Source organism: Streptomyces sp. NPDC051913, from assembly GCF_044593635.1.
Classification (GTDB): Bacteria; Actinomycetota; Actinomycetes; order Streptomycetales; family Streptomycetaceae; genus Streptomyces.
This window is the reverse complement of sequence record NZ_JBIUCI010000008.1, coordinates 282,804-339,809: the sequence shown is the minus strand read 5'-3', so window position 1 is coordinate 339,809 and position 57,006 is coordinate 282,804. Positions and strand designations below refer to the sequence as shown.

Genomic DNA, 57,006 nt, shown 5'->3' with positions numbered 1-57,006 from the left:
CATCGATGTACAGCCGGAATCCGTTGTCGCCGATGGCGTAGAAGGTGTAGTCGCCGGTCGAGGGTGCCGTTATCTGTCCCGTCCACCGAGCGGTGGTGTGCTCGGTCCGGCCGGTCAACTCCTGGAAGGTGCTGGTCAGTCCGGAGAAGTTGATCTGTGGGTCGAGAAGGGTGCCGCCGAGCTTGGCGAAGTCGCGGGCTCCGGGCGCCGACATGCTGAAGTACTCGCCCTTGAGCCCGTGCGTCTGGACGGCGGCCTCGGCGACCGTGGACGTCGACGTCACGTTCGGCTGCTCCGCGGCGGTGGCGACGGGCAGCAGCCCCAGGGAGGGCAGCGCCAGGGCGGCCGCGACGAGCAGGGCCCACAAGCCCGGTCTTGGGTGGGTGCGGTGTTGTGTCATCGAACCTTTCCTCGCGCAAGAGGCCATGCCGCGGCGGGAGGGGGAGTCCGCACCGGCATAAGCCTTTTCAACGTTGGAAATCCTGTGACAGCGGTATGACAGCACGGCCTCCTGAGGCTGTCCAGACCTCACGCAGCACTTGGTTGACCGACCGTCACGGAACGACCGGGTGGGTGGCCCGGCCCGGTGCCGGACGGCGGCCGGAGGGTTGCCGGCCGCCGTCAGGCCAGGTCAGTCGGTGTACACCTCGGCCCGGTCCACACTCACGAAGGAGCCCGTGGACTGGGTGCTGTGCTCGCCGGTCACGCGGACACGCAGGGAGTGGCGACCGGGGGCCAGTTTCGGACTGACGTAGTGGACGGTCTCACCGGTGCGGATCGCGCCGTACAAGTCGACCCGGGTCTCCGTCCCGCCGTCGACGCTGATCGCGGCGATGCCGTTGCCGGTGTCGCGTACCGACAGCAGCGCGATCCTGGTGCCCGTGAAGGTGAAGGTCGCGGTGTTTCCGGCCTTGTCGCTCCAGTGGTCGTCGCCCCAGAAGCACTGCGCCGCACATCCGGTGCCGGAGTTCCACGACCCGGAGTAGGCGAGGGTGCCGTCGCCGCTGGAGCGGCCGTCGTCGTTGATCCAGTGGTTGCCCGAACCGGGGTCGCCGGAGGGCAGGTTCTGGGTGGCGCCCATCGCGAGCGGCGTCCCGAGGTTCGGGCTGCCGTCGGCGTTCCAACTGATCCTCTGGGCGCGGCTGGTGCGGTCGGTGTACGTGTACTGGGAGGTCGTCTTGGCGTGGTAGACCATCCAGTCCTGGGTGCCGTCAGGGGACTTGAAGAAGGCGTGGTGGCCGGGGCCGTACACGCCGACCGCGTCGTTGCGCGCGAACACCGCGCCGCTGCGCTGCCGCCAGTTGGCGGGCACCAGCGGATCGGCGCCGTCGGCGAGGGACAGCATCCACAGCTGGTAGTCGGGCTTGCCGGTGTCGCACGCCGAATAGGTCATCCAGGTACGGCCGTTGCGGTGGAGGAACTCCGGCCCCTCGCGCACCTCCGCGCAGCCGCCCGCCGCGTCGATCGCGACCGCGTTGCCAGAGACGGTGTACGGGTTCGACAGGGGCGCGATGTTGAGCCCGTTGTGCTGGTAGGCGTTGATGCCGCTGTAGCCGAGGTACAGCTTGCCGTTGTGGGTGAAGACGCTGGGGTCGATCGCGAAGTCATCGGTGTGGTTGGGCGGGATCAGCGCCGACTTGAAGTGGTAGGGGCCGGTGGGGGAGTCGGCGTCGGACTCCAGGACGTGGACGCGGTGGTGGTCGTCCACGCCGTCGTCGGCCGTGTAGTAGAGGTACCAGCGGTTGTCGAAGCGGTAGAACTCCGCGGCCCAGATGTTCTTGTTGCGGGAGTTGTCGGTGTCGGTCCAGACGGTCACGGGGTCGGAGGCGAGCAGGGTGGCCAGGGACGGCGAGCGCCACATGCGGATGCTGCCGCCCTGCGTGGTGGTCATGTAGTAGGAGCCGTTGAAGTACGTCAAATACGGGTCCGGCCCGGTGTTGAGCGGATTGCGGAAGGTGGTGCTGGTGGCGGCCGCGGCCTGGGGCGCCGCGGTCGACGTGGGCGTGGAGACGAGGGAGAACATCACGGCGAGCAGCAGGGCGAGCAGTGCCGTGGTGCGGGCCGTGCGGGGGGATGTGCTCATGGGCGACTCCATGGGATGAGTGGTGCCTGAGTGTGAGGTGCCTTTCAGCCGGTGGACGGGTTCACTGACCGCCGAGTCCCGTCGTGGCGACGGACTTGACGATGTGCCGCTGGAAGAACAGGAAGACGACCACCAGCGGCAGCGCGGCCAGCACGGCCGAGGCCATCGACTGTGCGTACTGGACGCCGTAGGCGTCCTTCACCGACGTGATGCCGACGGGCAGGGTCATCAGGTCGGGGTCCGAGGTGGAGACGAAGGGCCACAGGAAGTTGTTCCAGGCCCCGATGAACACGAAGATCGCGACGGCCGACAGCATCGGGCGGGACAGCGGCAGCAGCACGGACCAGAAGATGCGGATGTGTCCGGCGCCGTCGATGCGGGCGGCCTCCTCCAACTCCGTTGGCAGGGAGTCGAAGTGCCGCTTCAGGATGAACACCATCACCGGCGCGACGGTCTGCGGCAGGATCACGGCCGCGTAGGTGTCGACCAGGTTCAGCGTCAGCATCTGCTGGAACCAGGGCACGATCAGCATCTGCGGTGGTACCAGGACGGCCGCCACGGTGAGGGTGAACAGGGCTTTGCGGCCCGCGAACCGGGTGCGGGAGAAGGCGTATCCGGCCATCGCGGACACGGCCACGGTGATCACGGTGACGACGGCCGCGATCAGGAAGCTGTTGAACATCCACAGCGGAAGGTCGCCGCGCTCCCACACACTGCGGAACCCGTCGAGGGTGAAGCCGTGCTGCGGCCAAAGCCAGTGGACGGGATCGCTGGCGTCCTGCTCCGACTTGAACGCGGTCAGCAGTCCCCAGCCGGCCGGCAGCAGCCACAGCAGGGCCAGCAGGGTCAGTACCGCGAAGGTGAGGGTGCGGGCGGTGCGGCCATCGCCCAGGGAGAGGTGGGTGCGGCGGGCCCCGGCACGGTGTCTGCGGGCCGCGACTTCCCGGATGACCGGTGAGCGGGGTGCGGTCTTCGGGCTGCGGGCGGGCAGCTCGGTGGTGGAGGACATGGTCACTTCTCCCGGCGGCGGAGGGCGGCGTACTGGGCCGCGGAGGCGAGGATGACGAGGGCGAAGAAGACGTAGCTGATCGCCGAGGCGTAGCCGAGCCGGTAGCCGGTGAAGCCGACGTCGTACATGTACTCGATGACCGGGCGGGTTGAGTTGTCAGGACCGCCCTTGGTGAGCAGGTAGATCTGGTCGAAGACCTTCAGCGAGGCGAGGACCTGGAGCACGGTCACGACGACGGTGATCCGGCTGAGCTGGGGCAGCGTGATGGAGAACAGGCGTCGCCAGGCGCCGGCGCCGTCGAGTGCCGCCGCCTCGTAGAGGTGGTCGGGCACGGACTGAAGGGCGGCGAGGTAGAGAAGGAAGTTGAAGCCGACGGTCCACCACAGGGTGGTGAGCACGATCGCCCACATCGCGACCGACCTGTCGCTCAGCCAGGCCACGGAGTCGAGACCGGCGGCGTCGAGGAGCTGGTTGTACAGGCCGAGGTCGCCCTGGAAGAGCCAGGCCCAGATCAGAGTGACCACGCCGACGGGCAGCAGGTAGGGCGCGAAGAACGCCAGCCGCCACACCCACTGGCCGGGCAGTCCGGTGTGGACCAGCAGCGCCATGCCGAGGGCGATGACGACGAGCGGGACGGTCGACAGGACGGTGAACCACACGGTGTGGCCGAGGGCGCGCCACATCTCGGCGTCCCGGAGGGCCTCGGAGAAGTTGTCGAGGCCGATGAAGCTGGGCGTGTGGGCCGACAGCGAGGTGTCGGTGAAGCTCATCCACAGTCCCTGGACCAGGGGCCAGACCATGAAGAGGGCGAACAGGACGAGGAAGGGCAGGGCGAACAGCGGGCCGGGGGAGAGGATCCGGCGCGCCGGGGTTGTCCCGGTGCGGGACGGGGCGAGGGGAGAGGACATCGTTGTGCCTCCTGCGCGGGTGGTTCGCGGCCGGATCAGGCCGGGCTGGGCTTGGAGAGGAAGGTGTTGAGGCGCCGTACCATCGCGCGGGCCGCGCGGTCCGGGTCGATGTCGCCCAGGAGCGCCTGCTGGAGGACCTGGGACATCGCGTTCTGGAAGTCCGAGCCGGCTCCGGCGAACCACGCCGCCGGATCGAGGACGACGTGGTCCGCGGCCTGCGCGTAGTGGGACTGCGGGGTGAGCGCGGCGTAGGCGGTGGTCTCGGTGACCGGGGTGTAGGCGGGGATGTGGCCGGCGGTGGCCCAGATCTGCCCGGCCTTGAGCAGCGCGGCCACCGTGCGGTGCGTACGGTGCCGGTGCTCGTCGTCGGGATGGTCGCGACGGGGCAGGACGAAGGAGTGCGAGTCGGCGTAGACGGCCGGGGTGCCGAACACGGTGGGGAAGGGTGCCGCGCCGACGTTCTTGTCGGTCGACCGGAAGGTGCCCAGTTCCCATTCGCCGGACAGGATCATCGCCGTCTGGTTGTTGACGAAGGAGGCGATGGCGGAGGCGTAGTCGAGGCTGCGGGGGTTGACGGTGCCGTCGACGATCCTGGTCATGAAGGAGATGACCTCGGCCATGCGGTCCACGTCCACCTCGGCGGGGCCGCCCTCGGGCAGGTCGAACCGGCCGCCGGTCTGGTGGTAGAGGCCGTAGAAGAGCCGCCAGCACTGGGCGGTGTCGGTGACGTAGCCGAACGCGATGCCCTGCTTCCCGGACGCCTTGGCGAGTTCCCTGCCCGCGGCCAGGAACTGGTCGGGGGAGGAGAAGGCGTCGGTGTCGAGGGTGCCGTCGGCGGTGAGCAGGCCCGCCTTCTTCGCCGGTTCTGGGTGGTAGAAGACGATGAAGGGGTGGGTGTCCAGGGGGATGGCGTAGGTCTTGCCGTCGAACTGGGTGCGCGACCACACGGCGTCGGCGAAGTCGTCGGGGGCGATGCCGTACTCCGCCAGCACGTTCAGGTCCCAGGGGTCGAGCAGTCCGGTGGGCGCGTATCCGGCGAGACGGGACATGTGTGAGACGGCGACGTCGGGTCCCCGGCCGCCTGCGGAGGCCATGGCGAGCTTGGTGTAGTAGGGCGTGCCCCACTCCAGGACGGTGCGTTCGACATGGGTGCCGGGCATGTCGGGCCGGGCCTTGGCCACCATGTCGTTGAGCAGGCCGCCGTCGGCTCCGCTGAACAGGTCCCACAGCCGTACGGTGGTGCCGTCGTCGGCGGCGAGGGCCGATCCGCAGCCGGTGAGCGCTCCGGCGCCGAGGGCGGCCGCGCCGGCGGCGAGTGCTGTCGTCAGGACGCGGCGTCTGGTCGGTCCGTGGCGACCGACCTGGGCGGGTGTGCCGGTCATGGAAGTCCTTTCCGGGGGGTGGCGGCGCGGGTGGGGAGTCCGCGCGCCGCCACCCCCACACATTCGTACTTACATCGATGTAAATTTTGGGTGGAAGGCGGTCTGTCCGCTCACGAGGAGCGGTGCTCCGGGGTTACGGCGTCTTCTCGTAAGCCGCGCCGCGCCGCTGGGCCTCGCGCAGAGCCGCCGTGTCGGCCTTCTCGGAGCGGTCGAAACGGTAGACGCCGTTGCGCTCCTGGAAGACGTCGGTGAGCTGGGTGTAGCAGTAACCGAACATGCCGGGGTCGTCGAGCAGCACACCGGTCAGGCCGCGGAACCGCTCCACGAACCCCGCCTCGGTGCGCGGCCGTTCGCCGTACCCCCAGGAGCTCGCCGCGTCGTCACCGGCCGCGGCGGCTGCCTCCGGGTCCCACCAGATCCCGCCGAACTCGCTGCAGAAGTAGGGCTGTCCGCGGTAGGGCACCGACCAGATGCGGCCCTCGGGGCCGGTGTTCACGTACGGCCGGTCCTCGGCGAGACCGGCCATGGTCTTGGCGAACGCCGCCGGGTCCTGCTCGTAGCAGTGCGAGTCGTAGACGTCCGTCTCCGGCACCCGGTGCGCGTAACCGGAGGCGTCGATGACCGGCCGGGTCGGGTCGGCCTGCTTGGTGGCGAGGAACATGCCGCGGGTGACGTCGTCCAGCACGGTGATGCGGTCGTGCAGGTTCTGGTACGTCTCGTTCAGCGGGCACCAGCCGACAATGGAGGGGTGGGAGTGGTCCCGCTCCAGGGCCTCCAGCCACTGCGTGACGAACGACGCGTCGGGCCGCTGGTTGTCGTCGCGGGCGCCGGTCTCGCAGCCCCAGTCCCCGAACTCGCCCCACACCAGGTAGCCGAGCCGGTCGGCGTGGTAGAGGAAGCGCTCCTCGAAGACCTTCTGGTGCAGCCGGGCCCCGTTGAACCCGGCCGCGATCCCCAGCTCGATGTCCCGCACCAGCGCGGCGTCGCTGGGCGCGGTCATCAGCCCGTCGGGGTAGTAGCCCTGGTCCAGCACCAGCCGCTGGAACACCCGTCGGCCATTGAGGAGCAGTTCCTTGCCGCGGACCGACACCGAGCGCAGGCCCGCGTAGGACCGCACGGCGTCGACGACCGCCCCGTCCGGGCCGAGGACTTCCAGGGCGAGGTCGTACAGGTGCGGGTCGTCCGGCGACCAGGTGCGCTGCCGCTCCTCGGGTACGGCGAGGGTGAGCCGCGGGCACAGATCGAGATCGGCGCGCCCCTCGGCGGTGACGACGACGCCGTCGGCATCGGTGAGGGTGGCACGTACCCGGTGTCCGGCGACGTTCGCGGACAGCGGCAGCTCCACCAGGAAGGAACCGGTGGCCAGTTCGGGGGTGATGCGGGGGCGGCGCAGGGCGACGGTGCGGGGGACCGGTTCGAGCCACACCGTCTGCCAGATGCCGGTGGTGCGGGTGTAGTGGCAGTGGGAGTTTGCGTACCAGGTGGCCTGCTTTCCACGGGCCTGCACGGTGTGGCGGCTGTCCCGGGCGCGGACGACGACAGTGAGCTCCTCGCCGGCCGCGACCACATCGCCGAGATCGGCGGTGAAGGAGGTGAAGCCCCCGCGATGGCGGGCGACTTCCTGACCATTGGCCCACACGGTGGTGTCGTGGTCGACGGCCCCGAAGTGCAGCAGGACGCGGGCCTCGGTCCACTCGGCGGGCACGGTCACGGTGCGCCGGTACCAGACCGCCTCCAGGAAGTCCGTCTCGCCGACGCCGGACAGCTCCGACTCCGGGCAGAACGGGACGAGGATGCGGTCGGCCAGGTCGCGGTCGGTGAGGCCGCGTTCCAGACCGGTGTCGGACCGGTCGATCTCGAACTGCCACTCGCCGTTGAGATTCAGCCAGGCGTCCCGGGTGAACTGGGGCCTGGGGTACTCGGGGCGGGGTGGCTCGTCCGGGAGGTACGGGTCGGGCATGGTGCTCCTCGAGGCGAGAGTGCAGGTCGGTGCGTGATGCGGGTGGTGCGGGCACATGGCACCATGCCGATTACATCGATGTAAATAGCGCGGTGCAGATTCCGTGGGATCCGGTGACCGAAAGCGCTCTCTTCCATCGGTATGATCACCGGAGTTCGGAAGGAAGGGCAGCGTGGCGGCCAGACCGAGGATCAAGGACGTGGCGGAGTACGCCGGCGTCTCACCCAAGACCGTCTCCAACGTGATCAACAACTTCGAACACGTCTCGGAACGGACCCGCACCGCCGTCCAGGAGGCGATCGACGCCCTGGGCTACCGCGTGAACATCGCCGGCCGCCAACTGCGCCAGGGCCGCACCGGCATGATCACGCTCGCCGTGCCCGAACTCGACGTCGCGTACTTCTCCGAACTGGCCCGTCATGTCATGGAGGCGGCCGGACGCCACGGCCGCACCGTACTGATCGACCACACCGGCGGAGACCGCGAGCGCGAACTGGCCGCACTCCACGGCTTCGACACCCAGTTCTGCGACGGAGTGATCCTCAGCCCCCTGTCGCTGCTGCCCCACGACCTCGCCACCCGCGACCGCCGACTGCCCCTGGTACTGCTCGGCGAACGCGCCGCCGAAGGGCACACCGACCACGTCGGCATCGACAACGTGCGCGCCGCGCGTGAGGCCACCGAACACCTGCTGGCCCGGGGGCGACGCCGCATCGCGGTGATCGGCGGCACCTTGCGCGGCAGACAGGGCACCGACCGACTGCGCACCGACGGCTACCGCGCGGCCCTGGCCGCGGCGGGCCAACCCTTCGACGCCGGCCTGGTGGTGCCGGTGGAGGCCTACCACTGGCGGGACGGCGCCGAGGCGGCCGCCCGTCTGGCCCGGGACGCGTCCCCACCGGACGCCCTGCTGTGCCTGAACGACAACCTGGCGCTCGGCGCCCTGCGTGCCCTGCACGAGGTCGGCGTGCGGGTGCCTGCCGACATCGACGTGATCGGTTTCGACGACATCCAGGCCTCGCGGTTCAGCGTGCCCAGTCTGAGCACCGTCGCCCCCGACAAACAGGAGATCGCCCGTCTGGCGGTCACCCTGCTTCTGGACCGCGTGGACACCCCGGACTCCGCGGCCCCGTACCGGGACGAGGTCGTCGGCCATCGGATCGTCGTGCGGGAGAGCAGCGGGGGCTGAGGGCGGCACCCGCGACGCCGATGTCTTTCACCGACCAAGCGACGGGCGACTGCGGAACCTGCCAACTGCCTTGCCCTGCCGGCGTCCGGCTGCCGCGTCGGTCGGCCACTGGCCGGTCATGTCCCGACGCCGTGGGCGAGGAGGCTCTCGGCGGTCTCCGCGATGGTGTCCTCGATGGGACGGGCCCGCCAGCCGAGAAGGCGCTCCGCCTTGGCGCTCGTGGCGTCGAGATCACGGCCGAGCTGGTGTCTGAGCAGCCGCAGTTCCGGGTTCACGGTCCCCAGCGCTCGCGCGAGCCACACGGGCAGTTCACGGTCAGGGGCCTTGGCGGCACGTTCTCCCACGCGGGCACGGAGAACGCGCGCGATCTCGACAACCCGCAAGCTGCGCCCGGCGGTTGCGAGGAAGCGCTCACCTGCGGCCGCCGGATCGGTCATCGCGCGCAGGTGCAGATCCGCGACGTCGCGCACGTCGACGAAGCCCATCCCGAAGGGCGGGCAGGCGGGCACCCGTCCCTCGATCATTCTGCGCACCAGGCGCAGGGAGGGCGGGTCGTCGGGGCCGAGCAGTGGTCCGAGGACCCCCACGGGATGCACCGCTGCCAGTTCCAGACCTCCGCCTTCGTCCGCGACGAACTGCCAGGCGGCGCGCTCGGCGAGCGTCTTGGAGCGCTGGTAGGGCGGGATGTCGCTGTCGACGTCGGTCCAGTCCTCCTCGGTGAACGGGGTCGAGCGCGGTGGGTGCCCGATCCCGACGGCGCCGAAGGCGCTCGTCAGGACGACCCGACGCACGCCGGCGTCGCGGGCGGCGCGCAGCACCCGCAGGACGCCTTCTCGCGCCGGGACCACCAGCTCGTCGTCGGTCGCCGGGGTGCGACGCAGGGTCGGCGAGGCCACATGGAGGACGAAGTCGCAGCCGGCGACGGCGTCGTCCCAGCCCTCGGCGTGTTCGAGGTCGGCGCGTACGACCGTCAGACGGTCGTCGTCGAACGGAGCGGCTGCCTGGAGCCACGAGCGCAGTGCCGGTGCGCGGCGCAGGTCTCGGACGGTGGTGCGGACGGTGTGCCCGGCTTCGAGCAGGGTCAGGACGCACCAGCTCCCGATGAATCCCGTCCCTCCGGTGACCAGTACCTGTGCCATCTGTGTGCCCTCGTCTCGGGATTCGTCCGTCATGGGGTGCTTCTCGGTAGGGCGGTTCATACGAGAGCCATGCCGGGAACGCGCCTGCGGATGGCCTCCATCTCGGCCTCGTCGGATACGCCCTGCCAGTCATGGCGGGGTGTGTACGGGGCCTCCAGGGCGCGCACGTCGTCGTCGGTCAGCGTGATGTCGAGAGAGGCCACGGCCTCGTCGATCTGCCGGATCGAGCCGGCGCCGACCAGGGGTGCGGTGACGACCGGCTGGCCGCGCAGCCAGGCGAGCGCCACCTGGGCGCGACTGACGCCGTGCGCGTCCGCGACCTGTCCGACCGCGTCGATGATGGCGTGGTTGGACGCCTCCTGCTCGGGCGAATAGAGGGTGTCCGCGTACGCTCCGTCCGTCTCGGAGCGCGCCGTCGAGCGGGCGTCGTCCCACGCGCGGGCGAGACGGCCGCGGGCCAGCGGCGACCAGATGATCGTGCCGACGCCCTCGTCCAGGCACAGCGGGATCATCTCCCGCTCCTCCTCGCGGGCGAGCAGGTTGTAGTGGTCCTGCATCGACGCGAACCGTGCCCAGCCGTGCTGCCTCTGCAGATGCAACGCCTTGGTGAACTCCCAGGCGTGCATGGACGAGGCGCCGAGGTAGCGGACCTTGCCGGCCTTCACGAGGTCGCTGAGTGCCTCCAGCGTCTCCTCCCACGGGGTGGCGTGGTCGTTGCGGTGGATCTGGTAGAGGTCGATGTAGTCCGTGCCGAGGCGGCGCAGCGAGTGGTCCACCTCGGTCATGATCGCCTTGCGCGACAGGCCGCGGCCGTTCGGGCCCAGCCGCATCGGGTGGCGCAGCTTCGTGGCGATCACCACGGCATCGCGGTCGGCGAAGTCCTTGAGCGCGCGGCCGAGGATCTCCTCGCTGGAGCCGCCTGAGTACATGTTCGCCGTGTCGAAGAAGTTGATCCCCGCCTCCAGCGCGTGCCTGATGAGCGGGCGCGCGTCCTCCTCGCCCCTGGACCACACGGGGTGCCCGCGGTCGGGTTCGCCGTAGGTCATCGCGCCGATCGCGATCGGGGACACGTCGAGGCCGGTCATGCCGAGCTTGATGTAATGCATGACGCTCCTTAAAGTATGTGGAGAGTTCTCCGGATAACGTAGTGGAGAACTCTCCACTTAGCAACGTGAGGTCCCGTGGTCCGTTCGGACGCCCGTGAGAACAGGGCACGCATCCTCGCCGCCGCGCGCGAAGCGCTCGCCGCGGACGGCAGTACGTCGATGAACCAGATCGCCCAGCGCGCCGGAGTCGGCGCGGGCACCCTGTACCGCAACTTCCCCACACGCGAGGCGCTCGTCCTCGCCGTCAACCAGGACGAGGTCGCACGGATCACCGGCGCGGTGCCCGACCTGCTGGCCCAGATGCCGCCACTGGAAGCCCTCCGGCACTGGACGATGGAGCTCGTCGAGGCCATGCGGCGCAAGCACGGCCTCGGCGACGCGCTCACCCCGGGCGTCCATCAGGCGATCAGCGAGCAGAGCTACGGGCCGGTCATCGCCGCGATCACCGCACTCCTCGACGCCGGCAAGAAGGACGGAAGCATCCGCGTGGACGCGGCACCCGGGGACTTCCTCCAACTGACCGGCGCGCTGTGGCGTGCCGCGTCCAGCCCCGTGGACCGGGCCCCTCACATGCTCGCGCTCATCCTCGACGGACTCCGCACGCGCCAGTAGCCAAGGGCCTCAGGGCAGAACGGGTGGCGCTGCCGTGCCGGTCGGCGATGCCGCGGAAGCACCGCGGAAGCGCCGACCGGCGGTACGACAGATCATCGTTGGTCAGCTTTCCCACGTGTTCGGTCCGCCGCCCCTCCAGTCGACCAGCGCGGAGCGGACCAGGTCCATCTCGTCCCACTCCTGAAGGCCGGCCTCCTGCACGAAGGCCACCACGTCGAGCAGACCGTAGGCGATCCCGACGAAGTGCTCACCGATGCGGACGCGACGGCCGCCGTCCGCTGCGGGTGGGTAGACGACGACGGGCTGGTCGGTAACCATGATCCCAGCCTGGTGCTGGGGCGCGTGGTGCGCATGCGGAGGCAGCCCAGCTCGTAGGCCGATCGTGCCCGGGGGTGCAGCGGTGGGGGACGCCGTGCTCCGGATTGTCGGGGGCGGCACCGATCAGTACGGTGCCGAGATGAGCGACGCCCGTCGGGCAGATCGCGGAAACCGTCGTCCTGACCGGCGCGTCTTGGTCAGGGAGTGGACCTCGGTGGCGGTGCCTGCCACGTCATCCCGGGCGGCTGAAGCAGGGGCGAGGGCTCGGGGCCGGGGTCATCGATGTCGAGGACTCCGGCGGCCGTGTGGTCGAAGTCGGCGGGCCAGCGGGTGTGCCCACTGGCCAGGGCGTCGGTCGGACGTGCTTCGGCGAGGTACCGGGATCCGGCCGCGTGACCCTCTCTTCTTCGGCGGTCCGCACCCCGCCCAGGGGTCCTCATCGGCGACGCGATGAGGACCCAGGGGCCTTGAGGCACAGGTGTCAGAATCCGGGCAGCTCGCTGCGGACCGTGCGGGCCGCCGTGACGAGGTTCTCCAGGGAGGCGCGGGTCTCGGGCCAACCGCGGGTCTTCAGGCCGCAGTCGGGGTTGACCCACAGGCGCTCGGCGGGGATCGCCTCAAGTCCCCTCCGCAGCAAGGCGGCCGTCTCCGCCGTGCTCGGGACGCGTGGGGAGTGGATGTCGTAGACCCCCGGCCCGGCCTCCCGGGGGTAGCCGTGAGCGGCGAGTTCGCGGGCGACCTGCATGTGGGAGCGGGCGGCCTCCAGGCTGATGACGTCGGCGTCGAGATCGTCGATGGCCTGGACGATGTCGCCGAATTCGGCGTAGCACATGTGGGTGTGGATCTGTGTGTCCGGGCGTACGCCGGCGGTGGTCAGCCGGAACGACTCCGTCGCCCACGCGAGGTAGGCGGCGTGGTCGGCGGCCCGTAGCGGCAGGGTCTCTCGCAGTGCGGGCTCGTCGACCTGGATGACCGAGGTTCCCGCGGCCTCAAGGTCGCCCACCTCGTCGCGCAGGGCGAGGGCGACCTGGCGGGCGGTGTCGCCGAGGGGCTGGTCGTCGCGGACGAAGGACCAGGCGAGCATGGTGACAGGCCCCGTGAGCATGCCCTTGACCGGCCGTGAGGTGAGGGACTGGGCGTACGTCGTCCAGCGCACGGTCATCGGTTCGTGGCGGGAGATGTCACCGGCCAGGATCGGTGGGCGGGCGTACCGGGTGCCGTAGGACTGGACCCAGCCGTGCTGGGTGGCGAGGTACCCCGTCAGCTGCTCGGCGAAGTACTGGACCATGTCGTTGCGTTCGGGTTCGCCGTGCACGAGGACGTCGAGGCCGGCCTTCTCCTGGAAGGCGATCACCTCCTGGACCTCCGCCTCGATCCGCTCCTCGTAGGTGGTGACGTCGATCCTTCGGGCCCTCAGGTCCGCACGGGCGACGCGCAGTTCGGCTGTCTGCGGGAACGACCCGATGGTCGTCGTGGGCAGCAACGGCAGTCCCAGGTGGGCGCGTTGGGCGGCGGCGCGTTCGGTGTACGGCTGGGTGCGGCGGGTGTCGGCGTCGGTGACGGCTTCGGCTCGGGTGCGGACGGCGGGGTCGCTGGTGAGGGGAGAGTGAGCTCGGGACGCGAGGTCGGCGCGGTTGGCGGCCAGCACGGCCGTGATGCTGTCGGTGCCCTGGGTGAGGCCCTTGGCCAAGACGGCGATCTCGGGCGTCTTCTGCCGGGCGAAGGCCAGCCAGCGCAGGATCTGCGGCTCGATGTCGCGCTCGACCTGCGTGTCGAGAGGCACGTGGAGGAGGGAGCACGAGGCGGAGACGTCGACCTGGTCGGCGAGGCCAAGGAGGGTGCCCAGCGTGGACAGGGACTTCGACAGGTCGTTGATCCAGACGTTGCGGCCGTTGACGACGCCCGCGACCAGGCGCTTGCCGGGCAGCCCGCCCACGGCTGCCAGGGCGTCTAGGTTGGCGGCGGCCGCCTCGGTGAAGTCCAGGGCGAGGCCCTCGACCGGGGCCTTGGCCAGCACCGGCAGAGCGTCGCCGAGCCGGTCGAAGTAGGAGGCGACCAGCAGCTTCGGCCGGTCGGCGAGCGCGCCCAGGTTCCGGTAGGTGCGGTCAGCGGCGTTCAGTTCGGCGGGGGTACGGTCCTGCACGAGGGCAGGCTCGTCGAGCTGCACCCACTCGGCGCCGGCCGCGCGCAGGTCGGCGAGGACCTCGGCATACACCGGCAGCAGCCGGTCCAGCAGGGTGAGCGGCTCGAAGTCGGCGGGCACGCCGGGTGCTGGCTTGGCCAGGAGGAGGTAGGTGACGGGGCCGACCAGGACGGGGCGGGCGGCCAGGCCGAGGGCCACAGCCTCCTTCAGTTCCGTGACCTGCTTGGCGGAGTTCGCGGTGAAGGCCGTGTCCGGACCCAACTCCGGTACCAAATAGTGGTAGTTGGTGTCGAACCACTTGGTCATCTCCAGCGGTGCCACGTGCTGGGTGCCGCGTGCCATGGCGAAGTAGCCGTCCAGGGAGTCCTTGTCGAAGGCGTCGCGGTGGCGGGTCGGGACCGCCCCGACCATGACGGTGGTGTCCAGGACGTGGTCGTAGAACGAGAAATCGCCGGTGGGCACCTCGTCGATGCCGGCCTCGGCGAGCTGGCGCCAGTTGGCGGCGCGCAGATCGGCGGCGGTGGCACGGAGGGCGTCGGCGGTGACGTGCCCCGTCCAGTAGCCCTCGATCGCCTTCTTCAGTTCCCGGCCCTGGCCCTGGCGGGGGTAGCCGTACACGGTGGCCCGTGCTGCCGCGGAAGCGGACTTGGTGGTCACGGAGATCTCCTTCGCGAGATGAATCCCTGAGATCCCGGCAACGGGACGAGAGCGCGAAGGGGTCACGCACCGGACGCCTGCGACCGGTCACGGCCGTCCGTTCGGTGTGCACGCCGACCCGCCCACGAGGTCACCGAGATGTCCGCGCGCGAATGGGTTCGCACACGGGCAGTTGGCAGGTCTTCGGACTCGCGAGCACGTCCTCACACACGAATGTGAGGACACCTACTGGCCGTCGCTTCCCAGGCCCGGTACTTCGGGTCCAGTGCGTATGACGGCGGTCGTTCCCGCTCACCGCTGCGGGGCAGTCCCGGATTCCCACCGGGTTCCCTCTTGCGACACCCCGTCTGGCGGACGGGGTGAACCAGCTGCACGGCCAGCGTACGGGGTGTCCGTGGGCAAGCGCCGGAGTCGTCCAGGATCCGGAGGGTGACGCAGCACACTTGAGATCGTGCAGGCGGACCGAGACCGTACGAGGAGACACCTCTCCTCGCTGTGGAAGTCGGCCCGCACCGCGCCCGCGTGGTCTCCGCGTCGCACGGACCGCGCCAACGTGCACGCGCTGTGCGGGCGACGGCCGCCTCACGGGCCCGCACGTGGCGTATGGCAGGTGATCGTGCGTCACCTCATGGGGGACACCGGCGGTCTGGATCCGCTCCAGGACCAGATCGGCCGGGATCTGCGGCTGCCGCGCGTTTTGGCGGCCGCCGTGGTCGGTGCCGGTTCGAGCGCCATCGGGGTCGGGCTGCACGCGCTCCTCCCCATCGCCCAGCGCAGCGGGCAGCTTACCGAGCCGGCTCGACGGCATCAGGGGCAGCCTCGCGGGAGCCGTCCGGTCCGACCTGTGCCTGCCGACAATCGCGCTCGCCCTCGCGTCATCCGGCTGTTCAGCCAGGGACGGCCCGCGACGCGCCGGTGATCGGCGACGACGCGGCGGCCGGGCTCGGAGTGGACGGCCACCTGCTGCGACGCAGGTTGCCCGTGGTGACGTCACTGATGACCGCGACCGTCGTCGTGGTTGCGCAGGCCGTCCGGCTGCTCATCTGTTCGCGCCCTTCTGACCGAGGTGTCGCCTCGGGGTGACGTAGGTCACGGCGGCCCCTCGGAACTCGACCTCCCCGCGACTCGACTACTGGAGGGTACGGCTACAACTCCCGTCATTCACAAGACGGTTCAATGCGACCACGAAAGGTCGGGCATGGCCGACGATCCGCAATCCCGCGCCGCCGACGCGACCGCTCGCAGATGGGTGCCACCTCCCGCGCTCGTTGGCTTCCTGCTCCTGCTCGTCCTGGTGTTCACGGTGTCCTACGCCGTCGGATCCGCGGTCGGCCCCGTGGCGCCCGGCATGCACGGCACTGGGGAGAACGGCGGCAGCGGCGAGAGCGGCGCAGGCGCGGACGAGACGTCGGGGACGGACGGAGACATGGGGGAGATGCCCGGGATGAGTCACGGGGGCGATGAGTGATGGTGACCGAACCGGCGTCGGGTCCGGTCGTCACAGACATCACCGTGGGCGGTATGACCTGCGCGGCCTGTGTCCGCCGGGTGGAGAAGAAGCTCGGCAAGCTTGAGGGCGTCACGGCCACGGTCAACCTGGCCACAGGGCTCGCGCGGGTCCGCCATCCCGCCGAGATGGTCCCGGCGGATCTCGTCACCGCGGTCGAGCAGGCCGGCTACCTGGCCGCACTGCCCGTGAGCGAGGATGACGGTGACAGCCAGGAGACGGACGAGGCCGGGAGCGACGAGGCTCGTCGTGAGCGCGAACGGCTCCTGGTCACCGTGCTGCTGGCGGTGCCGGTTCTGGTGCTGTCGATGGTGCCGACGCTTCAGTTCCGCGACTGGCAGTGGCTCTGCTTCGCCCTGGCCGCCCCGGTGGCGGTGTGGAGTGCCTGGCCGTTCCACATCAGGGCGCTGCGGGGGCTGAGGCACTCCACGGCCACCATGGACACCCTGGTCTCGCTCGGAGTCCTGGCGTCGTTCGCCTGGTCGGTGTACGCGTTGTTCCTGGGCGGGGCGGGCGAACCCGGGATGCGGATGTCGTTCAGCCTGGTGCCCTCCGCCTCCGAGGACATGGCGCACGTGTACCTCGAAGCCGCTGTCAGTGTCCCGCTGTTCGTGCTGACCGGGCGGTACCTGGAGGGCCGGGCCCGGCGCGGAACCGGGGCGGCGCTGCGGTCGCTGGTAGAACTGGCGGCCAAGCAGGTGTCCGTACGGGACGAGCACGGCGAGCGTTCGATCCCGATCGAGCAGTTGCGGGTGGGACAGGTCTTCGTGGTGCGCCCGGGTGAGCGGGTCGCCACCGACGGGCGGGTGACGGAAGGCAGTTCCGCCGTGGACCTGTCCCTGGTCACCGGCGAGAGCGAACCCGTGGAGGTGTCACCCGGCTCGGCCCTGGTCGGCGGGGCCGTCAACGCGGGCGGGCTGCTTCTGGTCGAGGCCAGGGCGGTCGGGGCGGACACCCAGCTGGCGCGGATCACCCGCCTCGTCACGGAGGCGCAGGCCGGCAAGGCTCGCGCGCAGCGGCTCGCCGACGCGATCGCCGGGGTGTTCGTGCCGGCTGTCCTGGTTCTCGCGGTGACTGTCCTGGGGTTCTGGCTGGGCGCCGGAGCCGATCCGCAGGCGGCGCTCACCGCCTGCGTGGCCGTGCTGGTCGTGGCCTGCCCGTGCGCGCTGGGCCTGGCGACCCCGACGGCTCTGATGGCGGCGACCGGGCGCGGGGCTCAGCTGGGTGTGCTGGTGAGCGGGCCGCAGACACTGGAGGCTCTGCAGCACGTGGACACCGTCGTCCTGGACAAGACGGGCACGCTGACCACGGGACACATGACGGTGGCCCAGGTCACCGCGGTGCCGGGCCAACTTGGGGAGGACGAGGCGGTGCGGCTCGCTGGGGCCGTGGAGCAGGGGTCCGAGCATCCGATCGGGCGGGCGGTCACCTCTTGCGCGCGCCGTACGGGGACGGGTGAACCGCTGCCGGACGTGACTGACTTCCTCGCGGTTCCGGGCCACGGGGTCAGCGGCAGCGTGGAGGGCCGCACCGTCGAAGTGGGGGTGCCGGACGGCAAGCTGCCGCGCGCATTGGCCAAGGCGCTGGCTGCGGCGGAGGAGGCGGCGCACACACCGGTTCTGGTACGAATCGACGGTCGGCCCCAGGCGCTGATCGCCGTCGGTGATCTGGTCCGCCCCGGCAGCTACGGGGCCGTGGAACGGCTGCGCCGGCTCGGCATCCGCCCCGTACTCGCCACCGGCGACCGCAAGGCACCCGCCGAGGCCGTCGCCGGTGCGCTGGGCATCGACGAGGTGCACGCCCGCTGCACCCCCGAGGACAAAGCCGCGCTCGTGGGGGAGTTGAAGCAGGAAGGAGCTCGGGTCGCGGTCGTCGGCGACGGCGTGAACGACGCCGCCGCGCTGGCCGCCGCCGACCTCGGTATCGCCATGGGCAGTGGCACCGACGTAGCCATCGGCGCGGCCGACCTGACCCTGGTGCGCGGGGACATCGAGGCGCTCGTCGACGCGGTTCTGCTCGCGCGGCGCACGCTGGGCACGATCCGGGCCAACCTGGCGTGGGCGTTCGGCTACAACGTCGTCACGGTGCCGCTCGCCATGGTGGGCCTGCTCGACCCCATGGTCGCCGCCGCGGCGATGTCGGTGAGCTCGGTGCTCGTGGTGGCCAACAGCCTGCGGCTGCGCGGCTGGCAGCCGTCACCCACCCATGGGACACGGGGCTGGAAGGCTGGTGCTCGATGACGGGGATACCGGGCCCGCTCGCCCGGTCGCGGAGCCTCGACCGGCGCCGAGTGCGGGACGGTGCACTCGCCGCTCTCGTGCCGGTCGCCGCGTGCAGCGTGGCCCTGGCCGGTCTGACCACCTGGGCGGGCACGGGCCGGGCCGGGAGCCCGGCGCGGATCAGTGTGGTCGCGGGAAAGGTCCTGCTGCCGTCCGCCGGAGTACCGGAGACCGCCGCGTTCTTCCTGATATCAAACGACGGCGGATCGGCGGACACCCTCGTCCGGGTCACCGCACGCACCGTGCCCGGCGAAGTGACGCTCGCCCAGCACCGAATGCGGCAGGGCAACGCCGCCTACCGGGCCGAGATCGACTCCGTCCAGGTCCCCGCGGGGCAGCGGCTGGCGATGTCACCGAAGGGGGTCGACCTGACGGTGCCGGTGCCGTCCGACGGGTGGCGCTCGGGTGATCTCGTGTCGTTCACCCTCGAGTTCCGGCGCGGCGGCCCGGTGAAGGCGCTGGCCGTCGTGGTGCCGCCGGCCTCGGCGTGGGTGCAGTAGCTGTCAGCCGATCTTCTGTCGTCCTCGTGTGTCGTTGCGAAGTCGCTTCTGGCGGCGCCTGAGGTCCCATGCGTCTGATGTGAGCCGTGTTACCTGCCTGGGCTTGAGTCAGTCTCTGGGGGTCCACACGTACCCTCTGACGACGACAGAACGCCAGGTGCGAGGGTGGGCGGGCCATGACTGTCCGAGGGGGATGCCGCGCGACGCGGGCCGGTGTGTTCGCCGCCGTCTGCGTGCTGCTCGCCGCCCTCGGTCACGCCACCTTGTCGGGGGCACCCGTCCCCTGGTGGGCCATGGCCGCCGGTGCGGCCGCGACCGGTGCGGCCGGCTGGCTGCTGGCCGGGCGTGAGCGCGGCCGCACACTGATCGTCGCTGGCGTGACCGCCGTCCAGGCTGTGCTCCACGAGACCTTCTCCCTGGCGCAGGCACTCTCCTCGACGACCGCGTCCGTCCCCCGCACCGGCTCGATGCACATGGGCTCCATGGGCGGGATGGACATGGGATCCGCCGCCCATATCGGGCATGGCGCGGTCGGCATGGATCACATGCACGGCATGGCCGGTACGAGCGGTCCAGGCGTAGTCGGCATGTTCGCCGCGCACCTGCTGGCCGCCGTCCTGTGCGGACTGTGGCTGGCCCACGGCTAGCGCGCAGTCTTCCGTGTCCTGCGAGCGGCGGCGGCCTGGCTCGCGGAGCCCCTGCGGCTGCTGGGGGCGTTGCCCACGCGGTCGAGTCCTCCGGCCGCGCCCGGGTGGCGTGGCGCCGTCTGCCCGGCACCGGTGCGGCTGCTGCTGTGCTCTTCCCTCACCTTCCGTGGTCCGCCCACCGGTGCCGCTGTCATCTGAGACAGCCGGATCCACCGGAGCCCCTCCGCCTCCCGACCTGCGGCGCACTCGCGCGCAGGTCCCGGGCCGGCCCCTCGCCTCGGCGCGTACACGTTTCCGCGAGCGGCCCGTTCGTCCCGGGCTCCGGACCCTGCCGTACCTCTCGCGCAGGGCCGCACCCATGTGCCGGTGAGCCGCACGCCCTTGCGGGCCCGGCCCCGGAAGACCCGAGAAGGACGCACGTGATGATCTCTGTCCTCCCTGTTCCACGCGCGGACCGCGCCTGCGCCGATGCCTCGGCGACCGCCTGGGCGCTGGCTGCCCGCGCCGGTGACCCCGAGGCGGCCGAGCACTTCGTCCGCGCCCTGCACGGCGACGTCCTGCGGTACGTCACCCACCTCAGCGGCGATCCGCAGAACGCGCACGACCTGACCCAGGACACCTTCGCGCGGGCGTTCGGCAGCCTGCACCGCTACGAGGGCCGGGCTTCGGCCCGCACCTGGCTGCTGTCGATCGCCCGGCGGGCGGTCGTCGACAACCTGCGCCGGGCCGCGGCGCGCCCCCGGATCGCCGACGCCGTCGACTGGCGGATGGCAGTCGAGCGCAGCCGGCCGTGCGGTCTGCCGGGGTTCGAGGAGGGCGTGGCCCTGCTCGACCTGCTGGAGACGCTGCCCGAGGATCGCAAGGAGGCGTTCCTGCTGACTCAGGTGGTCGGACTGTCGTACGAGGAGGCGGCCGGCTTCGTCGGGTGCCCCGTCGGCACGGTGCGCTCCCGGGTGTCCCGCGCCCGCGCGAGCCTGGACCGGCTGCTCCTGGACTCCGACGCTCCGAGCATCTGAGCGGGAGGTGCGTAGAAGATTCAACTTCCTTGCTTCTCTGGGCAATTGGCGGAACATCGCGGGAACTCCCCGCCCTCCTCGCCCGACTACTACTGCGACACCGACTCGGCAGCCGGCCGGGCGGTAGCGGTCAGGAGGGGCGGGGCCTGCGTGACACCCGAGATGGAGGACGCGTTCGCGGCGATCAGGGGTGAGTACGGTGCGCACTCCCTCGTGCGCGTGGAACGGATGCTGGAGCCCGGGGGAGGGGCGTCACGCCACCCGCTCCAAAAGGGGGCCAAGTGGATCCTGCCGGGGCTGTCTGCGACGCCCTGGCACGACCCCCTGGGACATCCGGAACTGACCCCGGTCGTCGAGGCGTTCGAAGCGGCACATCCGGCGATCAAGGAGGAGCTGGCAGCGGCCTGGGCGGGGCGCCGGAAGGAGTTCTCCGACTACGAGCACTATCTGCGCCGGCAGGAGGACTGGCAAGCCCTCCATCTGTACCGGCGAGGGGGGATGGTCGAGGAATCGGCGGGCATCGCCTCGACGGCGTACAAGGTGCTCAAAGAATGCGCCGTCGACACGGGCAAGATATGTCCGCTCCTGGAATGTCATTTCTCCACCCTGTTGCCGGGTGCGACCATCGCGCCGCATTGCGACCTGTGGAACTTCAGCATCAACCTTCATCTCGCAGTGGACATTCCGGATGGTTGCAGTATCACGGTGGCGGGTGAAACCCGTTTCTGGGATGAGGGTAAATGCCTGCTCTTCGACTACTCCTTCGAGCATGAGGCGCGCAACGCCGGCGAGCGCCCGCGTACTTGCCTGCTCGTAGACCTCTGGCATCCGGAGACAACACTTCCGGAACGCCGGGCGCTCACCGTTCTCATCACGGAGATCAGACGGCTCATGGGGGGCGGCTGACCATCTGAAATTCGCCCCGAGAATCTATCCGACAGTACGACACTGCCGGATCGGAGTGCTGCCCTGAAATACATTTCTCGACTTTGGTAAATATTTTTCCCGGGTCTTTCTCGCACTCTCTCCCGGGTGTTAGGTTGATCGAAATCGACCGGCGGATTGTATTTCCGGCGGTGAATTGTTTTTCATGTTCTTTCGATGAGTGAGGGGGAGGCCGACCGGTGCGGGCACGACTGTCCCTTCTCGTTCTGGCGCTGGCTCAACTGGTGATCGCGCTCGACTACAACATCGTCTACGTCGCGCTTCCCGAGATAGGTGACGGTCTCGCCTTCTCCTCGCACGATCTGCAGTGGGTGGTGAGCGCCTATGTCGTCACCACCGGCGGCTTCCTCCTGCTCGGCGGTCGCACGGCCGATCTGCTGGGCAGGCGCCGGACCTTCGTCGCCGCGGCGCTCGTGTACGCGGGCTCCTCGCTGGTGGGCGCGCTGTCCGGGTCGGCCGGGATCCTGGTCGCCGTCCGCGCGGCCCAGGGGATCGGCGGCTCGCTGCTGTTCCCGGCCACCCTGGCACTGATCAACACGATCTACGAGGAGGGACCCGCCCGGAACCGGGCTCTCGCGGTGTGGGGAGCCGCGGGCGCCGGCGGCCTGTGCTTCGGGTCGCTGCTGGGCGGGGTCCTGGTCGAGGCGTTCGGCTGGCCGTCGGTGTTCTTCGTCAACGTGCCCATCGCGGCGGCGCTGGCGTGGGCCGGCCTGCGGCTCTTCCCGGCGGATGGTCCGCGCACCCGTGCCCGGCGCTTCGACGTCACCGGCGCGCTGGCCGCCACCGGCGGGATCACGCTCCTGGTGTTCTTGCTCGTGCACGCTCCCCAGGCGGGCTGGGGCAGCCCGTCCGCTCTGCTCAGCGCGGCCCTCGCGGTCATCCTGCTGGCGTTCTTCGCGGTCGTCGAGACCCGCTCGCACGATCCGCTGGTACCGGCGCGGCTCTTCGCCCACCGCGGACTGGTCGCCGCGATGGCGGCCACCGCTCTCTACAGCGCCACCTTCAGCTCGCTGCCCTACTTCATGACCCTCTACTTCCAGAGCGTGCGCGGCTACAGCGCCTTCGCGACCGGCCTCGCCTTCCTCGTCCCGGCGGTGGTGACCGCCCTGGGCACCCAGGTCGGCGAACGGGCCGTCGCCCGGGTCGGCGTGCGGACCATGCTGGTCGGCGGCATGGTGCTGGGCGCGGCGGGAGCCGCAGCCCTCGGTCTCGCGCTCACCGCCGACGGCTCGTACTCCCTGCTGCTGCCCGGGATCGTGCTACTGGGACTCGGCCAGGGCGCCGCCTGGACCGGCATGTGGATCGCCGCCGCCTCCGGAGTGGCCCCCGAGGACCAGGGGGTCGCCTCCGGAATGGCCTCCACCTCCCTCCAGGTGGGCGGAGCGGTGGGCCTCGCCCTGCTGGTCGCCCTGTCGTCCGGCGCCGGGCAGGGACCGCCGGGCGACGCCCTACTGACCGGCATACGGTCCGCCGTGTTCACCATCGCCGCCGGTCTCGGGCTCGGCGTTCTGCTCACGCTCATCCTGCGCAGAGGCACGCCCACCGCCGCGTAGCACCCGCGTCCCTTCTCACCCCACGAGGAGTACAGCTGTGCCCAGTGCCACCCCCAGCCCGCCGGGTCCGGCGGCCGTCCTGTGCGGACTGGCCGGATGGGTACCGCCCCGCGTCGTCACCAACGACGAACTCGCCGCACGGCTGGACACCGACGACGCCTGGATCCGTACCCGTACCGGAATCAGCCGCCGGCACATCGCCGAGCCCGGCCAGGCCACCTCCGATCTCGCCGTGGAGGCCGGACGACTCGCCCTGCGCTCAGCCGGCGATGTCCCCGTCGACACGGTGATCGTCACCACGACCACCCCGGACCGCCCCTGCCCCGCCACCGCACCACTGGTGGCGGCCCGCCTCGGCCTGGCGGGAGCCGCGGCCTTCGACGTGGGCGCGGTGTGCACCGGATTCGTGTACGGCCTCGCCACCGCCGCCGGACTGATCGCTGCCGGGGTCGCTCGCGGGGTCCTGCTGATCGGCGCGGACACGTACTCCACCATCGTCGACCCGCTGGACCGGACCAACGCGATCATTTTCGGGGACGGCGCGGGAGCGGCCGTCCTCCGCCCGGGGCAAGCGGACGAACCGGGCGCGGTCGGCCACTTCGACCTCGGCAGCGACGGCGCCCACGAGGACCTGATCACGGTCGCCGTCGGCGGTTCCCGCCAGCGGTCCACCGCAGCCGAACCCACCCACGCCGAACGGCACTTCGCGATGCGCGGCAAGGAGGTGTACCGGCACGCGGTGACCCGGATGGCGGCCTCGGCGAGGGCGACCGTGGAGCAGGCCGGCCGGCGGACCGACGATGTCGACCACTTCGTGCCCCACCAGGCCAACCTGCGCATCCTGCACTCCGTCGCCGACGACCTGGGCCTGCCGCGCGAGCGCTGCGTGGCCAACGTCGACGCCGTCGGCAACACCGGAGCCGCCTCGATCCCGCTCGCCCTGGCCGACGCCGCGGCCGAGCAGCGGATCCGCCCCGGCGACCGCCTCCTGCTCACCGCCTTCGGCGGCGGCCTCACCTGGGGCTCCTGCCTGCTGACCTGGCCTGCGCTCGCGCCCCACCCACGACCGGAACGGAGCACACCATGAACACCTACGAGCAGATCGTCGACATCGTCGTGAGGCTGCACCAGGTGCCCGCCGACCTCATCTGCCCCGAGGCCACCCTCGGCGCCCTCGACGTCGACTCCCTGACCACGGTCGAGATCAGCATCCGTATCGAACGCGACCTCGGCGTCACCGTCGGCGACGACGAACTCCAGCCCGACCTCACCCTCGGCCGGATCGCCGACCTGGTCGACGCCCGCCGTACCACCAGCGTCTGAACCCCACGAGAGGACCGGCAGCCATGCAGATCACGGACCAGCCCGGCGCCGCGCTCGGCGCCATCGTCGAGGGCTTCGACCACACCACGGCCTGCGACGCCGACATCCAGGCCCTCAAGCAGACGGTCTACACCAAGAAGATCGCCGTACTGAAAGGACAGGACCTCACCCCCGAGCAGTTCCTCGCCCTCTGCCGGCGCCTCGGCCGCCCCGAGACGTACTACGAACCGATGTACAAGCACCCGGAGATACCGGAGATATTCGTCTCCTCCAACGTCCCGGAGAACGGCAAGCAGATAGGCGTGCCGAAGACAGGCAAGTTCTGGCACGCCGACTACCAGTTCATGCCCGACCCCTTCGGCATCACCCTGATCCACCCGCAGGTCGTCCCCGAGAAGAACCGCGGCACCTACTTCATCGACATGGGCAGGGCGTACGAGAAGCTGCCCAGCGACCTGAAGAAGGAGATCGCCGGAACGCGCTGCCGGCACTCCGTGCGCAAGTACTTCAAGATCCGCCCGCGTGACGTCTACCGGCCGATCTCCGAGATCATCGAGGAGGTCGAGACCAAGACCCCGCCGGTCCTCCAGCCCACCACCTTCACCCACCCGATGACCGGGGAAACGGTCCTCTACATCAGCGAGGGCTTCACCGTCGGCATCGAGAACGCGGACGGCGAACCCCTCGACGAGGAACTCCTCAAGCGCCTCTTCGAAGCCACCGGCCAACTCGACGACACCTTCGAGCACGAGGGCATCCACCTCCAGAGCTTCGAGAAGGGCGACCTGCTCGTCTGGGACAACCGGAGCCTCATCCACCGGGCCCGTCACACCACCACCCCGGAGCCGACCGTCTCGCACCGCGTCACCGTCCACGACGAACGCAAGCTGTACGACGGGATGCACGCCGCATGACCGCCCCCGCCGACGCGCCACCGCAACGGTCGTACCCCACCGACGAGGCACTGCTGAACCGCGTCCTCGCGCCCTACAAGCCGCACTGCAAGTACCTGACATCGGCCGAGGTCACGGCGAGGGCCGGACTCGCCCGCGCACAGGGCTCGTTCGCGATCCCGGAGTCCTGCTACATCGACGACACCGGCCACCTCAACTCGGTCGAGGTCAACATCGCCTACAACCAGCTGATGTACTACCTGGTCGCCAAGTCCGTTCAGGAAAGGCTGCTGGCCGGGTTCGAGGACTGGACTCTCGACGACTTCTGGCGCCACCAGCTCCCCGACATCCTGATCGCCCGCTTCGCGTCGAACTTCCGGCGGCCCGTCAACCCCCGTGACTTCACGGGTGAGTTGGAGTTCCGCTCCGTGACCCGGCGGGCTCCCGGAGGCAACAGCCCCTTCCTGCACGTCGCGACCGTCTTCCGCTACCAGGACGCCCACGGCGGCCGGTGCCACGGCGAGGCGACCCTCGCGTTCGTCAACGTCCCCTGACCCGCCGGAGGCAGAGCTTTCATGGAGACATCCACCGCGCCGCAGCCCCAGGGCGCCAGGCTGCACCACGCCGAACTGAGCACCCTCGTCCACACCGCCCGCTTCCACGCCGCCAGGCAGCCCGAAGCGGCGGCGGTGATCTGCGAGGACCGCACCCTGACCTACGCGGACCTGCACCGCGCCAGCAACCGCCTCGCACACGCCCTGCTCGCCGCGGGGCTCGGCGAGGGTGACCGGGTGGCCTACCTGGGCAAGGAGTCCGAGCACTACTACGAGGCCCTCTTCGCCTGCGCCAAGACCGGCACCGTGCTGGTCCCGGTCAACTGGCGGCTCACCGCGCCGGAGGTGAGCCACATCCTCCAGGACTCCGGCACCCGGCTGCTGTTCCTGGAGGACGAGTTCGCCCCGATCGTCGAGGGCATGCCCACCGCGCCGCCCGAGACCGTCCTACCGGTCGCCTCGATCCCTGCCTGGCGAGCCGAACACCCCGAGAGTGAAACGGAGTTCGGGCCCACCCCCGACACCCCCGTCGCCCAGCTCTACACCAGCGGCACCACCGGCCTGCCCAAGGGCGTAGTGCTCGCCCACCGCAGCTTCTTCGCGATCCGCGACGGACTCGCGAGCGAAGGGCTGGACTGGATCGACTGGCGGGCCGGTGACATCGCGCTCATCGGGATCCCCGGCTTCCACATCGGCGGCCTGTGGTGGGCCACCCAGAACTTCAACGCCGGTACGACGGTGGTGGCGATGCGGGCCTTCGCCGCCCGGCAGGCCGTGGACCTCATCCGCGATCTCGGCATCACGACCGCCTGCGTGGTCCCGGCCATGCTGCGCATGATGCTCATCGAACCCGGAGTGAGCTCCGGGGACTTCGCCACCTTGCGCAAGACCGTCTACGGCGGATCGCCGATCTCGGAGTCGCTGCTGGAGGAGAGCCTCGCCGTCCTCGACTGCGAGTTCGCCCAGATCTACGGCCTCACCGAGACCGGCAACACCGCCGTCTGTCTGCCCCCGGCCGCCCATGTCCCGGGCGGGCCGCTCATGCAGGCCGCCGGGCATCCCTACCCGGGGGTGCGGGCCAAGGTGATCGACGACCAGGGCCGCGAACTCCCCCCGGGCGAGGTGGGCGAGGTCTGCCTGCACACCCCCGCCCGGATGGTCGAGTACTGGGGGCTGCCCGACAAGACGGCCCAGACACTCGTCGACGGCTGGATCCACACCGGAGACGCCGGCTACCTCGACCAGGACGGCTACGTCGTCATCCGCGACCGCATCAAGGACGCCATCCTCGTCGCCGGTGAGAACGTCTACCCCGCCGAGATCGAGAACGTCCTGGAACACCATCCCGGAGTGGGTGAGGCGGTCGTGGTGGGGATCCCCGACGAGCGCTGGGGCGAGAAGGTGCACGCCTTCGTCGTACCGGCGGCCGGGGAACGGCCCAGCCCCCGGGACCTGCACACCTTCCTCGTCCCGCGCCTGGCCGCGTTCAAGCTGCCCGCCGGCTACGAGTTCACGGACCACGTCCCGCGCAACCCCAGCGGCAAGATCCTCCGCCGCGAACTGCGCGACCGCTTCTGGAGCGACTCCGAGCGCAAGGTCAACTGACCGCTCCTCGTGAGCCGTTGCCCCGGCGGCGGGCGGCCCCGGCACCCCGTCGGACGAGTCTCTGAAAGGAGCCCTCATGCCTGAACCCCTCACCCTGGACACCTTCCGCGCCGACCTCGCGGAGTGCCTGTTCCTGGAGCCCGACGACGTCGACCTGGCGGACAACCCGCTCGACTCCGGGCTGGACTCGCTGCGCATCGTCACCCTGCTGGAGCGATGGCAGGCGGCCGGTGCACAGGTGACCTTCGTCGAACTCGCCGAGCGCACCTCCTTCGCCCAGTGGTGGCAGCTGCTCACCGAACGCAGCCGAGGAGCCGACCATGCCGACGCCTGAACGCCGTCCGCTGCTGGCCGCCCAGGAGGGCATCTGGGCCGGCCAGCAGCTCGACGCGGACAGCCCGGCCTACAACACCGCCGAGTACCTGCGCATCACGGGCCCGGTGGACCCGGCCGTCTTCGACCAAGCCCTGCACCACGCCGCCGCCGAGACCGAAGCCCTCAACGTCACCTTCGACACCGACGACACCGGCCGCCCCTGGCAGATCGACACCCCGGCCGGGAACTGGCGCACCCACATCGCCGACCTGACCGGCGAACCCGATCCGCACGCCGCCGCCCTGGCCTGGATGGACCGGGACATGGCCCGCCCCGTCGACCTCACCCGCGAACCGGTCTTCGGCCACGCCCTGCTGCGGACCGCACCGCAGGAATTCCTCTGGTACCACCGCGTCCACCACATCGCCCTCGACGGGTTCGGGCTTTCCCTGGTGGCCCGACGCGTCGCCCAGGTCTACACCGCCCTCATGGCCGGCGAACCCGTACCGGAGAGCGGCTTCGGCACCCTGGAGTCCGTCCGCGCCGAAGAACACGCCTACCGCGCCTCCGCCCGCCACATCAACGACCGCTCCTACTGGGTGGACCGCTACGCCGACCACCCGCCGGTGGCCACCCCGGCGGGCCGATCCGCGCTGCCCGCCCGCACCTTCCACCGGCACGTCACCGACCTCGACCCAGCCACCGCGAACCAACTGCGCACGGTAGCTCGCGAGTTGTCCGTCACCTGGTCGGAAGTGCTGCTCGCGGTGACCGTCGCCCACCTGCACCGGCTGACCCGGGCACCGGAGATCGTCCTGAGCCTGCCCGCCATGGGCCGTCTCGGCTCGATCTCCCTGCGGGTGCCCGCCATGGTCCGCAACATCCTGCCCCTGCGCGTGCCCGTCACCCCCGACGACAGCCTCCGCGTCCTCGCCCCCCGCGTCACACGCGAACTGCGCGCCGGACTGCCCCACCAGCGCTACCGCTACGAGCAACTGCGCCGGGACCTGAAGCTGGTGGGCGGGCAACGCCGTCTGTCCGGGCCCGGCGTGAACATCATGCCGTTCGCGTACGACCTGAAGTTCGCCGGGCACCCGAGCACCGTCCACAACGTGTCCGCGGGCCCTGTCGACGACCTCGCGGTCAACGTCTACGACCGCGGCGACGGCACCGGTCTGCGCGTCGCCGTCGATGCCAACCCCGAGCTGTACACGCAGACCGAGACCGCCACTTTCCACGAGGGCCTGCTCACCCTGCTGACGGAGGCCCTCGCCGACCCGGACCAGCCGCTCGGCGGGCCTCGGGCACATCAGCCCGTCCCCGTCCTGGACGGCGGCCCGCTGCCCGCGCCCGCCCACCCGGTCCTGAACCTGATCGCCGACCACGCGACCCGCCGGGGCGGAGCCGTCGCCGTCGAGCACGCGGGAGACAGCCTCACCTACGCCCAACTCTCCGGCGCCGCACGGGACATCGCCGGGCGACTGGCAGCCCGGGGCGTCGGCCGGGGCGATGTGGTGGCAGTGGACCTGCCCCGGGGCGCCGATGCCGTCACCGCCGTTCTCGGTGTGCTGATGTGCGGTGCCGCCTACTGCCCCCTCGACCCGAAGGCGCCCACGGACCGCACAGCCCGCCTGCTCGCCGACACCGCTCCCGCGCTCGTCCTGACCACCGGAGACCGCGCGGTCGACTTCGCGGGGTACGCCGTACTCCCGCTGGACGAACCGGACCCCCGGCCCACCGGTGTCGCCGAGCCACCGCAACCCACGGACCCGGCGTACGTCCTGCACACCTCCGGCTCCACCGGCCGCCCCAAGGGAGTGGCGGTCAGCCACGCGGCCCTGGCCCACTTCGTCGCTGCGACCACGCCCCGCTACGGCGTGCGCCGCGAGGACCGGGTCCTGCAGTTCGCCCCGCTGCACTTCGACGCCAGCGTGGAGGAGATCTTCCTGACCCTGTGCGCCGGCGCGACCCTGGTGATCCGGACCGACGACATGACCGAGTCGGTGCCCGGCTTCCTCGACACCTGCGCACGGCTGCGGGTGAGCGTCCTCGACCTGCCCACCGCCTACTGGCACGAACTCGCCTACGCGGTCTCCACCGGCGCCGCTGCCCTGCCCGAGGACGTGCGGACCGTCGTCATAGGCGGCGAGGCCGCCCTGCCCGAGCGGGTCGAGCGCTGGCGCAAGGCGGTCGGCACCTCGGTCGCGCTGCTGAACACCTACGGCCCGACCGAGGCCACCGTGGTCGCCACCGTCGCCGACCTCCACGACCCCGAGCTCGCCGACGGAGACGTCCCCATCGGCCTGCCCCTGCCCGGCACCCGGGCGGCCGTGATCGACGGCGAGCTGTACCTCCTGGGTCCCACCCTCGCCGACGGCTACCGGCCCAAGGCGCCGGACAGCGTGCGCTTCGGCCCGCTCACCGCCCTCCCGGACGCCCCCCGCGCCTATCGCACCGGCGACCTGGTCCGCATCGGCGAGGACGGACAACTGCGCCATCTCGGCCGGGCCGACACCGAGTTCAAGATCAGCGGGCATCGGGTGCAGCCCGCTGAGGTGGAGAGTGCCCTGCTCACCCACCCCGGCATCCGGGAGACCGCCGTCGTGGGTCAAGTCCTGCCGGACGGAACCAGGCGTCTGGTCGCCCATCTCGTGGTCGAGGGCCCCGCGCCGTCCGCTTCCGAGGTCAGGGAGCACCTGCGGGCCAGGCTGCCCGCCGCGATGATCCCCTCTGCCGTCGAGGTCGTCGACCGGTTGCCCCGCAACGGCTCCGGGAAGATCGACCGAGCCTCGCTCGCCGAGCCGCCCGCGCCCCGGACGCCGACCGCCGGCAGTCCCCTGGAACAGACCATCACCGGCATCTGGGGGCAGCTCCTCGGCATCGACGCCATCGCCGTGGACGACGACGTGTTCGAGGTCGGCGCCCAGTCCCTGCAGGCCATCCAGGCCGCCAACCGGCTCGGGGTGGCACTCCGCCGGGACGTGAAGGTCGCCTGGCTCTTCCAGCACCCTACGGCCGCCGCACTGGCCGGATTCCTCACCGAGACCGATGCCGCTGTCGAGCAGCCGAGCCCCACACCAGGAGCACTCCCGCCGGCGCTCCTGGCCGACACCGAACTGGACGTCGGAATCCGTCCCGGCATCAGCCGCGCTCCCCGTGACACCCCCCGGCGTGTCCTCCTCACCGGCGCCACCGGATTCGTGGGCGCGCACCTGCTGGCACGGCTCCTGGCCGACACGGAGGCCGAGATCGTCTGCATGGTCCGAGCGGAGAGCGCGCCCGAGGCAGCCGCGCGCGTCCGTGCGGCGCTCACACACCACGCCATCACCCTCGACCAGCGGGAGTCGGCCCGTCTCACGGCGCTACCCGCCGACCTTGCCCGTCCCGGCTTCGGCCTGCCCCGGGAAACCCTCTCCGACCTCGCCGCAAGCTGCGACGCGATCTTCCACAACGCCGCGACCGTCAGCATCATGCGCGACTACACCACCCTGCGCGCGGCCAACACCGAGTCCACCCGGCAACTGCTGTGCCTGGCGGCCGTGCACACAACGCCCCTGCACTACGTCTCCACCCTGTCCGTGGCACCGCCCGCGAGCCACAGCATGGAGGTGCCGGAGGAGTTCCTACCGCCCCATGTGGGCTTGCGTCACGGCTACCAGCAATCCAAGTGGGCGTCCGAACGGCTCCTGGAACAGGCGGCGGAACGCGGTCTGCCTGTCACCGTCCACCGGTTGGGCCGCGTGGTCGGGCCCGCCGACACGGGACACGTCAACGAGCGGGACTTCCTGTGGAGCGTGCTGCGGGCGGGGATACCCGAGGGCATCGTCCCGGAGCTCTTCGAGGACGAGATCTGGACGCCGGTGGACTTCGTCGCTCGATCGCTGGTCCACCTTTCCCTCCACCCGGACACGCAGGCCACCGGACCCGTCTTCAACCACGCCACCCTGCCCCGTGTACGGCTCGCCGACGTCTACCAGTGGGTGATGGACTACGGCTATCCCGTACGGCCGCTGCCGCTGCCGCGCTGGCGTGAGCAACTGCCCCGTACGGCCGACGCCGCGGCCACCACACTCGCCTTCCTCGACTCCGCGGCCGAAAGCCCGGCCGCCACGCCCGATCTGCGCCTCGGCCACGTCCACGCCGACCGGATCCGCGCCGGATTGGAGGGCACGGGTATCACGTGCCCGCCCGTCGACCGTGACCTGTTCTTCCGCTACCTGGACCACTGCGTGACCACCGCAGTTCTCCCGGCCCCCACCCGGCGACACGAGCACGGATCTCCGGTGCCCGCGACATAGTCCCCAACTGCCGGGAACTCACGGCCACTTCACCCCGACTACTGCAACAGGACCCGTCGGACCAGCGGGTCCAACGCTCACCCAAGGAGCCCGAATGTCGATCAACCGGCCGGTCGCCACCGCCCTGGCCGCAGCCCTCTGTCTCCTCACGGCGGCCTGTGGCTCGTCGTCCGACGACAAGGCGAGCGGCCAGAGCACCGAGGCCGCGGCCCCAGAGGCCGGCTATCCGGTGACCCTCGACAACTGCGGCCAGAAGGAGACCTTCGAGAAGGCGCCCAGCCGGGTCGTGGTGATGAACGGCGCCTCCGTCGCCGAGGTCTCCACCCTCCTCGCCCTCGGCCTCGGCGACAAGATCGTCGCCAACCAGCAGACCTACGGCATGTCCGAAGTCGCCGGCCGGGCCGATGCCATCAAGAAACTGCCCACCGGTGACGTCAAACTCAACGACGCCTACGACATCCCCCGCGAGGCCATGGTCGGGCTCCGCCCGGACCTCGTGCTGTCCACCACCTCGTACGGCTTCGACGAGAAGAACGGCTTCGCCACCAGGGACCAGCTGAGGGACGTCGGAGCCAACAGCTACGTCTCGCCACAGGGCTGCGACCAGGACACCTCCAAGATGACCATCGCCGACAGCTACCGACTGCTGCGCGACATGGGCAAGATCTTCAACGTCAGCGACAAGGCCGAGAAGCTGATCGCCGCCTCCGAGAAGAACATCGCGGCTGTCTCGGCCAAGGTGAAGGGCGAGAAGACACCCAACGTCATGGTGCTCTTCTCCAACATGTCCATGGGCGGCAACGACTTCAGCTCGGTCGTCGCCAAGGGCGTCTACAACGACATCCTCGCCAAGGCGGGCGGCGCCAACGCCTTCGAGAACGCCTCCAGGACGTCCTTCGCCGACCTGAGCAAGGAGAAGGTCGCCGCCACCGACGTCGACGCCCTCATCGTCATCGCCTACAACGACCCGAACCCGGCGGCATACGCCAAGAAGCTGCTCAAGGAGTTCCCCCAGTGGCCGGCCGCCAAGAACAACGCGTACGTGACGCTGTCCGACTCGATGTACCTCGGCCCGAGCAACGACCTGGCCGTCGAGAAGATCGCGAAGACGCTGCACCCGGACGCCTTCTGACCCGACTCGGAGTCACGCTGGCGTTCACGCTCCTGCCCGTCGCGCTCGTTGCCGTCATGATCGTGGCGATCAGCATCGGAGCCGTCAACGTCCCCCTGGCAGACGTGTGGCAGATCGTCCTCCACCACGTCACCGGCGCCGGGGCCACCCCCTCCGACCCGGCGCTGGACCAGATCGTCTGGAACTTCCGCACCCCGCGGGTGGTTCTGGCGGCGCTGGTCGGCGCCGGCTTGGCGGTGACGGGTGCGGTGCTGCAGACGGTGGTGTCCAATCCGCTGGCGGACCCCATCGTGCTGGGCTTCTCCTATGGCGCCACGCTCGGCGCGGTCCTCGTCATCACCCTCGGTGGCGGCGCCGCGCTCGCCGGGCTGGGGGTGTCGGCGGCGGCCTTCCTCGGCGCGGTGGCCGCCGGGGCGCTGGTGTTCACGCTCGGCCGGCGCCAGGGGCGGCTGGCCCCGATACGGCTGGTGCTGGCGGGCGTTGCCATCGGCTATGTGTTTCTGTCGGCGACCAGTTTCGTCCAACTCCAGGCGACCCCGACCGAGTTGCGGACGGTGATGTTCTGGATGCTGGGCAGCGTCGCGGGGGCCAAGTGGGACCAGATTCCCACGGTCACCGTTGTCGTCCTCGTCACGACCGTCCTGCTGACCCTGTTCGGCCGCCGCCTCAACGTGCTGCTGGCCGGGGACGAGTCGGCCACCGCGCTAGGCGTCGACGTCAACCGTCTCCGGGCCGTGCTGCTGGTCCTCAGCGCGCTGTTGACCGGCACCGTCATCGCGGTCGCGGGCAGCATCGGCTTCGTCGGCCTGATGATCCCGCACCTGGTGCGGCTCACCATCGGCGCCGACCACCGCCGACTGCTGCCCCTGACAGCGCTCTTGGGCGCCGTCTACCTGGTCCTCGTCGACCTCCTCTCCCGCACCCTCAACCGCCCCAACGAACTGCCGCTGGGCATTCTCACCGCCCTCCTCGGCGCCCCCTTCTTCCTGTGGCTGCTCCGCCGAAACAAGGGCCTGGACTGACACTCATGAGACTCACCGTCGACCAACTCCACGTCACCCTGGACCGCACCCCGATCCTGCGGGACGTGAGCCTTGAGGCCCGCAAGGGCGAGATCGTCGGCCTCGTCGGCCCCAACGGCAGCGGCAAGTCCACCCTGCTACGCACCGTCTACCGCTCGCTCCGTCCAGCGGGCGGGGTGGTCAGGGTGGGCGAGGACGACGTGTGGGAACTGTCCCCGCGGACGGCGGCCCGCCGTACGGCCGCGGTTCTCCAGGACGCCGGAGGCAACACCACCGGCCTGGCCGTCGCGGAGATCGTCGCGCTGGGCCGTGCCCCGCACCATGGGTTGTTGGGCCGCGACGGCGCCGAGGACCAGGCGGCGGTCTCCGCCGCCATCAACCGTTGTGGCGTACGACCTCTCGCGGACCGCGACTACGCCTCGCTGTCCGGGGGAGAGCGCCAACGTGTCCTGCTGGCCCGGGCGTTGGCGCAGGACCCCCAGCTTCTCGTCCTGGACGAGCTCACCAACCACCTCGACATCCGGGCCCGGTTCGAACTCCTGGACCTGATCCGGGCCACAGGCGTCACCACCCTCGCGGTGCTCCACGACCTCGACCTCGCCGCTCGCCTCTGCGACCACCTGGTCGTCCTGGACAGCGGTGCGGTGGCGGCGGCGGGCCCTGTCCTGGAGGTGCTCACCCCGGATCTCCTCGCCCACGTCTTCGGTGTACGCGCGAGCACCGAGCGGCATGCCGACGGCGTCATTCGGATCACCTACGAGGCCCGGCCCCTTGCGCAAGGCGGGAGCGACGAGGACGACGGCGTCACGGACCGCCTCGCCGAGACGGCCGACCGCTGAACCGAACGGCGGGCCACCGGATGCAACGCCATGCCGATGCCTGCCGCGGCGGACCACGAGGTCGCCGGAAGCCGCCATGAGGGTGGCCAGGAGGCGGAACTCGGTCGGTGTCAGGTCGACGTGGGTGCCGTGGACGCTGGCCGTGTGGCGGACGGCGTCGAGGAGCAGGTCGCCTGCGGTGGCGGCGGGCGGCGAGTTCGGCCAGGTGGAACGGCCGATGTCGAAGTCCTCGTCGCGCAGTCCGCACACCAGCACGGTCACGCAGGGCGTGATCGTCTTCGACGACCTGGATGGTCCGGTGCATGGGTCCTCTTCTCTTCGCGTGCCGTGCTGGTGCGGTCATCCGCTGAGGCCGTCGGGTTCTTCCCTCCGCGGAGTGCCTCCTCGTCCTTCGTGCCGGGCGCCCAAGGCCTGGGTGCCCACCAGGTCATGGCGCACAGGCACACGCCCAGCCAGCCGAGAGCGAACAGCCAGCCCCCGACGACGTCGGTGAACCAGTGCACTCCGAGGTAGACGCGGGTCAGGCCGACCAACACCCCCCAGGTGCCGATGGCCAGGGCGAGCGGGGTCCTGCCCTGCGGGCGGCGCGCCTGGACGGCGATGATGAGGAGCCCGGCAGTGAGGGCCGCCGTGGTGGTGTGACCGGACGGGTAAGCCCATCCCGAGGCATGGGTCCGCCAGTCCGTCGCGGGTGGCCGCGGCCGGGCGACGAACGACATCACCGTGTACCGCAGTAGCTGGCCCGTCCCGAGGCAGGCCAGACAGAGCGCGGTGGCGAGGGCGCGGCGGCGCAGGGTGCGACCCGCGATGATTCCGGCCAGCGCGGCCAGGACGTACGGGATGACACCGGTCCCGGTGGCGGTCAGCCCGCGAGCGAATGCCACCGCCACCTCCGGTCGGTGGCCGACGGACCACGTGAGAAGGTCGCCGTCCGTGAACAGCGGTGCGCCGTCGTGCCCGATGACGACCATCGTCAGGACACCGAACGCCGTCCATGCGCCGAGGCCGCAGGTCCCGGCCAGGTCGGCGATGTCGCCGCGTTTCACGAAGCCACCAGCAGCCCGTGCAGACGGGTCGGCGTGAGCCGCTGCCCGAGAGCCCCCGCGTGCCCGCGCACCGCCGGCATGACCAGCAGCGCCGTCAGCGCACCGACCACGACCCCCGCCACCACGTCATGGGGGTAGTGCGCGCCCACCCAGACCCGCGAGGCCGCCATCGCCACGGCGGCGGCGACGGCGACCGAGCCGAGCCGGCGGGAGACGAACAAGAGGGCGACGGCTGCCGCGGCGGCGATGGCCGCGTGGTTGCTGGGAAAGGACCAGTCACCGGGCGCCGGACACGCCTCCACGGTGACCACTCGCAGGCTCTGGCAGGGACGGTCCTCGCGCACCAGCTGCTTCAGGACCGCGTCCACCCCGTAGGCCGTCACCACGACGAACGGCACGGCCAGCGCCGTCACCGAGGCGGTGGCGCCCACCCGCCGGGCCCGCCACCAGGCGACGACCATGACCAGCGCGAACAGGGTCAGCCCGTACGTCGACCACACCGACAGGGTGTCGTTCAGCCACGCGGGAGCGTGGCGGGCGAGATCCACCACGTCCCTGTAGGCCCGGCCGTCGACCGACGAGCCGTCGAGGGCGAGATTCATCCGCGGGCCTCCTTCGTCTTCGTGTCGCGCCGCGAGCGCGACAGCTCGGCGGCGAGGGGGATCAGGGACAGGGCCACGATCACCGCGACCATCGGCAGCAGATAGCGGTCGACGTCGGGTACCGACGAGCCCAGCGCGTAGCCGGCGAGTGTGAGGCCCAGGCTCCACACCAGCCCGCCGACCACCTGCCAGAGGGTGAACGTCCGCACCGGCACCCGCAGGACGCCCGCCATCGGGTTCAGGACCGTACGCACCACCGGAACGAAGCGGGCCAGCACGATCGCCCTCGCATGCCCATAGCGCTCCAGAAGTTCCTGCGCGCGTCCCGCCCCCTGGTGCAGGCGCTGCGAACTGCTGCGGGCCAGCAGGGCGCCGCCCGCTCTTCGGCCCAGGAGGTACCCGCACTGCGAGCCCGCCAGCGCCCCCACCGCAGCCGCGACCAGCAGCGGAGCCAGCGACAGCTTCAGGCCGCGGTCCGCGCTGCCGGTGCACAGCAGACCCGCGGTGAACAGCAGAGAGTCGCCCGGAAGGAAGAAGCCGATCAGCAGCCCGGTCTCGGCGAACAGCACCACAGCGACGCCCAGCACGCCGAAGGCGGACAGCAGTGACCGCGCATCGAGCACGTTCACGGCGAGCTGCGACGATAGGTGCAGGGCCGTAGTCATCGTCGGGAGACCTCTCACGTTGTCCGGGCCCCGGGCGCGGCAGAACTGCGGCACCCGGCTAGCGACTACAATCTTGTAGACGGTCTACTCAACTGTAGACGACCGGGGAGTGAGGAGGGTTCCCATGACCGACGCACGGGACGAGAGGCGTCCGGCCGGCGAGCTGGAAGCCGCCGTCATGGCCGCGCTGTGGGCCGCAGGAGCCCCGCTCACACCCGGACAGGTACAGACCGAACTCGGCACCGGACTGGCCCGCACGACGGTGACCACGATCCTGACCCGCCTGCACGAGAAGGGTGTCGTCAGCCGTGAACGGCAAGGGCGCGGCTACGCCTACGTCCCCATGCAGGACGCCCAGGGCCTGACCGCCCGACGCATGCACACCGAACTCGACCGGGACACGGACAGGGAGGCGGTCCTGGCCCGCTTCGTCGCCCAACTCAGCCCGGACGACGAACAGGTCCTGCGCCAACTCCTGGACGGTGACGGGTGATGACGCCTCTGTTGCTCCTGCCGCTGCTCCTGCCCTTCCTCGCACCATGGCCGGCCCGCCGGACCCTCGACCGTCTCCCTCCGGCCACCGCGCTGTGGGTCCTGACCGTCTCGGTCCTCGCCCTGGCGGGAGCCTGCGTCGGCGCTCTCGGTGCCCTCGTACTGACCGGCCTGCTCAAGTTCCCCGCCTTCGCCTCCCTCGGCGAGCTCATCCACCCCCTGCGCACCCCCTCCGACCGTCTCGTCCTGCCTCTCGCCGCCGTGGCGACCGGCGTGCTCACCCTCAGCCTCCTCACCCTCGCCCGCTCGGCCCACCGGCAGATCCGCGCCCTGCGCACCGCCCGCACCGAAGCCGACCGTCGGCCCGCCGCCGGTGACCTGTGCGTCGTCGACTCACCACACCCCGACGCGTACGCCCTGCCCGGACGGCCCCACCGCATCGTCGTCACCACCGCGATGCTGCGCAGCCTGAACCCCGCCGAGCGCGAGGCCCTCTTCGCCCACGAACGCGCCCACAACCGGGCCGGCCACCACTACTTCCTGGCGGCCGCCGAACTCGCAGCCCACTGCCACCCAGCACTGCGCGGGGTGCGTGACAGCGTCCGGCTCGCCGCTGAACGCGATGCGGACGAGGCCGCCGCGGCGGCGGTCGGCGACCGGCGTCTCCTCGCCACCGCCATCGCCCGTGCCGCCCTCGCCGGCCACGCCTCCCCCTCCACGCGCCCGGCCTTCACCCCCGCTGCGACGACCGGCCCCGTCCCGCAGCGTGTCGCCGCCCTCCTGGCGCCCACCGGGGGTCGTCCGAGGGCCGCGCGATGGACCGCGTACCTCCTCGTGGCCTGCACGGCCGTGTCCGTGGCCGCCGGAACAGCCGGCGTCGTCGACTTCCATCACGAGGTCGAGATCGCCCAGGGCGAGAACGGCGCGTGACCGCTCGGCGCGGGCGGTAGGGCGACCGGCATGCGCATGCACAAGGTCCCCCAGGTCACTGTCTACTTCTTCTCGCCGTAGCCCTGATCAGCGTCGTAGGCACTCTGATCAGCGACAATCTGACCGACCGGTTGGCCTGGTCGGCCCGCGAGGCGTGTCCCGGACGGCGTTCAGGCAGTCGCCGACAAGGGCCTGCACGATTTGGTCCGTGAACCGCTCCGACAGGCAGCGACCGGGGCCAACGCGCCCGGACATGCGGGCGCGGCCGCCCCCGGAGACCATGAACTCGGCGAAGGTGCGGCCACGGCGTGTCGGACGGGCTCGCTTTCACGCCGGACGGGCGCGTCGAGCGACCTCGGTACGGATCAGGCACGAGGCAAGAGGCAAGGAGACGCAGACATGCGTGGAGTCATCATGCACACGCCCGGGGACGTCCGGGTCGAAGACCGCGAGGACCCGAAGATCGTCGAGCCCACCGACGCGATCGTGAAGCTGACCGCGACCTGTATCTGCGGCTCCGACCTGTGGCCCTACCGAGGAGTCGAGCCCGCCGACCGCACCCTCATGGGCCACGAGTACGTGGGCGTGGTCGAGGAGGTCGGCGACGCGGTGACCACCGTCAAGCCCGGCGACTTCGTGGTCGGCTCGTTCGTCATCTCCGACAACACCTGCGAGATCTGCCTGGCCGGCTTCCAGTCCAAGTGCGTACACGCCGAGTTCGTCCACGGCGGCATCGGCACCCAGGCCGAGAAGGCCCGCATCCCGCATGCCGACGGCACCCTGGTCGCCACCCCCGCCCAGCCCGACCCCGAGCTGATCCCCGATCTGCTCGCCGCCTCCGATGTACTCGGCACCGGCTGGTACGCCGCCGTCGCCGCCGAGGCCGGCCCCGGCAAGACCGTGGCCGTGGTGGGAGACGGCGCGGTCGGGCTGATGGCGGTCCTCGCGGCCAAGCAGCTCGGCGCCGAGCGCATCATCGCCATGTCCCGCCACCCCGAGCGGCAGAGGCTGGCCCGCCATTACGGCGCCACCGACATCGTCGAGGAACGCGGAGACGAAGGCGTAGCCAGGATCAAGGACATGACCGGCGGTTACGGTGCCCATTCCGTCATCGAGGCCGTCGGTACCCAGGAATCCTTCATGCAGGCCGTCGGCGCCACCCGCGGCGGCGGCCACATGGGATACGTCGGCGTCAACCACGACGTCCAGATCCCCGGCATCCAGCTCTTCTTCGCCGGCATCCACACCCTCGGCGGACCCGCCCCTGTCAGACGTTTCCTGCCCGACCTGATCCAGCTCATCTGGGACCGCACGATCGACCCCGGCAAGGTCTTCGACCTCACCCTCCCGCTGGAGCAGGCCGCGGAGGGCTACAAGGCCATGGACGAACGCCGCGCCACCAAGGTGCTCCTCACACTCTGACGTGTGCGTTTCCGGCGTGACTCCGGCCCAGGCCGCGTCTCACCTGCCGACGAGCCCCATGTGCTGTGCGTTGTGACGGTCGCCGCGGACGCCGATGCGGACCGTCGCTGCGTTGAGGTCCGCCACCTCGTCCGCGAACAGGGCGACATGCGCGGCGCCCTGGCATCGGCCCCTACGCGCTCGATGCCAGGGCGGGTACCCGGGACTGGCGCGATCCAAGCCCTCGCCTTCGACACCTCCTGCACGCCGGCGTCGACTACCGAAGGTTTCGGCGGCTCGCTCACCGAGGAGGGCCGCAAGGCCACCCTCGATCTGCCGGCCGAGCAGCGGTACGCGGAGTTCGCCCCGCAGCCCGAAGGAGTTGGACAACGTCCCGGGCGCCGGCGCAAGGACTCTCACCAACGGCCTGTTCGTACACGCTGGTTCACCACCAGCGGAGATGCAACAGCAGTCGCGGGGCCTGGTGGCTGAGCCAGGCGCCGGCCAAGCCGATGACCACGCCGCCGACGACGTCGCTGGGGTAATGGGCGCCGCTCTGCACCCGCTCGGTGGCGACCATGGTGGCCGGTATCGCGCACAGGGCGCCGGCGGCCGGCCACGAGGAGGCGACGGCGGCCGTGAAGGCGACCGCGGCGGCGGTGTGCCCGGAGGGGAAGGACGACGAGCCGGGGCGGTCGTCGACCTCGTCGTGCGGTATCCATTCGCTGGGCGGCCTGGGCCGACGGGCCAGTTGCTTGCACACACCGTTGGAGGCCAGTTGCGCAACCACCACGGCGCTCAGCCCCGAGGCCGCCGCGATGCGGCCACGTCTTCCGCCCAGGACGAGCATGACTGCCGCGGTGCCGCACCACAGCTTGGCGCCCTTGGCCGCCTCTTCCACCGCCGACAGCACTTTGGCGACGGACGGTGGTACGCCTGCGGCTGCCTGTTGCGTCAGCAGCCGGTCAGCTTCACGCACCCCGGCCGGCATCCTCATACTCGGCACGTCCCCAGGTCAGCGGCTCCACCCGAGATCGCCCGAGCCTCGGTCATGTCTCGTCCAGACGACGCCGGTCCTGCTCGTCCCACGTACGGGTGTCGCGCGGTTGCGTGTAAGGCTCGGCCATCGGCGGATGGCCGCCGGCGATGGCACGCTGCCGTACGGTCTCCGCGTCGATCTCCAGGCCGAGCAGGATGGCCAGATTGGTGATCCACAGCCAGAGGAGGAACACGATGACACCGGCCATGGTGCCGTAGGTCTTGTTGTACGAGGCGAAGTTGGCGACGTAGACCGCGAAGGCGGCGGAGGCGACCATCCAGATCAGCAGGGCCAGGAAGCTGCCCGGGGTGATCCACCGGAACCCCTTCACGCGGGCGTTGGGCGTGGCCCAGTACAGGATCGCGATCATCACCGTGACGAGGAGCAGCAGCACGGGCCACTTGGCGATCGACCACACCGTCAAGGCGGTGTCCCCGATCCCGAGGGCCTGCCCGGCCTGGCGGGCCAGGCTGCCGGTGAAGACCACGATCAGCGCGCTGATGACGGCCAGCACCATCAGCACGACCGTCACCCCCACCCGCACGGGAAGGATCTTCCACACCGGTCGGCCCTCCGGCATGTCGTAGACGGTGTTCGCGGCGCGGATGAAGGCCGCCACATAGCCGGAGGCCGACCACAGCGCCAGCACCACGCCCACGATCGCCATGATGGAGCCAGTGCCGGCGTTGCCCTGGAGCTGCTCCACGGCCCGGGTGATGATGTCGCGGGCGGAGCCGGGGGCGAGCTGCTGGATGTTGTTCAGCAACTTGTCGGTGGTCGATTTGCCGGTCACGCCCAGCAACGAGACGAGCACCAGCAGTGCGGGGAACAGGGACAGCACCCCGTAGTACGTGAGTGCTGCCGCACGGTCGGTCAGCTCGTCGTCCTTGAACTCGCGCAAGCTGCCCTTGAGTACCGCCTTCCACGATCCTTTCGGCAGCTTCGTCGGCGTGTCCGGCGCCCTGCGCTCCACATCCGGTCCGGGTCCGGCCGGGGCCTCGTCGGCCGCGGGTGCCTCATCGAGAGCGTCGGGTTCTTTTCGTCCTGAAAGATGAAGTTTTGTCATGCGGGCCGGGTACCCCCGTCGGTCACCCTCAGCACGCCACCGTTGCTCTGCCTGCCCCGGGCCGCGCGATCAAGCCGCGTCCACATGCCGCCCAGCGGTGCGCTGATCAGCAGACGACTGGCGCGCGCCATGGATCAGGCGCACACGATGGCGGCCGTGAGCGGGGTCCCGGCTGTGGCGGGCACCCGGAGGGGGTTGCCGGTCAGGAGGGGCTTTGTGTTGTGATCATCGTGGCTGTTCTGCTGATGCCGGGGCTGCTGCTGTACGGGATGGACCGAAACCGGTAGGACCCTGTGAAGGTGTGGTGACCACTCGCGCACTGGACACGCCTCGCCGGGTCCGGGCCCTACCGGCCTGACGGTTGGGTCACCCGAGACACAGCACGAGCAGACACACCTGCGTCGGCGACGTCGGTGCTGGTGTGGAACCGGTCTGGGAGGTGCCCGAGTCCGCGCTCTCGGCGGCTGCTGGCGTCGAAGGCTGCCCCGCCGTTGTGTCGGTGGCGCCGTGATCGCTGTCGCTGGAGGAGGAGGCGGTGTTCTGCGGCTGCGGAACCGATGTCATGACCGGGGCGGGAGGCGCGGCGGCGTCCGGCCGCGTGATCGGGGGTGAGGTGCGGGGCGAGGCCGCGACAGCCTGCCGCCTGGGGGCGCCGGAGGCCGCAGACCCCGCCTCGGGAGTCTCGGACGAGCGGTGCGGGGCGGGTGGCGTGGATACCGGGCGGGCGTACGCGGGCGCCTGCTTCTCCGCGGCGCCCGTGTTGTGCTGGTCCGGCGCTGTGGCCGCCCTTGCCTGGTCGGGGGAGTGCCGGTTCGTCGTGGCGATGGTCAGGCCGCCTCCGACGATTGCGACGGCGGTGGCGACCGCGGCCCGGCGTTTGTTCTTCTTCCAGCGGGCCAGTTGGCGACGCCGGGCGGCTCGTCCCTCGCGCACTTCGGGGACGTCCGTGACATCTGCGGAAGAGGCGGTGTGCGGGGCCGCGTCCCAGTCGGCGTAGTGCTCCTCCTCGCCCCGCAGGGGGTCGTCGTTCCATGGGTCGGAGGCTGAGGGATCGCGGACCCGATGTGCGGCCGGTGCGCTGTCAGTTGTCGCCGACTGCGAACCGCCATGGCGTGCTGCGGGCGGAGCGATGTCCGGGGCGTAGGCGCCGCACCCGGGACACACCAGGGCGCCATTGAGATGGCGACGACACTTGGAGCAGTAGTCCATCTGTGGTGTTCCGGTCTTCCTGGGTCGGCTGTCCCGTCGGCCCGCCAGGCCACGGCCTGTGCGCGCTCGCACAGGAGATCGGCCAGTCACGCTAGCCAGACTTTCGGGCACCTGTGTGCAGCCTGTGTGATGCTCCTGCGTGGATTCTCCGGGCATCGCCCGTGAGACGCCCCGCAGGAGCCACCTCACACCGCCGGGCACGGCGGAACTGCAAAGGCCGTCTTGTTCTCAGGCGCGGCTGAGCCGTGCGGCGATTCCATGGCCGATCAGCAAATACATGACGGCCGGGAGACCGTAATTGAGGAGAGTGCGTAGCCCGTCTGTGTCCATCGTGAAAATGTCCTGCGACCACCAGGCCAGCAAGCCCACCGTTTCCCGCACGAAATCGACGAACACGTTCGCCCGGTTCGCGTCGAGCAGAAACAGAACGATCCACAGGCCGAGCAGACCTGCCGCAGTGTCGGCGATCGTGCAGACCGTCAGAGCAGCGCGCCGGGCGGTGGCCTGCCGACGTACGGGGCGCTCGGGCGTAGCGGAGTGGGTGTACGTCTGATATCCGGGAGCCGGGTCAGTGTTGCTCACAAGGAATCCGATCTGACGTGGTGTGATCTCGGGCGCGCTCAACCAGGGCACGGCAATACGGACCGGGTTGTCGCCCGCTTCTCCCTAACCCTGCGTTCCGCAAGCGCTGTTGCGTTACACCCACGTCTGCGATGACCCAAATATGTCTTCCTATTCGGTCACTTACCCAAATGTTCGGAAGGAAGGCGTATTTGCTTGTGGAACGGCGATCCTCTGTCGAGGCGAGCGGCACCTCTGCTGTCTCGGGGTCAGCCGGCATGCGAGAGCGGCGCCGGCGAGGTCGCGTGCGATGTGTGATCGAGCCATGGTGGCACCGCGTACCCACCTTCACGAGAGTGCCGATCTCGCGGTCATCTCCGTTCTCCCGTGACACTTCTGACAGGTGGCGCGCTGTTGGGAGTGACCCCGGGCGGGGTCAAGGCGCCCCATCCTCCGGGGGGAGGTATGCAGGCGCCGAGCTGCAGGGGCAGGCCCGGTTTCCCCCCCCTGACTGGGCTTGCCCCTGCTCCTGACGACCAGGTGCTCGCACTGCCGGCCACGCATCCGGTGACGCAAGGGTGTGACAGCCCCGGCCTCCAGCGCGCTGTAGTGGGAGGGCCCAGGGGTCTCGCGCCGACCGCTCACCTCCTTGCCGAGTGGGCGGTCGCGCATGAGGGGCAGGCAGGGGATCTCCCCCGTCGCCGGCCTGCCCCGTGCGTACCACGCGGGACAAGCGCACGTCCTGGGCCGCAACGAGCAGTAGTCTGTGCCCCGCGATCCGAATGCGCACAAACCCTGCCAATCGGATCGGCGAAGGTACGAGCACCAGAGGGGTCGGGGTGGGTGTGCAGGGGCTGCTGGCAGGCCGCTATGAACTGCAGGAACTGTTGGGACGCGGCGCGATGGGGGAGGTGTGGCGGGCGTCGGACCAGGTCCTCGGGCGTCTCGTGGCGGTCAAACTCCTGCGCGCCGAAGAGGCAGCGGACGCCGAGCGCTTCCGCCTCGAGGCGCAGACCGCAGCCCGGCTCAACCACCCCAACGTCGTGGGGATGTACGACTTCGGCTCCCACCTCGACCAGCTCTACCTGGTCATGGAACTCATCGATGGCTGGAGCCTGGCCCAGGAACGCTCGCTGCGCGGGGCCCTGCCCCCGGCGGAGGCCGCATCCATGGCCGCGCAGGCAGCCGCAGGGATCTCGGCGGCGCACCGGCAGGGCGTGATCCACCGGGACATCAAGCCGGCGAACCTCATGCTCACCACCGACCGCACAGTGAAGGTAGCCGACTTCGGGATCGCGCGCTTCGCCGACGCGGCCGCCAGCACGTTGACCGCGACGGGCAAGATCCTCGGTACCGCCGACTACCTCGCGCCCGAGCGGGCTCTGGGCCGCTCCGCCCAGCCCGCCTCCGACGTCTACTCCCTGGGCTGCGTGCTCTACGAACTCCTCACCGGACGTCCTCCGTTCACCGGAGCGACCTCGCTGGCCGTGGTGCAGCAGCATGTCAGCGCCACCCCGCCGCCCCCCAGCCGACTGCGCCCCGAGATACCGCAGCCCCTCTCCGACCACGTGCTGCACCTGCTCGCGAAAGACCCGGTCAACCGGCCCACCGCCGAGCAGGCAGCCGACCGGCTCGCCAGGCAGCAGCGCGGGACACCGCAGCCGCCCGCGACGGCCGACACCGCCCTCATGGCCGCCCCGCCCACCCCGCCTGCTCCCGTGCCGCTGGCCCGCGAGGCCCGCACCGCCAGCAGGCGCTCCCGCCCCCGCAGCCGCCGCAAACTGGCGTCCAAAGCGGTTCTCTGCGGCACCGGCCTCGTCGTGTTCACCGCGGCCATGGCTCTCGGCGCATCGCTGAATCCGAGCGACGACGATCCTGAACCGCCCCCGTCACCCACCCCCATGACCGCCACCTCAGCACCCCCGGCCCACGCCGGCTCGAAGCCTCCGACTGCCGCTCCGCCCACGACACCGCCTCCGCGTGGAGACGATGACGAAGAGCGCGACGAGCGCCCGGGCAAGGACGGCAGAGGGAAGGGCAAGGGGCGACACTCAGACGACTGACCGCTTGCGAAGGCGCCTTGTCACCGAGGTTGAATGCCGGTCTTCGGCAGGCCGCTGCTCTTGGGCGCCCGGGCCGGCGACCTGTGTCCGCTCGGTGATCCCCAAGCCCACAGAGCGCCACCGCTCGCGGAAAACATCCACGTCTTCGACTCCGCACTCATCCCGGACCAGCTGGAGGCGCTCGGCCCTCCTCGATGGCGCCCTGACTGCTGCGCGCCTTCCGACCTGGGGAGGTGGGCTGTGCGACGGTCGGAACAGCGGTTGCGTCGCGTCAGTTCCGGGCTGCTCCTGGACGAAGCCGCAGTTCCTCAGGACATCGACTCGGCGGATGGGCAGGTGACGCATGGCGGGGACGGCGGCGGGAATCGGGGGAGGTGCCGCGGGGACACGACGGGTGCTCGCTCCGCTGGCGTTGGCGCAGTTCATCTGCAGCTTCGCCGGCTCCAACATGAACGTGATGATCAACGACATCAGCGAGGATCTGGACACCACGGTGCAGGGTGTGCAGGTCGCGATCACGATCTTCCTGCTGGTGATGGCGGCACTGATGATTCCGGGCGGCAAGCTGACCGACAAGTGGGGACGCAAACGCTGCCTGCTCGCAGGACTTGTGATCTACGGCGTCGGGGCCCTGCTCAGTGCCGTCGCGCCGGGGCTGGGCGTGCTGATCCTCGGGAACTCCGTCCTGGAGGGCGTGGGTACGGCGCTGCTGATTCCGCCGGTCTACATCCTGACCACGCTGCTGTTCACCGACACGGCTTCGCGAGCTCGGGCGTTCGGCGCGATCATGGCGATGGGCGGGATCGGAGCGGCCGCCGGCCCGCTGATCGGCGGGCTCATCACGAGTGCCATCAGCTGGCGGGCCGCGTTCGTGTTCCAGGTGCTGGTGGTCGTGGTGATCGTGGTGCTCAGCCGCAAGATCGAGGATCCGCTGCCGCCGGACCGCGCCCGGCCCTTCGACACGATCGGGGCCGTGCTGTCGGCATTGGGTCTGGTCCTCCTGGTGACCGGCATCCTGGCCGTCGACGACAACGGCTGGCTGGCGCTGGGTCTGTTGCTGGCCGGTGCGCTGGTACTGGCCGGCTTCTTCGCCTGGGTGCGTGGCCGCGAGCGCGCCGGACGGGAGGCGTTGCTGTCCTGGGACATGTTCCGCAACCGCACCTCCAACCTCGGCCTGATCACGCAGAACACGCAGTGGCTGATGCTGATGGGTGTGTCGTTCACCGTCGCCGCCTACCTGCAGGTCGTCCGCGGCTACGACGCGGTCGAGACCGGCGTCATCTTCACCGCCGCGACCCTGGGCATCCTCGCTTCCTCGCTGGCCGCCGAGAAGCTCGCCCGGCGCCGGGCGCAGCGCACCCTCATCATGGCCGGCTTCATCGTGACCATCGCCGGCATCGCCGTGTTGTTGGCGCTGGTCGCCTGGCAGCCAGGTGCCTGGGCGTTCGCCCCTGGCCTGCTGCTGATCGGGCTGGGCCTGGGGGTGATGCTCACTCCGTCGGTGAACGTGGTCCAGTCGTGTTTCCCCGAAACACAGCAGGGCGAGATCTCCGGGCTGTCGCGCAGCATCTCGAACCTCGGTTCCTCGTTGGGCACGGCCGTGGCGGGCACGATCCTGGTGTCGGGGCTGAGCAAGGGCGCGTACGCGGTGGCGATGGCGGCCCTCGCGCTCGTCGGCTTGGGCGGGTTGATCGCCGCGGCACTGCTGCCGCGCGCCGGCCGACCGCCTGTCGCCTCAGCCGGGACGACGGTTCCGCCGACGGCACCGCAGCAGTGACGCCGCGCCGTGCGTACCCTCAGCCGGACATGCCCTCGGCGCGGTCGAGCTCCTCGTCCAGGGCGAGGGCCGCGTCGATCAGGGCCAGATGGGTGAACGCCTGCGGGAAGTTGCCCAACTGCTCGCCGGAAGGGCCGATCTCCTCCGCGAACAGGCCGACGTGGTTGGCGTACGTGAGCATCTTGGAGAACGCGTAGCGGGCCTGGGTGAGGCGACCGGCGCGGGCGAGTGCCTCGACGTAGAGGAAGCTGCACAGGTTGAAGGTGCCCTCGGAGCCGCGCAGGCCGTCGGGGGAGGCGGCGGGGTCGTAGCGGTAGACGAGGCTGTCGCTGACGAGTTCTTCGTCCATGGCGTCGAGGGTGGTCAGCCAGTCGGGGTCGGAGGGGGTGAGGAAGCCGACCTTGGGCATCAGCAGCAGCGAGGCGTCGAGGACGTCGGTGTCGTAGTGCTGGACGAAGGCGCGGCGTTCGCTGTTCCAGCCCCGGTCGACGATCTGCTGGAGGACTGCGTCGCGTGCGCCGAGCCAGCGGGTGAGGTCGCCGGGGCGCGAGTGGGCGGTGGCGAGTTTGACGGCACGGTCGAAGGCGACCCAGGTCATCAGGCGGCTGTAGGTGAAGTTCTGGCGGCCTCCGCGGGTCTCCCAGATGCCCTCGTCGGGCCGGTCCCAGTTCTCCGCCAGCCAGTCGACGACGCGGGCGAAGGCGTGCCAGCCGCCGATGCCGCCGATGTCCTCGGTCTGCGCCAGCGCGTAGGCGGCCTCACCGTAGATGTCCAGCTGGATCTGGTCGGCGGCGGCGTTGCCGGCCCGTACCGGGGCGGAGCGGCGGTAGCCCTCCAGATGATCCAGCACCTCCTCCGTCAGATGCGGTTCGCCATCCACGCGGTACATGATCTGCAGCGGCTCGCCCGAGCCGGTGCCGCCGGCGTCCAGGCGTTCGCGCAGCCACCGGCGGAAGGCGTTCGCCTCCGCGGTGAAACCGAGGTCGATCAGGGATCGCACAGATAGGGAGGCGTCGCGGACCCAGGTGTAGCGGTAGTCCCAGTTGCGCTCCCCGCCGATCTGTTCGGGCAGCCCCATGGTGGCGGCGGCGATCGGGGCGCCCGTGGGAGCGTAGGTCAGGAGTTTGAGGGTGATGGCGGAACGGGTGACCATCTCGTGCCAGCGGCCGCGGTAGCGCGAGGCCCGCAGCCAGTTGAGCCAGAAGGCACTGCATTCCTCGAAAGCGTCCAGGACCGCCTCGGCGGACGGCGCGGCACCGCCGGGACGGCCGCTGAGGCTGCCCGTCGGGCCGGTTTCGCTGGTGAGGACGACCGCGGCCCGTTCCCCCGCCCGCAGGGTGAAACGGGCGGAGACGTCGGTGCCGTCCGGATGCAGGGTGATCGGCGCGGTGACCTGGAGGTGAAGGTCCGTGCCGGGACCGCGGAACAGCACCGATCCGTCGTCCAGAGGCGTGAGGTCGTGGGGTGCGCGGCCGTAGTCGAAACGGGGCCGGCAGATCAGCTCGAAGGGCATGGTGCCGCGTACCACCCGCACGGCCCGGATCAGCCGGTGTCGCGACGACGGCGTCGTCGATGGATCGGGAGGCATGAAGTCGACGACCTCGCCGACACCGCTCGGGGTCATGAAACGGGTGATGAGGATCGCGGTGTCGGGAAGGTAGAGCTGGCGCACGGTCGCGTCGTCGCCGACATCTGCCGCGAGACGGCAATGGCCCCCGCGGTCGCTGTCGAGCAGCGAGGCGAACACGCTGGGGGCGTCGAACCGCGGGGTGCACCACCAGTCCACGGTGCCGTCAGCGGCGATCAGCGCCGCCGTCTGGAGATCGCCGACGATGCCGTGGTCCGCGATCGGGGGGTACTCCTTCACAGCGCCTCCTCGGCTGCGGCGGCGAGAGACGCACACCGTCCCCGCACCAGCGCGATCCCGCCGCCCGGTCCTCGCATCGCGTTGCGGACGGCATCACAGCCACCGCCCCGCGTTCTGCCCATCATCGCGACATCGGGCGCCCCCAGCCACTTCTGACCGCAGCCCCTCAAGCGAGCGTGCCATCGGCTGGCGAAGCCACCTTGTGGAGCCGAGGGACCTGAAGCGGACGCGCCGTCTGACCACCCGGCGAAGATCAGGCCGCCGCAGCGCCGAGCCGTGGGCCGGAGTCCATGCCCCCGTCGGTCAGTCGCAGAAGGCCCGATCCAGAAGCGCGTCGACCGCGTCGTCGGGGTCGCCGCGGAAGTCGGGTGTGAGGGCGACGGTGACCTGACGCCGCCCGTCCTCCGCGGCGAACGACCAGGCCTGGTACGCCAGGGCATCGCCGTCGTTGCCGAACACCCGGACTCCGCACGAGGTGTCCTTCCAGGCCAGCCCCAGCCCGTAGGCCCTGCCCGCGACACCCGGTGTCTTCATCTCGGCGAGGAGGCGATTCGGCAGCAGCCGACCACCGAGCAGAGCGGCGACGAACCGGTTGAGATCCTTCGCGGTGGAGATGATCTCGCCGCCCGCGCCCATCACCGAAGGGTTCATCTCCGTGTACTCGACGAGGTGTGTCCCGTCGCCCGCTCGATCGGCACATAGCCGCGCGGGTGCGGTCCGTCGATGCGCGGGGACGTACCCGGCAGCGAGGTGCCGCGCAACCGCAACGGCCGGATGATCCGGCGCTCGATCTCCTCACCGTAGGCCCGTCCGGTCGCCTCCTCGATGATCTGGCCGAGCAGCACGTAACCGGTGTTCGCATAGCTGTAGGCCGAACCCGGCGGTTCGAACGTCGGCGCCTCGGCCACGGCACGCCGCACCAGCTCGCCCGCCGTCCAGGTCCGCCAGCGGTTGACCAGGAACTCCGGCCCGGGCGGCATCGGCAACGTGCGCCTGTAGTCGTACACCCCGCTCGTATGGTTGAGCAGTTGGCGCAGGGTGATGTGGTCGCCGTCCGGCACGACGCCTGGCAGCCACTTCTCGACCGTGTCGTCCAGCCGCAGCCTTCCCTCGTCGACGAGTTGCAGGGCGACGGTGGCGACGAACGTCTTCGTGATGCTGACTGCCCGGAACCTCCCGGCAGCCGGAACCGGTCGCGTCGTGCCCAGCTCGGCAACCCCACTGACGCCCCGCCATGTCCCGTCCGTGTCACGCACCTCCGCCAGCGCACCCACGGCCCCCGTGGCCACGACGCCGTCCAGCGATTCCTGAAGCCCCGTGCGATCCGCTTCGTGAGGTGTCGCCGCGACGGCAGTCGGGGCCGCAAGTATCGCCACCGTCGCCAATGCCGTCATAGCGCTCAGGAGCGTCCGTCGCGCATGTCTCATCTCTGCCACGCCTCTCGGTCAGCACACCGGTTCCGTCCTGTACGCACTGAGCTTGCTGGAGGGGGAGGCGGTCAGCGATGGGGCTGATCGCCCTATCCGGCCGGGGGATGCCCCTACCCTGCCGGGACGTCCCGTAGGGCCGGGCCTCGGTGGTCTGGCCCGCTCTGCGCGTACAGGCGACACCGCGCACGCCGCCATGGCCGGGTCGATGCGGGGCAACCGTAGGGGCATGAAGGTGATGCTCCTACGGCACCGAGTGCCGCCCACGCTGTTGTTGCTGCTGGCGCTGCCGTTCGCGGGCTCCTGCGACGACGGTGGCACCGACGCCTCCCGAGCCGACAACGCACTGCGTGCGGCGGCGTCCGGGGACGAAGTGCTGATCAGCACCGACAACGGACTGCGACTGCGCCCGGCCGACGGTGACCACATCACCGTGGACGACCGGATCGACGGGCACTGGTCCCACCACGGCGACCGCTGGACCCTGGATCTGGACTGCGCCGACCACGACGCCCACGGCTGTCCACGGATGCCGTACGTCCAGATCCCCGACGGCGCGAAGGTCACCGTCACCGCCCGCAATGCCGGCGTCGACGCGGTGGACGTCGCCGCCGCGCTGGACGTCACCACCGTCAACGGCGACGTGACGGTGACCCACTCCGGTCAGGAGCACGCCCCGTTGCGGCTGTCGAGCCGTAACGGATCGGTGCGCGCGACAGGCCTCGAGGCCGGCCGGCTGCACGCGAGCACCGTCAACGGCGATGTGGTGATGCAGTGCGCTACGGCGCCCGCGGGCGTGACCGGGAGGACTGTCAACGGCTCGGTCGACGTCACCGTCCCCCGCGATGCCCCGTCCTACCGCGTCATCATGACCACCGACAACGGGCGCACCACCACCGATGTCCACGCTCAGGGCGCCGACCGGAACCGCCTGATGACCCTGACCACGGTCAACGGTGACGTCACGGCCCGCCGGGACTGAGGCGTGACGAGCTGTCAGTTTCACGTGAAACGCCCTGACGTGGTGTTTTAAAGTAACTGTCACTCGTTTTCCGCGACTCAGGAACCTGTGAGGGACACGCGAACCATGTCGACCGAAACGTTTGAGTTTCAGGTAGAGGCCCGTCAGCTGCTCCAGTTGATGATCCATTCGGTCTACTCGAACAAGGACGTCTTCTTGCGGGAGCTCGTCTCCAACGCCTCGGACGCGCTCGACAAGCTGCGCCTGGCCGCCCTGCGCGACGACAGCCTCGGCGCGGACCTTACCGACCTGCACATCCAGATCGACGTCGACCCGCAGGCCCGCACGCTCACCGTGCGGGACAACGGCATCGGGATGTCGTACGACGAGGTCGGCACGTTGATCGGCACCATCGCCAACTCCGGTACGGCCACCCTCCTCAAGGAACTGGAGGAGGCTCAGGACGAGGCCGGCGCGGAGGGGCTGATCGGCCGGTTCGGCATCGGGTTCTACGCCGGATTCATGGTGGCCGACGAGATGACCCTGGTGACCCGGCGCCTCGGCGAGAGCAGCGGCACGCGCTGGTCGTCCCGTGGTGAGGGCACGTACTCGCTGGAGAAGGTCGAGGAGGCTCCGCAGGGTACGTCGGTGACGCTCCATCTCAAGCCCGCGGACCCCGAGAACCAGCTGCACGACTACACCTCCACCTGGAAGATCAGGGAGATCGTCAAGCGGTACTCGGACTTCATCACCTGGCCGATCCGCCTCGTGCCCGAGGACGGCGACGGCGAGGAGACGGCCGAGCCGGAGACGCTGAACTCGCGCAAGGCCCTGTGGGCGCGCTCGCGCGAGGAGGTCTCGGCGGACGAGTACCACGAGCTCTACAAGCACGTCAGCCACGACTGGCGCGACCCTCTGGAGACGATCCGGTTCCAGGCCGAGGGCACCTTCGAGTACCAGGCGCTGCTGTTCCTCCCGGCCCACGCCCCGCAGGACCTGTTCACCCGGGACTTCCGGCGCGGTCTCCAGCTCTACGTCCGACGCGTGCTGATCATGGACGACTGCGAGGCGCTGCTGCCGCCGTACCTCCGCTTCGTCAAGGGTGTCGTCGACGCGCAGGACCTGTCGCTCAACGTCTCCCGGGAAATCCTCCAGCAGGACCGCCACATCAGGATGATCCAGCGACGGCTGACCAAGAAGGTCCTGTCGTCGGTCAAGGAGATGAAGGCCAACGACCCCGAGAAGTACGCCACGTTGTGGCGTGAGTTCGGCGCCGTGCTGAAGGAGGGACTGCTCGGTGACCCGGACAACCGCGACGCCATCCTCGCGGTCGCGTCCTTCGTCAGCACCCATGAGGGGGACGAGCCGACGACGCTCCAGCAGTATGTGGAGCGGATGAAGGACGGTCAGGAGCACATCTACTACCTGACCGGTGAGTCCCGGCAGAGCATCGAGAACTCCCCGCACATGGAGGTGTTCAAGGCCCGAGGCGTCGAGGTCCTGTTCTTGACCGACGCCGTCGACGAGGTGTGGGTCGACGCCGTGGGCGAGTTCGAGGGCAAGCAGCTGCGGTCCGTCGCCAAGGGCGAGATCGACCTCGACGTCCAGGGCGGCGAACAGGAGGACAGCGCACGGGAGGAGCAGGACGAGAGCTTTGCCGGCCTGCTGGAGTGGATGAAGGAGCAGCTGGGGGAGGAGGTCAAAGACGTCCGTCTGTCGACCCGCCTGACCGTCTCACCGGCGTGCGTCGTCTCCGACGCCCATGACCTCACCCCCGCACTGGAGAACATGTACCGGGCGATGGGCCAGGAAGTGCCGGTCACCAAGCGGATTCTCGAACTCAACCCCGCTCACGCACTCGTGCGTGGCTTGCGGCAAGCCTACGCGGAGCAGGAGGACCGGGCGGAGCTCGCCGAGACGGCCCAACTGCTGCACGGACTCGCCGTCCTCGCGGAAGGCGGACAGCCCAAGGAGCCCGCCCGGTTCGTCAAGCTGGTGGCGGAACGACTGGAGCGCACGCTGGGCTGAGCCACGCGGTCGGGGATGTGGCACGGGATGCTGCGACCGACCGGGGCGGGGCCGCCGTTGTGGAGGAGCCACGGGGCTCCTCCACATGCCCGGTGCTGCCGCGCCAGGGGGCTATTCGGTGGCGGGCAGGGCGCCCCGGATGCTGTATGCCACCACTCCGTCGGCATCCGGGCCCCGGTCGCTCTCGAAATCCCGCACAGCGGCCTGAGTTCCGGGACGGCGAGGGGCGCACGCCATCGACGTTCGACCCGAACCGCTGCCGGTCCGGATGATCTCGCGTTGCTCCATGAGGGGCACCTGCCGTGCCCGGACTCCCATGCGGTCGTTGCCCGGGCATGAAGAAGATCATCACGCTGGCCGCGCTCACCGTCGCCACTCTCGCCCTTGCCGCTCCCGCCAACGCCGATGACGGCGACAGCAACTTCGGCCCCGGCGTCAACGCAGCCAACAACTGGAACTTCAGCGCGGCGTCCGTCTGCTTCCAGGAGCTCGCCGTCGTCCCCGTCGGAGGCGCCTGGAACGGCGACACGGTCAACCACTGCGTCAACGGCAACGTCCTCAACCACACGCCCTGACCCTGGAACTCGATCGCCCGCTGGGTAAGGAGCTTGGCGGCGTCCGGGTCGTGGGACGGCAGCGAACCGTCCGCGAACAGGTGCTGGTCGCCGGGGTACAGGAACATCTCCGCATCAGCGCAGTCGGAGACGAGCGCGCGGGCGGCGTCGATGTCCTCGGCGAACAACGGATCGGCTTCCTTCGCATGCACCTGCACCGGGAAGCACGCCGAGTGAGAAGCCGACGTAAACAACCTCCTGCGGCAGGTGTTCGGCCGCGCGGAGCTCGTCGGCGAAAGCGGCGACTCCGGGCGTCAGCCCCTGCGAGTGATGGAACAGTACGACCTCTGTCATGCCCGAACCCCTGATCTCGCGACGTGACAGCCCCGGCCCAGCTCCGCGAACGCGCCGCGACCGTGAGCGAACTGGCTGCCGCACTGGGCCGTCCCAAGAGCACGGTCGCGCACCACGTGAGCGACCTGGCGGATGCCGAGTTGCTGAAGGTCGTACGGACCCGGCGGGTGCGGGCCATCAACGAGCGCTACTACGGCCGCCCCGCGCGCGTCTTCCGCGTCGGCACGGTCAGTCAGACCGGCGAGGCCGAGGCGCCGTACTGCAAACAACGATCTCGCCACGGCCGCCGCCGAGTCGGCCCCCGCGCACCAGGCAGATGAACACTCCTCGATCGTGCGGTGTGTGCGGATCCCCCGGGAACAGGCCCGCGAGTTCTGGACGCGGGTCCTGGAACTCGCCAACGACTACGCGCAACTGCCCCGCGGAGGCGATGTGGTGTACGGCTTCGCTGCCGGGCTCTACCCGACCGACCATCCGAGGACAGGCACTAGCTCATCCTGTCAGGGCCCAGTTCGCACCTACGGCGACATCCTGTCGTTCGCACAAGGAATCCGCGCCCGGCGCTTGCCGGCCTCGCCTTCGGGCTGCCTGGGCTGGCCGGAGGCGGTCAATTCGGGGGTGGGCGGGCGAAGTTGTTGGGCAGAATGGCGGCCATGACGTACAAAGGCTCCTCCATCGACCCGGCCAAGCCCAGCATCGCCCGTGTCTACGACTATCTGCTCGGCGGCAAGGACAACTACGCCGTGGACCGGGAGATCGGGGACGTGTTCAAACGGGACCTGCCCGGATCGGTGGCCATCGCCTTTGCCAACCGCTCGGCGCTGACCCGTGCGGTCAGGGAGATCGCGAGGACCACCGGCATCCGGCAGTTCGTGGACCTGGGCAGTGGCCTGCCGACGGCGGACAACGTCCACCAGGTCGCCCAACGGCACGCTCCTGAGTCCCGGGTGGTCTATGTCGACATCGATCCCCAGGTGCTGGTGCATGGCCGCGCACTGCTGGAGGACAACGAGGGGACCCGCGTCGTCGCCGTCGATGTACGCGACCCCGAGGCCGTTCGTACGCACCCCGACACCGTCGAACTCATCGACTTCGATCGTCCGGTCGCTGTGATCTTCAGCGCCATCCTCCATCACGTCAACGACGACGAGGACCCGGCCGGCATCGTCCGCTATTGGCGCGATCATGTGGTGTCGGGGAGCTACTTCTTCATCAGTCACTTCCGCTCGGGTGACAACCCCGAGACCACGGAGGCCGAGGCGGTGCTGCAGCAGACGTTCGGCCGTGGCCGGTGGCGGACGGACGCGGAGATCGCCTCACTGCTGGACGGTCTGGAGATCCTCGACCCGGGGATCGTTCCCGCGTCTCTGTGGCGTCCTGATGAGACCGATGGCGCCATGGACATCGGGCAGAGGCGGGAACTCACGGTCTGGGAGCACCTCATTGCCGCCGGGCTGGCCCGGAAGGCGTAGCGCGTGTCTCTTTGACGGGTGGTCTACTTCGTTGCGAAGCAGTGTTGCGCTCTTGGCATTCCCGGTCGGCGCCCGCGGACGCTAGGCGGCCGCTCGCGCGGCTGTCTCTTCCTTGTCGGCCGTGGGTGTACGCGGGAAGCGAGGAGACGGCGAGGACGCCGCCCGCGCCCAGCAGCACCGTGGCGACGAGGCTCTGCCAGGGAGCGTTCATGAGGCCGAGGCCGTAACCGGTCGAGGTGGGCAGCTGCAGCAGTTGGGGCGCTCCGTCCCTCAGCGCGGACATGGCCGCGACATCCCCAGCCGTACGTGGCGGACCCCCTCGGAGTAGTGCACGACCGGCTCGCCCAGCGGCTCCGGGAGACCCGCCGCAGCGGTCAGCGTCTCGTCCAGCACCTCCACGGTGGCGCCGGACAGCGGCCACGGCTCGTGCTCGACCGGCGTCTCCCACAGCCGCCCGAAGCGGCGGGTGTACGCCCGCCAACGCGAGGTCAGCCACACATCCCGCTCCGTAGGCAGGATCGTGGCACCGGGACGGGCGACCAGCCGGTACGACGGGCC

49 protein-coding genes, 2 pseudogenes and 1 riboswitch (2 of these 52 running past the window's edge) are annotated in these 57,006 nt (G+C 70.3%); of the genes and pseudogenes, 29 read left to right on the top strand and 22 right to left on the bottom strand.

The window, feature by feature from the left end; all coding sequences use genetic code 11:
* From ACIHIX_RS25795 to ACIHIX_RS25770, 6 genes are all read right to left on the bottom strand, one after another.
* Positions 1-400, bottom strand: the start of a protein-coding gene (locus ACIHIX_RS25795) for a LamG-like jellyroll fold domain-containing protein (protein ID WP_399959984.1). It extends 2,873 nt beyond the left edge of the window; only the first 400 of its 3,273 coding nucleotides appear in the window; its start codon is at positions 398-400; the stop codon falls past the left edge of the window.
* A gap of 231 nt (positions 401-631) precedes the next feature.
* Entirely contained in the window at positions 632-2,083 is a 1,452-nt protein-coding gene (locus tag ACIHIX_RS25790) for a glycoside hydrolase family 43 protein (protein ID WP_399959982.1), read from the bottom strand.
* Between the two features lie 61 nt (positions 2,084-2,144).
* Entirely contained in the window at positions 2,145-3,092 is a 948-nt protein-coding gene (locus ACIHIX_RS25785) for a carbohydrate ABC transporter permease (RefSeq protein ID WP_399959980.1), read from the bottom strand.
* Between the two features lie 2 nt (positions 3,093-3,094).
* A complete protein-coding gene (locus tag ACIHIX_RS25780; protein WP_399959978.1) occupies positions 3,095-4,000 on the bottom strand; it encodes a carbohydrate ABC transporter permease in 906 nt (301 codons plus the stop codon).
* Positions 4,001-4,035: 35 nt separating this feature from the next.
* A complete protein-coding gene (locus ACIHIX_RS25775; RefSeq protein WP_399959976.1) occupies positions 4,036-5,382 on the bottom strand; it encodes an extracellular solute-binding protein in 1,347 nt (448 codons plus the stop codon).
* Positions 5,383-5,515: 133 nt separating this feature from the next.
* Positions 5,516-7,342, bottom strand: a complete 1,827-nt coding sequence (locus tag ACIHIX_RS25770) for a glycoside hydrolase family 2 protein (protein WP_399959974.1) — start codon at positions 7,340-7,342, stop codon at positions 5,516-5,518.
* Positions 7,343-7,514: 172 nt separating this feature from the next.
* Between ACIHIX_RS25770 and ACIHIX_RS25765 the strand changes: the two genes are divergently transcribed.
* Positions 7,515-8,531, top strand: a complete 1,017-nt coding sequence (locus tag ACIHIX_RS25765; RefSeq protein WP_399959972.1) for a LacI family DNA-binding transcriptional regulator — start codon at positions 7,515-7,517, stop codon at positions 8,529-8,531.
* 116 nt (positions 8,532-8,647) lie between these two features.
* Here ACIHIX_RS25765 and ACIHIX_RS25760 read toward each other — a convergent pair whose 3' ends face one another.
* Together ACIHIX_RS25760 and ACIHIX_RS25755 are read right to left on the bottom strand one after the other, a co-directional pair.
* Complete coding sequence (locus tag ACIHIX_RS25760; RefSeq protein ID WP_399960217.1) at positions 8,648-9,670, bottom strand: SDR family oxidoreductase; 1,023 nt, start codon at positions 9,668-9,670, stop codon at positions 8,648-8,650.
* A 56-nt stretch (positions 9,671-9,726) separates the two neighbouring features.
* Positions 9,727-10,776 carry an aldo/keto reductase gene (locus ACIHIX_RS25755; protein ID WP_399959970.1) on the bottom strand — a complete coding sequence of 350 codons (1,050 nt, stop codon included), beginning with the start codon at positions 10,774-10,776 and terminating at the stop codon, positions 9,727-9,729.
* A 75-nt stretch (positions 10,777-10,851) separates the two neighbouring features.
* Between ACIHIX_RS25755 and ACIHIX_RS25750 the strand changes: the two genes are divergently transcribed.
* Positions 10,852-11,388: a TetR/AcrR family transcriptional regulator gene (locus ACIHIX_RS25750; protein ID WP_399959968.1), complete on the top strand. Its 537-nt coding sequence runs from the start codon at positions 10,852-10,854 to the stop codon at positions 11,386-11,388.
* 102 nt (positions 11,389-11,490) lie between these two features.
* Here ACIHIX_RS25750 and ACIHIX_RS25745 read toward each other — a convergent pair whose 3' ends face one another.
* Together ACIHIX_RS25745 and metE are read right to left on the bottom strand one after the other, a co-directional pair.
* Entirely contained in the window at positions 11,491-11,706 is a 216-nt protein-coding gene (locus ACIHIX_RS25745) for a hypothetical protein (RefSeq protein WP_399959966.1), read from the bottom strand.
* Positions 11,707-12,187: 481 nt separating this feature from the next.
* A complete protein-coding gene (metE, locus tag ACIHIX_RS25740) occupies positions 12,188-14,506 on the bottom strand; it encodes a 5-methyltetrahydropteroyltriglutamate--homocysteine S-methyltransferase (protein WP_399959964.1) in 2,319 nt (772 codons plus the stop codon).
* 156 nt (positions 14,507-14,662) lie between these two features.
* Positions 14,663-14,890: riboswitch (cobalamin riboswitch) on the bottom strand.
* Positions 14,891-15,704: 814 nt separating this feature from the next.
* Here metE and ACIHIX_RS25735 point away from each other — a divergent pair.
* From ACIHIX_RS25735 to ACIHIX_RS25655, 17 genes and pseudogenes are all read left to right on the top strand, one after another.
* Positions 15,705-15,974, top strand: a complete 270-nt coding sequence (locus ACIHIX_RS25735) for a hypothetical protein (RefSeq protein ID WP_399959962.1) — start codon at positions 15,705-15,707, stop codon at positions 15,972-15,974.
* Positions 15,974-18,253, top strand: a complete 2,280-nt coding sequence (locus tag ACIHIX_RS25730; protein ID WP_399959960.1) for a heavy metal translocating P-type ATPase — start codon at positions 15,974-15,976, stop codon at positions 18,251-18,253. The genes ACIHIX_RS25735 and ACIHIX_RS25730 overlap by 1 nt, the downstream gene beginning before the upstream one ends.
* Complete coding sequence (locus ACIHIX_RS25725) at positions 18,250-18,792, top strand: copper chaperone PCu(A)C (protein ID WP_399959959.1); 543 nt, start codon at positions 18,250-18,252, stop codon at positions 18,790-18,792. The genes ACIHIX_RS25730 and ACIHIX_RS25725 overlap by 4 nt, the downstream gene beginning before the upstream one ends.
* A 176-nt stretch (positions 18,793-18,968) precedes the next feature.
* Positions 18,969-19,637, top strand: a pseudogene (locus ACIHIX_RS25720) (hypothetical protein).
* Positions 19,638-19,861: 224 nt separating this feature from the next.
* Positions 19,862-20,455 carry a sigma-70 family RNA polymerase sigma factor gene (locus ACIHIX_RS25715; RefSeq protein WP_399959957.1) on the top strand — a complete coding sequence of 198 codons (594 nt, stop codon included), beginning with the start codon at positions 19,862-19,864 and terminating at the stop codon, positions 20,453-20,455.
* A 150-nt stretch (positions 20,456-20,605) separates the two neighbouring features.
* Positions 20,606-21,361, top strand: a complete 756-nt coding sequence (locus tag ACIHIX_RS25710; protein WP_399959955.1) for an aspartyl/asparaginyl beta-hydroxylase domain-containing protein — start codon at positions 20,606-20,608, stop codon at positions 21,359-21,361.
* A 218-nt stretch (positions 21,362-21,579) separates the two neighbouring features.
* Positions 21,580-22,953, top strand: coding sequence for an MFS transporter (locus ACIHIX_RS25705; RefSeq protein WP_399959953.1), 1,374 nt, complete (start codon positions 21,580-21,582; stop codon positions 22,951-22,953).
* 37 nt (positions 22,954-22,990) lie between these two features.
* Positions 22,991-24,040 carry a beta-ketoacyl-ACP synthase III gene (locus ACIHIX_RS25700; protein ID WP_399959951.1) on the top strand — a complete coding sequence of 350 codons (1,050 nt, stop codon included), beginning with the start codon at positions 22,991-22,993 and terminating at the stop codon, positions 24,038-24,040.
* The gene (locus ACIHIX_RS25695; RefSeq protein WP_399959949.1) at positions 24,037-24,276 is read left to right on the top strand and encodes an acyl carrier protein; all 240 of its coding nucleotides are present in this window, start codon (positions 24,037-24,039) and stop codon (positions 24,274-24,276) included. The genes ACIHIX_RS25700 and ACIHIX_RS25695 overlap by 4 nt, the downstream gene beginning before the upstream one ends.
* A gap of 23 nt (positions 24,277-24,299) precedes the next feature.
* Positions 24,300-25,190 carry a TauD/TfdA dioxygenase family protein gene (locus ACIHIX_RS25690; RefSeq protein WP_399959947.1) on the top strand — a complete coding sequence of 297 codons (891 nt, stop codon included), beginning with the start codon at positions 24,300-24,302 and terminating at the stop codon, positions 25,188-25,190.
* Positions 25,187-25,723: an FcoT family thioesterase gene (locus tag ACIHIX_RS25685; RefSeq protein ID WP_399959945.1), complete on the top strand. Its 537-nt coding sequence runs from the start codon at positions 25,187-25,189 to the stop codon at positions 25,721-25,723. Before ACIHIX_RS25690 ends, ACIHIX_RS25685 begins: the two co-directional genes overlap by 4 nt.
* Positions 25,724-25,744: 21 nt before the next feature.
* On the top strand, positions 25,745-27,328 hold the full coding sequence (locus tag ACIHIX_RS25680) for a long-chain-fatty-acid--CoA ligase (RefSeq protein WP_399959943.1): 1,584 nt from the start codon (positions 25,745-25,747) through the stop codon (positions 27,326-27,328).
* Between the two features lie 76 nt (positions 27,329-27,404).
* Complete coding sequence (locus ACIHIX_RS25675; protein ID WP_399959941.1) at positions 27,405-27,662, top strand: phosphopantetheine-binding protein; 258 nt, start codon at positions 27,405-27,407, stop codon at positions 27,660-27,662.
* Complete coding sequence (locus ACIHIX_RS25670; RefSeq protein WP_399959939.1) at positions 27,649-31,941, top strand: amino acid adenylation domain-containing protein; 4,293 nt, start codon at positions 27,649-27,651, stop codon at positions 31,939-31,941. Before ACIHIX_RS25675 ends, ACIHIX_RS25670 begins: the two co-directional genes overlap by 14 nt.
* Positions 31,942-32,035: 94 nt before the next feature.
* Entirely contained in the window at positions 32,036-33,073 is a 1,038-nt protein-coding gene (locus tag ACIHIX_RS25665) for an ABC transporter substrate-binding protein (RefSeq protein ID WP_399959938.1), read from the top strand.
* A gap of 56 nt (positions 33,074-33,129) precedes the next feature.
* Positions 33,130-34,095, top strand: coding sequence for a FecCD family ABC transporter permease (locus ACIHIX_RS25660; RefSeq protein WP_399959936.1), 966 nt, complete (start codon positions 33,130-33,132; stop codon positions 34,093-34,095).
* A 5-nt stretch (positions 34,096-34,100) separates the two neighbouring features.
* A complete protein-coding gene (locus ACIHIX_RS25655) occupies positions 34,101-34,934 on the top strand; it encodes an ABC transporter ATP-binding protein (protein WP_399959934.1) in 834 nt (277 codons plus the stop codon).
* 257 nt (positions 34,935-35,191) lie between these two features.
* Here the strand turns inward: ACIHIX_RS25655 and ACIHIX_RS25650 are convergent, their stop codons facing one another.
* The 3 genes from ACIHIX_RS25650 to ACIHIX_RS25640 are packed head-to-tail and all read right to left on the bottom strand — an operon-like array spanning position 35,192 to position 37,247.
* The gene (locus ACIHIX_RS25650) at positions 35,192-35,980 is read right to left on the bottom strand and encodes a phosphatase PAP2 family protein (protein WP_399959932.1); all 789 of its coding nucleotides are present in this window, start codon (positions 35,978-35,980) and stop codon (positions 35,192-35,194) included.
* Positions 35,977-36,582, bottom strand: a complete 606-nt coding sequence (locus ACIHIX_RS25645; protein ID WP_399959930.1) for a phosphatase PAP2 family protein — start codon at positions 36,580-36,582, stop codon at positions 35,977-35,979. Before ACIHIX_RS25645 ends, ACIHIX_RS25650 begins: the two co-directional genes overlap by 4 nt.
* The gene (locus ACIHIX_RS25640; protein ID WP_399959928.1) at positions 36,579-37,247 is read right to left on the bottom strand and encodes a DedA family protein; all 669 of its coding nucleotides are present in this window, start codon (positions 37,245-37,247) and stop codon (positions 36,579-36,581) included. The genes ACIHIX_RS25645 and ACIHIX_RS25640 overlap by 4 nt, the downstream gene beginning before the upstream one ends.
* A gap of 124 nt (positions 37,248-37,371) precedes the next feature.
* Between ACIHIX_RS25640 and ACIHIX_RS25635 the strand changes: the two genes are divergently transcribed.
* The 3 genes from ACIHIX_RS25635 (at position 37,372) to ACIHIX_RS25625 (ending at position 40,091) form a co-directional block, all read left to right on the top strand.
* Entirely contained in the window at positions 37,372-37,740 is a 369-nt protein-coding gene (locus tag ACIHIX_RS25635; RefSeq protein WP_399959926.1) for a BlaI/MecI/CopY family transcriptional regulator, read from the top strand.
* A complete protein-coding gene (locus ACIHIX_RS25630) occupies positions 37,740-38,669 on the top strand; it encodes a M48 family metalloprotease (RefSeq protein ID WP_399959924.1) in 930 nt (309 codons plus the stop codon). Before ACIHIX_RS25635 ends, ACIHIX_RS25630 begins: the two co-directional genes overlap by 1 nt.
* Positions 38,670-39,068: 399 nt before the next feature.
* Positions 39,069-40,091, top strand: coding sequence for a zinc-dependent alcohol dehydrogenase family protein (locus ACIHIX_RS25625; RefSeq protein ID WP_399959922.1), 1,023 nt, complete (start codon positions 39,069-39,071; stop codon positions 40,089-40,091).
* A gap of 424 nt (positions 40,092-40,515) precedes the next feature.
* Here the strand turns inward: ACIHIX_RS25625 and ACIHIX_RS25620 are convergent, their stop codons facing one another.
* From ACIHIX_RS25620 to ACIHIX_RS25605, 4 genes are all read right to left on the bottom strand, one after another.
* Positions 40,516-41,049, bottom strand: a complete 534-nt coding sequence (locus ACIHIX_RS25620; protein ID WP_399959920.1) for a phosphatase PAP2 family protein — start codon at positions 41,047-41,049, stop codon at positions 40,516-40,518.
* 70 nt (positions 41,050-41,119) lie between these two features.
* Entirely contained in the window at positions 41,120-42,175 is a 1,056-nt protein-coding gene (locus tag ACIHIX_RS25615) for a YihY/virulence factor BrkB family protein (RefSeq protein ID WP_399959918.1), read from the bottom strand.
* 366 nt (positions 42,176-42,541) lie between these two features.
* On the bottom strand, positions 42,542-43,384 hold the full coding sequence (locus ACIHIX_RS25610) for a hypothetical protein (RefSeq protein WP_399959916.1): 843 nt from the start codon (positions 43,382-43,384) through the stop codon (positions 42,542-42,544).
* 228 nt (positions 43,385-43,612) lie between these two features.
* A complete protein-coding gene (locus ACIHIX_RS25605) occupies positions 43,613-43,966 on the bottom strand; it encodes a hypothetical protein (protein ID WP_399960215.1) in 354 nt (117 codons plus the stop codon).
* Between the two features lie 818 nt (positions 43,967-44,784).
* Here ACIHIX_RS25605 and ACIHIX_RS25600 point away from each other — a divergent pair.
* On the top strand, positions 44,785-46,008 hold the full coding sequence (locus tag ACIHIX_RS25600; RefSeq protein WP_399959915.1) for a protein kinase: 1,224 nt from the start codon (positions 44,785-44,787) through the stop codon (positions 46,006-46,008).
* 343 nt (positions 46,009-46,351) lie between these two features.
* On the top strand, positions 46,352-47,785 hold the full coding sequence (locus ACIHIX_RS25595; RefSeq protein ID WP_399959913.1) for an MFS transporter: 1,434 nt from the start codon (positions 46,352-46,354) through the stop codon (positions 47,783-47,785).
* A gap of 19 nt (positions 47,786-47,804) precedes the next feature.
* Here ACIHIX_RS25595 and ACIHIX_RS25590 read toward each other — a convergent pair whose 3' ends face one another.
* From ACIHIX_RS25590 to ACIHIX_RS25580, 3 genes are all read right to left on the bottom strand, one after another.
* Entirely contained in the window at positions 47,805-49,652 is a 1,848-nt protein-coding gene (locus tag ACIHIX_RS25590; RefSeq protein ID WP_399959911.1) for a glycoside hydrolase family 15 protein, read from the bottom strand.
* A 303-nt stretch (positions 49,653-49,955) separates the two neighbouring features.
* A complete protein-coding gene (locus ACIHIX_RS25585; RefSeq protein ID WP_399959909.1) occupies positions 49,956-50,303 on the bottom strand; it encodes a serine hydrolase in 348 nt (115 codons plus the stop codon).
* Entirely contained in the window at positions 50,300-50,941 is a 642-nt protein-coding gene (locus tag ACIHIX_RS25580) for a serine hydrolase domain-containing protein (RefSeq protein WP_399959907.1), read from the bottom strand. Before ACIHIX_RS25580 ends, ACIHIX_RS25585 begins: the two co-directional genes overlap by 4 nt.
* Before the next feature lie 367 nt (positions 50,942-51,308).
* Between ACIHIX_RS25580 and ACIHIX_RS25575 the strand changes: the two genes are divergently transcribed.
* The 3 genes from ACIHIX_RS25575 (at position 51,309) to ACIHIX_RS25565 (ending at position 54,643) form a co-directional block, all read left to right on the top strand.
* On the top strand, positions 51,309-52,061 hold the full coding sequence (locus ACIHIX_RS25575; RefSeq protein ID WP_399959905.1) for a DUF4097 family beta strand repeat-containing protein: 753 nt from the start codon (positions 51,309-51,311) through the stop codon (positions 52,059-52,061).
* A 105-nt stretch (positions 52,062-52,166) separates the two neighbouring features.
* Positions 52,167-54,068 carry a molecular chaperone HtpG gene (gene htpG / locus ACIHIX_RS25570; RefSeq protein WP_399959903.1) on the top strand — a complete coding sequence of 634 codons (1,902 nt, stop codon included), beginning with the start codon at positions 52,167-52,169 and terminating at the stop codon, positions 54,066-54,068.
* 335 nt (positions 54,069-54,403) lie between these two features.
* Positions 54,404-54,643 carry a hypothetical protein gene (locus tag ACIHIX_RS25565; RefSeq protein ID WP_399959901.1) on the top strand — a complete coding sequence of 80 codons (240 nt, stop codon included), beginning with the start codon at positions 54,404-54,406 and terminating at the stop codon, positions 54,641-54,643.
* A gap of 5 nt (positions 54,644-54,648) precedes the next feature.
* Here the strand turns inward: ACIHIX_RS25565 and ACIHIX_RS25560 are convergent.
* A pseudogene (locus ACIHIX_RS25560) lies at positions 54,649-54,976 on the bottom strand (dienelactone hydrolase family protein); the annotation flags it as partial.
* Between the two features lie 23 nt (positions 54,977-54,999).
* Between ACIHIX_RS25560 and ACIHIX_RS25555 the strand changes: the two are divergent.
* The gene (locus ACIHIX_RS25555; protein ID WP_399959899.1) at positions 55,000-55,296 is read left to right on the top strand and encodes a helix-turn-helix domain-containing protein; all 297 of its coding nucleotides are present in this window, start codon (positions 55,000-55,002) and stop codon (positions 55,294-55,296) included.
* A gap of 333 nt (positions 55,297-55,629) precedes the next feature.
* Positions 55,630-56,448 carry an SAM-dependent methyltransferase gene (locus tag ACIHIX_RS25550; protein ID WP_399959897.1) on the top strand — a complete coding sequence of 273 codons (819 nt, stop codon included), beginning with the start codon at positions 55,630-55,632 and terminating at the stop codon, positions 56,446-56,448.
* 270 nt (positions 56,449-56,718) lie between these two features.
* Here ACIHIX_RS25550 and ACIHIX_RS25545 read toward each other — a convergent pair whose 3' ends face one another.
* Positions 56,719-57,006: the 3' end of a YqjF family protein gene (locus ACIHIX_RS25545; protein WP_399960213.1), read on the bottom strand. The gene runs 390 nt beyond the window's last position; the window shows 288 of its 678 coding nt (coding positions 391-678); the start codon falls outside the window, past its right edge; its stop codon occupies positions 56,719-56,721.

Bases quoted from the DNA above. Each gene is read 5' to 3' on its own strand.
- ACIHIX_RS25790 (WP_399959982.1), bottom strand. From the start codon at position 2,083: ATGAGCACATCCCCCCGCACGGCCCGCACCACGGCACTGCTCGCCCTG.
- ACIHIX_RS25785 (WP_399959980.1), bottom strand. From the start codon at position 3,092: ATGTCCTCCACCACCGAGCTGCCCGCCCGCAGCCCGAAGACCGCACCC.
- ACIHIX_RS25780 (WP_399959978.1), bottom strand. From the start codon at position 4,000: ATGTCCTCTCCCCTCGCCCCGTCCCGCACCGGGACAACCCCGGCGCGC.
- ACIHIX_RS25775 (WP_399959976.1), bottom strand. From the start codon at position 5,382: ATGACCGGCACACCCGCCCAGGTCGGTCGCCACGGACCGACCAGACGC.
- ACIHIX_RS25770 (WP_399959974.1), bottom strand. From the start codon at position 7,342: ATGCCCGACCCGTACCTCCCGGACGAGCCACCCCGCCCCGAGTACCCC.
- ACIHIX_RS25760 (WP_399960217.1), bottom strand. From the start codon at position 9,670: ATGGCACAGGTACTGGTCACCGGAGGGACGGGATTCATCGGGAGCTGG.
- ACIHIX_RS25755 (WP_399959970.1), bottom strand. From the start codon at position 10,776: ATGCATTACATCAAGCTCGGCATGACCGGCCTCGACGTGTCCCCGATC.
- ACIHIX_RS25745 (WP_399959966.1), bottom strand. From the start codon at position 11,706: ATGGTTACCGACCAGCCCGTCGTCGTCTACCCACCCGCAGCGGACGGC.
- ACIHIX_RS25735 (WP_399959962.1), top strand. From the start codon at position 15,705: ATGGCCGACGATCCGCAATCCCGCGCCGCCGACGCGACCGCTCGCAGA.
- ACIHIX_RS25730 (WP_399959960.1), top strand. From the start codon at position 15,974: ATGGTGACCGAACCGGCGTCGGGTCCGGTCGTCACAGACATCACCGTG.
- ACIHIX_RS25725 (WP_399959959.1), top strand. From the start codon at position 18,250: ATGACGGGGATACCGGGCCCGCTCGCCCGGTCGCGGAGCCTCGACCGG.
- ACIHIX_RS25715 (WP_399959957.1), top strand. From the start codon at position 19,862: ATGATCTCTGTCCTCCCTGTTCCACGCGCGGACCGCGCCTGCGCCGAT.
- ACIHIX_RS25695 (WP_399959949.1), top strand. From the start codon at position 24,037: ATGAACACCTACGAGCAGATCGTCGACATCGTCGTGAGGCTGCACCAG.
- ACIHIX_RS25690 (WP_399959947.1), top strand. From the start codon at position 24,300: ATGCAGATCACGGACCAGCCCGGCGCCGCGCTCGGCGCCATCGTCGAG.
- ACIHIX_RS25685 (WP_399959945.1), top strand. From the start codon at position 25,187: ATGACCGCCCCCGCCGACGCGCCACCGCAACGGTCGTACCCCACCGAC.
- ACIHIX_RS25680 (WP_399959943.1), top strand. From the start codon at position 25,745: ATGGAGACATCCACCGCGCCGCAGCCCCAGGGCGCCAGGCTGCACCAC.
- ACIHIX_RS25675 (WP_399959941.1), top strand. From the start codon at position 27,405: ATGCCTGAACCCCTCACCCTGGACACCTTCCGCGCCGACCTCGCGGAG.
- ACIHIX_RS25670 (WP_399959939.1), top strand. From the start codon at position 27,649: ATGCCGACGCCTGAACGCCGTCCGCTGCTGGCCGCCCAGGAGGGCATC.
- ACIHIX_RS25665 (WP_399959938.1), top strand. From the start codon at position 32,036: ATGTCGATCAACCGGCCGGTCGCCACCGCCCTGGCCGCAGCCCTCTGT.
- ACIHIX_RS25660 (WP_399959936.1), top strand. From the start codon at position 33,130: ATGATCGTGGCGATCAGCATCGGAGCCGTCAACGTCCCCCTGGCAGAC.
- ACIHIX_RS25655 (WP_399959934.1), top strand. From the start codon at position 34,101: ATGAGACTCACCGTCGACCAACTCCACGTCACCCTGGACCGCACCCCG.
- ACIHIX_RS25645 (WP_399959930.1), bottom strand. From the start codon at position 36,582: ATGAATCTCGCCCTCGACGGCTCGTCGGTCGACGGCCGGGCCTACAGG.
- ACIHIX_RS25640 (WP_399959928.1), bottom strand. From the start codon at position 37,247: ATGACTACGGCCCTGCACCTATCGTCGCAGCTCGCCGTGAACGTGCTC.
- ACIHIX_RS25635 (WP_399959926.1), top strand. From the start codon at position 37,372: ATGACCGACGCACGGGACGAGAGGCGTCCGGCCGGCGAGCTGGAAGCC.
- ACIHIX_RS25630 (WP_399959924.1), top strand. From the start codon at position 37,740: ATGACGCCTCTGTTGCTCCTGCCGCTGCTCCTGCCCTTCCTCGCACCA.
- ACIHIX_RS25625 (WP_399959922.1), top strand. From the start codon at position 39,069: ATGCGTGGAGTCATCATGCACACGCCCGGGGACGTCCGGGTCGAAGAC.
- ACIHIX_RS25615 (WP_399959918.1), bottom strand. From the start codon at position 42,175: ATGACAAAACTTCATCTTTCAGGACGAAAAGAACCCGACGCTCTCGAT.
- ACIHIX_RS25610 (WP_399959916.1), bottom strand. From the start codon at position 43,384: ATGGACTACTGCTCCAAGTGTCGTCGCCATCTCAATGGCGCCCTGGTG.
- ACIHIX_RS25595 (WP_399959913.1), top strand. From the start codon at position 46,352: ATGGCGGGGACGGCGGCGGGAATCGGGGGAGGTGCCGCGGGGACACGA.
- ACIHIX_RS25585 (WP_399959909.1), bottom strand. From the start codon at position 50,303: ATGAACCCTTCGGTGATGGGCGCGGGCGGCGAGATCATCTCCACCGCG.
- ACIHIX_RS25575 (WP_399959905.1), top strand. From the start codon at position 51,309: ATGAAGGTGATGCTCCTACGGCACCGAGTGCCGCCCACGCTGTTGTTG.
- htpG (WP_399959903.1), top strand. From the start codon at position 52,167: ATGTCGACCGAAACGTTTGAGTTTCAGGTAGAGGCCCGTCAGCTGCTC.
- ACIHIX_RS25565 (WP_399959901.1), top strand. From the start codon at position 54,404: ATGAAGAAGATCATCACGCTGGCCGCGCTCACCGTCGCCACTCTCGCC.
- ACIHIX_RS25550 (WP_399959897.1), top strand. From the start codon at position 55,630: ATGACGTACAAAGGCTCCTCCATCGACCCGGCCAAGCCCAGCATCGCC.